Annotated in this window: 49 protein-coding genes, 1 tRNA gene and 1 pseudogene (2 of these 51 cut by a window edge); 30 read left to right on the forward strand and 21 right to left on the reverse strand. The window is 63.5% G+C overall.

The genetic code is table 11. The annotated features are described in order from the left end of the window. Positions 1-282: the end of a 4-phosphoerythronate dehydrogenase PdxB gene (pdxB, locus tag AC0ZZU_RS13340; RefSeq protein ID WP_476341275.1), read on the forward strand. It extends 861 nt beyond the left edge of the window; the window shows 282 of its 1,143 coding nt (coding positions 862-1,143); its start codon lies off the left edge, out of view; the stop codon is at positions 280-282. 59 nt (positions 283-341) lie between these two features. Here pdxB and AC0ZZU_RS13345 read toward each other — a convergent pair whose 3' ends face one another. Continuing rightward, positions 342-515, reverse strand: a complete 174-nt coding sequence (locus AC0ZZU_RS13345) for a PA1571 family protein (protein ID WP_476341277.1) — start codon at positions 513-515, stop codon at positions 342-344. Between the two features lie 280 nt (positions 516-795). On the opposite strand from AC0ZZU_RS13345, the gene AC0ZZU_RS13350 reads away from it, so the two are divergent. From AC0ZZU_RS13350 to AC0ZZU_RS13360, 3 genes and pseudogenes are all read left to right on the forward strand, one after another. Next, the gene (locus AC0ZZU_RS13350) at positions 796-2,562 is read left to right on the forward strand and encodes an ABC transporter transmembrane domain-containing protein (protein ID WP_476341278.1); all 1,767 of its coding nucleotides are present in this window, start codon (positions 796-798) and stop codon (positions 2,560-2,562) included. Positions 2,563-3,349: 787 nt separating this feature from the next. Continuing rightward, a pseudogene (locus tag AC0ZZU_RS13355) lies at positions 3,350-3,508 on the forward strand (HAMP domain-containing protein); the annotation flags it as partial. A 171-nt stretch (positions 3,509-3,679) separates the two neighbouring features. Further along, complete coding sequence (locus AC0ZZU_RS13360) at positions 3,680-4,393, forward strand: methyl-accepting chemotaxis protein (RefSeq protein WP_476341457.1); 714 nt, start codon at positions 3,680-3,682, stop codon at positions 4,391-4,393. 75 nt (positions 4,394-4,468) lie between these two features. Here the strand turns inward: AC0ZZU_RS13360 and AC0ZZU_RS13365 are convergent. After that, positions 4,469-4,545: transfer RNA gene (locus AC0ZZU_RS13365), tRNA-Pro, on the reverse strand. 68 nt (positions 4,546-4,613) lie between these two features. Then, positions 4,614-4,835, reverse strand: a complete 222-nt coding sequence (locus AC0ZZU_RS13370) for a YgdI/YgdR family lipoprotein (protein ID WP_476341280.1) — start codon at positions 4,833-4,835, stop codon at positions 4,614-4,616. A gap of 195 nt (positions 4,836-5,030) precedes the next feature. Here AC0ZZU_RS13370 and moaB point away from each other — a divergent pair, with 195 nt between their 5' ends. Continuing rightward, the gene (gene moaB, locus AC0ZZU_RS13375) at positions 5,031-5,570 is read left to right on the forward strand and encodes a molybdenum cofactor biosynthesis protein B (protein WP_158459080.1); all 540 of its coding nucleotides are present in this window, start codon (positions 5,031-5,033) and stop codon (positions 5,568-5,570) included. A gap of 22 nt (positions 5,571-5,592) precedes the next feature. Next, positions 5,593-6,780 carry a molybdopterin molybdotransferase MoeA gene (locus tag AC0ZZU_RS13380; protein WP_476341459.1) on the forward strand — a complete coding sequence of 396 codons (1,188 nt, stop codon included), beginning with the start codon at positions 5,593-5,595 and terminating at the stop codon, positions 6,778-6,780. Here AC0ZZU_RS13380 and AC0ZZU_RS13385 read toward each other — a convergent pair. Further along, positions 6,769-8,016 (reverse strand): glycosyltransferase family 4 protein, encoded by a 1,248-nt coding sequence (locus AC0ZZU_RS13385; RefSeq protein ID WP_476341282.1) that lies wholly within the window; start codon positions 8,014-8,016, stop codon positions 6,769-6,771. The genes AC0ZZU_RS13380 and AC0ZZU_RS13385 overlap by 12 nt on opposite strands. Positions 8,017-8,274: 258 nt before the next feature. Between AC0ZZU_RS13385 and yegS the strand changes: the two genes are divergently transcribed. From yegS to AC0ZZU_RS13400, 3 genes are all read left to right on the forward strand, one after another. Further along, positions 8,275-9,168: a lipid kinase YegS gene (gene yegS / locus AC0ZZU_RS13390; RefSeq protein ID WP_476341283.1), complete on the forward strand. Its 894-nt coding sequence runs from the start codon at positions 8,275-8,277 to the stop codon at positions 9,166-9,168. 102 nt (positions 9,169-9,270) lie between these two features. Further along, entirely contained in the window at positions 9,271-10,206 is a 936-nt protein-coding gene (locus AC0ZZU_RS13395; protein ID WP_476341285.1) for a chemotaxis protein CheV, read from the forward strand. A 56-nt stretch (positions 10,207-10,262) separates the two neighbouring features. Then, a complete protein-coding gene (locus AC0ZZU_RS13400) occupies positions 10,263-11,063 on the forward strand; it encodes an MOSC domain-containing protein (protein ID WP_476341286.1) in 801 nt (266 codons plus the stop codon). A 35-nt stretch (positions 11,064-11,098) separates the two neighbouring features. Here AC0ZZU_RS13400 and AC0ZZU_RS13405 read toward each other — a convergent pair whose 3' ends face one another. Further along, on the reverse strand, positions 11,099-13,027 hold the full coding sequence (locus AC0ZZU_RS13405) for a transglycosylase SLT domain-containing protein (RefSeq protein ID WP_476341288.1): 1,929 nt from the start codon (positions 13,025-13,027) through the stop codon (positions 11,099-11,101). Positions 13,028-13,247: 220 nt separating this feature from the next. Between AC0ZZU_RS13405 and AC0ZZU_RS13410 the strand changes: the two genes are divergently transcribed. Further along, entirely contained in the window at positions 13,248-15,170 is a 1,923-nt protein-coding gene (locus AC0ZZU_RS13410; protein ID WP_476341290.1) for an ATP-binding cassette domain-containing protein, read from the forward strand. Between the two features lie 42 nt (positions 15,171-15,212). On the opposite strand, the gene AC0ZZU_RS13415 is transcribed toward AC0ZZU_RS13410, so the two are convergent. Continuing rightward, positions 15,213-15,653 (reverse strand): universal stress protein, encoded by a 441-nt coding sequence (locus tag AC0ZZU_RS13415; protein ID WP_158459087.1) that lies wholly within the window; start codon positions 15,651-15,653, stop codon positions 15,213-15,215. A 109-nt stretch (positions 15,654-15,762) separates the two neighbouring features. Here AC0ZZU_RS13415 and AC0ZZU_RS13420 point away from each other — a divergent pair, with 109 nt between their 5' ends. From AC0ZZU_RS13420 to AC0ZZU_RS13450, 7 genes are all read left to right on the forward strand, one after another. Next, positions 15,763-16,200 (forward strand): hypothetical protein, encoded by a 438-nt coding sequence (locus AC0ZZU_RS13420; RefSeq protein WP_476341291.1) that lies wholly within the window; start codon positions 15,763-15,765, stop codon positions 16,198-16,200. Positions 16,201-16,675: 475 nt separating this feature from the next. Beyond that, positions 16,676-18,823 carry a fatty acid oxidation complex subunit alpha FadB gene (gene fadB / locus AC0ZZU_RS13425; RefSeq protein ID WP_476341293.1) on the forward strand — a complete coding sequence of 716 codons (2,148 nt, stop codon included), beginning with the start codon at positions 16,676-16,678 and terminating at the stop codon, positions 18,821-18,823. 31 nt (positions 18,824-18,854) lie between these two features. Beyond that, the gene (fadA, locus tag AC0ZZU_RS13430) at positions 18,855-20,030 is read left to right on the forward strand and encodes an acetyl-CoA C-acyltransferase FadA (protein ID WP_476341295.1); all 1,176 of its coding nucleotides are present in this window, start codon (positions 18,855-18,857) and stop codon (positions 20,028-20,030) included. Positions 20,031-20,110: 80 nt separating this feature from the next. Then, positions 20,111-20,362 carry a DUF1653 domain-containing protein gene (locus AC0ZZU_RS13435; protein WP_476341296.1) on the forward strand — a complete coding sequence of 84 codons (252 nt, stop codon included), beginning with the start codon at positions 20,111-20,113 and terminating at the stop codon, positions 20,360-20,362. 101 nt (positions 20,363-20,463) lie between these two features. Continuing rightward, positions 20,464-23,076: a type I DNA topoisomerase gene (gene topA / locus AC0ZZU_RS13440; protein WP_476341297.1), complete on the forward strand. Its 2,613-nt coding sequence runs from the start codon at positions 20,464-20,466 to the stop codon at positions 23,074-23,076. 129 nt (positions 23,077-23,205) lie between these two features. After that, complete coding sequence (locus AC0ZZU_RS13445; RefSeq protein WP_476341299.1) at positions 23,206-23,727, forward strand: DUF6586 family protein; 522 nt, start codon at positions 23,206-23,208, stop codon at positions 23,725-23,727. 50 nt (positions 23,728-23,777) lie between these two features. After that, complete coding sequence (locus AC0ZZU_RS13450; RefSeq protein WP_158459094.1) at positions 23,778-24,011, forward strand: hypothetical protein; 234 nt, start codon at positions 23,778-23,780, stop codon at positions 24,009-24,011. Positions 24,012-24,064: 53 nt separating this feature from the next. Here AC0ZZU_RS13450 and sulA read toward each other — a convergent pair whose 3' ends face one another. Together sulA and lexA are read right to left on the reverse strand one after the other, a co-directional pair. After that, positions 24,065-24,538 (reverse strand): SOS-induced cell division inhibitor SulA, encoded by a 474-nt coding sequence (sulA, locus tag AC0ZZU_RS13455; RefSeq protein ID WP_158459095.1) that lies wholly within the window; start codon positions 24,536-24,538, stop codon positions 24,065-24,067. Between the two features lie 11 nt (positions 24,539-24,549). Continuing rightward, the gene (gene lexA / locus AC0ZZU_RS13460) at positions 24,550-25,158 is read right to left on the reverse strand and encodes a transcriptional repressor LexA (protein WP_476341302.1); all 609 of its coding nucleotides are present in this window, start codon (positions 25,156-25,158) and stop codon (positions 24,550-24,552) included. Between the two features lie 240 nt (positions 25,159-25,398). On the opposite strand from lexA, the gene AC0ZZU_RS13465 reads away from it, so the two are divergent. Together AC0ZZU_RS13465 and nagZ are read left to right on the forward strand one after the other, a co-directional pair. After that, positions 25,399-26,112 carry a TetR/AcrR family transcriptional regulator gene (locus AC0ZZU_RS13465; protein ID WP_476341304.1) on the forward strand — a complete coding sequence of 238 codons (714 nt, stop codon included), beginning with the start codon at positions 25,399-25,401 and terminating at the stop codon, positions 26,110-26,112. A gap of 41 nt (positions 26,113-26,153) precedes the next feature. Next, entirely contained in the window at positions 26,154-27,152 is a 999-nt protein-coding gene (gene nagZ, locus AC0ZZU_RS13470; RefSeq protein WP_476341460.1) for a beta-N-acetylhexosaminidase, read from the forward strand. 34 nt (positions 27,153-27,186) lie between these two features. On the opposite strand, the gene AC0ZZU_RS13475 is transcribed toward nagZ, so the two are convergent. From AC0ZZU_RS13475 to mfd, 3 genes are read right to left on the reverse strand one after another with little or no spacing between them, the layout of a single operon-like run. Then, entirely contained in the window at positions 27,187-30,528 is a 3,342-nt protein-coding gene (locus AC0ZZU_RS13475; protein WP_476341305.1) for a DEAD/DEAH box helicase, read from the reverse strand. Position 30,529: 1 nt separating this feature from the next. Next, positions 30,530-31,102: a CsiV family protein gene (locus AC0ZZU_RS13480; RefSeq protein ID WP_476341307.1), complete on the reverse strand. Its 573-nt coding sequence runs from the start codon at positions 31,100-31,102 to the stop codon at positions 30,530-30,532. Between the two features lie 10 nt (positions 31,103-31,112). Continuing rightward, positions 31,113-34,562: a transcription-repair coupling factor gene (mfd, locus tag AC0ZZU_RS13485; RefSeq protein WP_476341308.1), complete on the reverse strand. Its 3,450-nt coding sequence runs from the start codon at positions 34,560-34,562 to the stop codon at positions 31,113-31,115. 167 nt (positions 34,563-34,729) lie between these two features. Between mfd and AC0ZZU_RS13490 the strand changes: the two genes are divergently transcribed. Together AC0ZZU_RS13490 and sthA are read left to right on the forward strand one after the other, a co-directional pair. Continuing rightward, a complete protein-coding gene (locus tag AC0ZZU_RS13490) occupies positions 34,730-36,193 on the forward strand; it encodes a glyceraldehyde-3-phosphate dehydrogenase (RefSeq protein WP_476341309.1) in 1,464 nt (487 codons plus the stop codon). 282 nt (positions 36,194-36,475) lie between these two features. After that, entirely contained in the window at positions 36,476-37,870 is a 1,395-nt protein-coding gene (gene sthA / locus AC0ZZU_RS13495; RefSeq protein WP_476341311.1) for a Si-specific NAD(P)(+) transhydrogenase, read from the forward strand. Positions 37,871-37,912: 42 nt separating this feature from the next. On the opposite strand, the gene AC0ZZU_RS13500 is transcribed toward sthA, so the two are convergent. Next, on the reverse strand, positions 37,913-38,635 hold the full coding sequence (locus tag AC0ZZU_RS13500) for a glycerophosphodiester phosphodiesterase (RefSeq protein ID WP_476341312.1): 723 nt from the start codon (positions 38,633-38,635) through the stop codon (positions 37,913-37,915). Positions 38,636-38,662: 27 nt separating this feature from the next. Next, the gene (locus AC0ZZU_RS13505; protein WP_476341314.1) at positions 38,663-39,241 is read right to left on the reverse strand and encodes a PilZ domain-containing protein; all 579 of its coding nucleotides are present in this window, start codon (positions 39,239-39,241) and stop codon (positions 38,663-38,665) included. 94 nt (positions 39,242-39,335) lie between these two features. Here AC0ZZU_RS13505 and AC0ZZU_RS13510 point away from each other — a divergent pair, with 94 nt between their 5' ends. From AC0ZZU_RS13510 to queF, 5 genes are all read left to right on the forward strand, one after another. Then, positions 39,336-40,586 (forward strand): lipoprotein-releasing ABC transporter permease subunit, encoded by a 1,251-nt coding sequence (locus AC0ZZU_RS13510; RefSeq protein ID WP_476341316.1) that lies wholly within the window; start codon positions 39,336-39,338, stop codon positions 40,584-40,586. Positions 40,587-40,593: 7 nt separating this feature from the next. Further along, on the forward strand, positions 40,594-41,277 hold the full coding sequence (gene lolD, locus AC0ZZU_RS13515; protein WP_476341317.1) for a lipoprotein-releasing ABC transporter ATP-binding protein LolD: 684 nt from the start codon (positions 40,594-40,596) through the stop codon (positions 41,275-41,277). A gap of 60 nt (positions 41,278-41,337) precedes the next feature. Next, the gene (locus AC0ZZU_RS13520; RefSeq protein ID WP_476341318.1) at positions 41,338-42,582 is read left to right on the forward strand and encodes a lipoprotein-releasing ABC transporter permease subunit; all 1,245 of its coding nucleotides are present in this window, start codon (positions 41,338-41,340) and stop codon (positions 42,580-42,582) included. A 57-nt stretch (positions 42,583-42,639) separates the two neighbouring features. Then, positions 42,640-43,104 (forward strand): cupredoxin domain-containing protein, encoded by a 465-nt coding sequence (locus AC0ZZU_RS13525; RefSeq protein WP_476341319.1) that lies wholly within the window; start codon positions 42,640-42,642, stop codon positions 43,102-43,104. Between the two features lie 66 nt (positions 43,105-43,170). Beyond that, the gene (gene queF, locus AC0ZZU_RS13530) at positions 43,171-44,001 is read left to right on the forward strand and encodes an NADPH-dependent 7-cyano-7-deazaguanine reductase QueF (RefSeq protein WP_476341320.1); all 831 of its coding nucleotides are present in this window, start codon (positions 43,171-43,173) and stop codon (positions 43,999-44,001) included. 52 nt (positions 44,002-44,053) lie between these two features. On the opposite strand, the gene AC0ZZU_RS13535 is transcribed toward queF, so the two are convergent. Next, positions 44,054-44,317: a DUF4404 family protein gene (locus tag AC0ZZU_RS13535; RefSeq protein WP_476341322.1), complete on the reverse strand. Its 264-nt coding sequence runs from the start codon at positions 44,315-44,317 to the stop codon at positions 44,054-44,056. 123 nt (positions 44,318-44,440) lie between these two features. Further along, positions 44,441-44,998 (reverse strand): phosphonoacetaldehyde phosphonohydrolase-related protein, encoded by a 558-nt coding sequence (locus AC0ZZU_RS13540; protein WP_476341323.1) that lies wholly within the window; start codon positions 44,996-44,998, stop codon positions 44,441-44,443. Between the two features lie 191 nt (positions 44,999-45,189). Between AC0ZZU_RS13540 and AC0ZZU_RS13545 the strand changes: the two genes are divergently transcribed. The 3 genes from AC0ZZU_RS13545 to rssC all read left to right on the forward strand — a co-directional run bounded on the left by AC0ZZU_RS13545 (position 45,190) and on the right by rssC (position 47,941). Beyond that, positions 45,190-45,897 carry an MlaA family lipoprotein gene (locus AC0ZZU_RS13545; RefSeq protein WP_476341325.1) on the forward strand — a complete coding sequence of 236 codons (708 nt, stop codon included), beginning with the start codon at positions 45,190-45,192 and terminating at the stop codon, positions 45,895-45,897. 380 nt (positions 45,898-46,277) lie between these two features. Continuing rightward, on the forward strand, positions 46,278-47,462 hold the full coding sequence (gene rssB / locus AC0ZZU_RS13550; RefSeq protein WP_476341326.1) for a two-component system response regulator RssB: 1,185 nt from the start codon (positions 46,278-46,280) through the stop codon (positions 47,460-47,462). Further along, on the forward strand, positions 47,459-47,941 hold the full coding sequence (gene rssC / locus AC0ZZU_RS13555; protein ID WP_158459115.1) for an anti-sigma factor antagonist RssC: 483 nt from the start codon (positions 47,459-47,461) through the stop codon (positions 47,939-47,941). The genes rssB and rssC overlap by 4 nt, the downstream gene beginning before the upstream one ends. A 19-nt stretch (positions 47,942-47,960) precedes the next feature. Here the strand turns inward: rssC and AC0ZZU_RS13560 are convergent, their stop codons facing one another. The 3 genes from AC0ZZU_RS13560 to dusA form a co-directional block, all read right to left on the reverse strand. After that, entirely contained in the window at positions 47,961-49,862 is a 1,902-nt protein-coding gene (locus AC0ZZU_RS13560) for an alkaline phosphatase D family protein (RefSeq protein ID WP_476341327.1), read from the reverse strand. Between the two features lie 130 nt (positions 49,863-49,992). After that, positions 49,993-50,919, reverse strand: a complete 927-nt coding sequence (gene tal, locus AC0ZZU_RS13565) for a transaldolase (RefSeq protein ID WP_476341329.1) — start codon at positions 50,917-50,919, stop codon at positions 49,993-49,995. 122 nt (positions 50,920-51,041) lie between these two features. Beyond that, positions 51,042-52,052 carry a tRNA dihydrouridine(20/20a) synthase DusA gene (gene dusA, locus AC0ZZU_RS13570; protein WP_476341331.1) on the reverse strand — a complete coding sequence of 337 codons (1,011 nt, stop codon included), beginning with the start codon at positions 52,050-52,052 and terminating at the stop codon, positions 51,042-51,044. Positions 52,053-52,153: 101 nt separating this feature from the next. Between dusA and AC0ZZU_RS13575 the strand changes: the two genes are divergently transcribed. Continuing rightward, entirely contained in the window at positions 52,154-53,281 is a 1,128-nt protein-coding gene (locus AC0ZZU_RS13575) for a tyrosine-type recombinase/integrase (RefSeq protein ID WP_476341333.1), read from the forward strand. Here AC0ZZU_RS13575 and AC0ZZU_RS13580 read toward each other — a convergent pair. The 3 genes from AC0ZZU_RS13580 to AC0ZZU_RS13590 form a co-directional block, all read right to left on the reverse strand. Further along, positions 53,265-53,546, reverse strand: a complete 282-nt coding sequence (locus AC0ZZU_RS13580) for a pyocin activator PrtN family protein (protein WP_476341335.1) — start codon at positions 53,544-53,546, stop codon at positions 53,265-53,267. The genes AC0ZZU_RS13575 and AC0ZZU_RS13580 overlap by 17 nt on opposite strands. A 250-nt stretch (positions 53,547-53,796) precedes the next feature. Continuing rightward, complete coding sequence (locus tag AC0ZZU_RS13585; RefSeq protein WP_476341337.1) at positions 53,797-54,279, reverse strand: class I SAM-dependent methyltransferase; 483 nt, start codon at positions 54,277-54,279, stop codon at positions 53,797-53,799. Further along, positions 54,276-54,512, reverse strand: the 3' portion of a protein-coding gene (locus AC0ZZU_RS13590; protein WP_476341339.1) for a phage protein NinX family protein. It continues 147 nt past the right edge of the window; the window shows 237 of its 384 coding nt (coding positions 148-384); its start codon lies off the right edge, out of view; it ends in the stop codon at positions 54,276-54,278. The genes AC0ZZU_RS13585 and AC0ZZU_RS13590 overlap by 4 nt, the downstream gene beginning before the upstream one ends.

The following is a 54,512-nucleotide window of genomic DNA, read 5'->3' on the forward strand; positions in this document are numbered from 1 at the left end:
CTGTTGCCGCCGCCGAGCCTGGCCCAGGTCGATCTGGATGCGCGCACTGCGCCTGCGTGGGCGCTGGCTGCGCTGTGCCGGGCGGTCTATGACCCACGCCGGGACGATGCCGATTTCCGCCGCAGCCTGAGCGAAGATCCGGCCGAGCAGCGAGCGGCGTTCGACCTGTTGCGCAAGGGCTATCCGGAGCGTCGTGAAATCGAGGGCCTGACAGTGCGGGTACGTGGCGAGGCGCCGCAACTGGCGCAGGTAGTGAGTGCGCTGGGGGCGGTGCTGGTCTGAGGCTCTTTTTGCAGCCAACAAAAACCCGGCGCATGCGCCGGGTCGAAATAATTCGAGGCTCAGCCTTTCTTGGAAAGATCGACCCGGTTCTGCTCCAGGTTTTGGCAGGCTTCCTGGATCATCTGCTCGGTGATCGGTATCTCATGGCCCTGAGAATCGATGATCGAGCCACAGACTTGGGCCTGGGACTGGGGCGCGGTGTTTTGCGGTTCGCTGCTATGTTGCAAGCTCATTTCCTGTCTCCTCATCAGGTTGCAAATTCAGGGTATCCCCGAGCCGTGACGGGTCTGTGACAGCACCCGCGGTCATCACGGTGGGACGAGCACAGTCCAACAGAAAGTGTGACAAAGCTCCAGTGGCACTTTAGACCGAAACGATCTAGGCAATATCCAATGTAGCAGTGCTTTCGTGCAGTGCCTGGGTTCCGACGTGGCCCTGTGCCACGAGTTCATCGGCAAGCGACGAACGGTCAGTGCTACCCTGCAACAAACCTGCGGATGAACGGCGTACGTCATGCTCGAAACTGTTCCTTCACGTCAGCGCCAGGCCTTGAGGCTCGGCTGGCGCTTTCTTCGACCCTATCGCAAACAGGCCCTGCTGGCATTGCTGGCGCTGATCGTTACCGCCGCCATCACGCTTTCCATGGGCCAGGGCATCCGGCTGCTGGTCGACCAGGGTTTCATGACCCGTTCGCCGCACCTGCTCAACCAGTCCATTGGTCTGTTCATGTTGCTGGTGCTGGCGCTTGCGGTAGGCACCTTCAGCCGCTTCTATCTGGTGAGCTGGATCGGCGAGCGCTGCGTGGCCGATATCCGGCGCGAGGTGTTCGATCATCTGATCGACCTTCATCCAGGCTTTTTCGAGGACAACCGCAGCTCGGAAATCCAGTCGCGGCTGACGGCAGACACGACTCTGCTGCAGTCGGTGATCGGTTCTTCACTGTCGATGTTCCTGCGCAATGCGCTGATGGTGATTGGCGGGATCATCCTGCTGTTCATCACCAACCCCAAGCTCACCAGTATCGTGGTGCTGGCCTTGCCGCTGGTACTGGCGCCCATCCTGCTGTTCGGGCGCCGGGTACGCAGTCTGTCGCGTCAGAGCCAGGACCGGGTCGCCGATGTCGGCAGCTACGTTGCCGAGACTCTCGGCCAGATCAAGACCGTGCAGGCCTACAACCATCAAGCCCTGGACCGGCAGCTGTTCGCCGGCACCGTCGAGGCGGCGTTCGGAGTAGCGCGCCAGCGCATTGCCCAACGGGCATGGCTGATCACCCTGGTGATCGTGCTGGTGCTCGGGGCCGTGGGGGTGATGCTCTGGGTCGGTGGCATGGACGTGATTGCCGGGCGCATCTCCGGCGGCGACCTGGCGGCATTCGTCTTCTACAGCCTGATTGTCGGCAGCGCATTCGGGACCCTGAGCGAGGTCATCGGCGAATTGCAGCGGGCTGCCGGCGCCGCAGAGCGCATCGCCGAGCTGCTGGCGGCACGCAGCAACATCCTCGCCCCTGTACAGCCCGGGAGTTTGCCCGCAGGGCGTGCCAGTGGCCGTATCGAACTGCAGGACGTGCGCTTCGCCTATCCATCACGGACGGGCGTCGCCGCCATCGATGGGCTCTCCCTGAGTATCGAGCCTGGGCAGACGCTGGCATTGGTTGGGCCATCGGGCGCGGGCAAGTCGACGCTGTTCGACCTGCTGCTGAGATTTCATGACCCGCAGCAGGGGCGTATCCTGCTCGATGGCCTGGCGTTGACCGATCTCGATCCGGCCGAGCTGCGCCGCCAGTACGCACTGGTGGCGCAAAACCCCGCGCTGTTTCGCGGCAGCGTGGAAGCCAATATCCGCTATGGACGCCCGCATGCGAGTTGGGCGGACGTCGAGGCAGCGGCACGCGGTGCCCACGCCCATGAGTTCATTCAGCAACTGCCCCAGGGTTATCAGACCGTGCTCGGGGAGGGCGGCATCGGCCTGTCCGGCGGCCAGCGCCAACGCTTGGCCATTGCCCGCGCGCTGCTGACCGACGCGCCCATTCTCCTGCTCGACGAGGCCACCAGCGCCCTGGATGCTCAGAGTGAGCACTTGATCCAGCAAGCCCTGCCCAAGCTCATGGCCGGCCGCACGACCCTGGTAATCGCCCATCGCCTGGCCACGGTGCAGCATGCCGAGCGCATCGCGGTGATTGATCATGGGCAGGTAGTGGCTGTCGGAACCCACCGGCAGTTGATCAGCCAGAGCCCGCTGTATGCGCGTCTGGCAGCCCTGCAATTCGGCGCCATGGCTTAGTGGAAAGTGGCACTTGAGAGTGGGTGTCACATTTCTGTAGCAATGCCCTGAGACTATCTTCCCAGCTGTTGCGAGACGCTGGAAACTCGGCTGCCACCTCCACGATGGCAGCTTTTTTTTGGCCTGAGATGACCGTCAGCTAACGAGGACAAGGACGTCTTTGCCGGTCGGTGCCTTGGGCGCCGCTCCCCCTATCCTTGTTCCGAGAGCTGTAATGTTGCGTAAATCCCTGAAACTCCAGATTCTTGCACTTCTCGCGGGCAGCCTGGCAGCGATGCTGCTGATCGCCTTGGTGTGCTTCCAGTTCCTGTCCTCGAGTGTGCGTGGCTACGCTGACCTGGTGGATGGGCCGCTGCGGGCGTCGCAAATCATCGACGAGGCCAACCTGCAGTTCAAGGTGCAGGTCCAGGAATGGAAAAACGTGCTGTTGCGCGGTCGCCAGCCGGCCGAGCTGGACAAGTACTGGCGGCAATTCCAGGCACGCGAGCAGCAGGTCCAGACGCTGCTTGGGCAACTGGTCGACAGCAGTGAGCCCGCGCTCAAGGCCCGCCTGCTCGAACTGCGTGACAGCCATCGGCAGCTGGGGCAGGCGTACCAGGCGGGTCGCCAGGCATTTATCGCCGCCGGCGCCGATCCCGCTGCGGGGGATCTGGCGGTGAAAGGTGTGGATCGCGCTGCCAGCGAGCAGATGAGCGCTCTGGTGGAACAACTTCGTGCCGATGCCCGTGAGCGAGCGGGCCGGATCAGTGCCGGGGCCGAGCGCACCGTCTGGCTGGGACTGCTGGTGATGCTGGGTTCGGCGTTGCTGGTGGGCCTGTTCAGCCTCTGGCTGGTCAACCGCACCTTGATCGAGCCGATCCGCGAACTGATCGAGTACGTTGCGCAGCTGAGCCAGGGGCGGTTTGCAGCACGAGTGGAAAGTCGCCGCCAGGACGAACTGGGCCGCCTGGCCATGGCGGCCAACACTCTGCGGGATTTCCTCGCCGAGAGCATCGGGCATCTCAAGGCAAACGCCGTCGAGCTGGAGAGCGCCAGCGGGAAGTTGCGCAGTATTGCCGGCGACATGGCCCGAGGCACGGATGATCAGTTCCAGCGCACCGACCAGGTTGCCACTGCCATGCATGAGATGTCCGCCACCGCTCAGGAAGTTGCCCGTCACGCCGCCGAAGCCGCGCGCGCGGCTGACGATGCGGATCACAGCGCCCAGGCGGGCGAACAGGTGATGCAGGCCACCATCGACACCATCGCCCAGGTCAATCGGGAAATCGCCGGCACGGCTGCGGTGATCCGCCACCTGGAAAGTGACAGTACGCGAATCGGCAAGGTACTCGAAGTCATTCGCGGCATTGCCGAGCAGACCAATCTGCTCGCCCTCAACGCCGCCATCGAAGCCGCCCGGGCCGGTGAGGCCGGTCGAGGCTTCGCAGTGGTCGCAGATGAAGTACGCAGCCTCGCCCAGCGTACTGCGGCCTCGATCGCCGAGATCAACCAGATCATCGATGCCGTGCAGTCAGGCGCGCTGGAGGCGGTAAAGGCGATCGAGAGCGGGCAGCAGCGCAGCGAGGAAGGGGCGGAGCAGGTCCAGCATGCGGGACAGATGCTGCAGCGCATCACCACGGCGGTGGAAGCGATCCGTGACATGAACCGGCAGATAGCCACGGCGGCCGAAGAACAGACCAGCGTGGCCGAGGATATTTCGCGCAATCTGGTCGAGATTACCCGTATTGCGACGTCCAACCAGCAGGCCGTGCAGGAGACGGAGCAGGCCGGACAGCGGTTGCATGGGCTTTCGGGGCAACTGGGGCAGGTGACTTCGCGGCTGAGTGCTTGATCAGGCGCACTTCGCGATGCTCACGCAGACAGGAAAAAACCCGCACAGGGCGGGTTTTTCGGATCGGCAGGAGGCTGGTCGGAGAGACAGGATTCGAACCTGCGGCCTTCTCGTCCCGAACGAGACGCGCTACCTGGCTGCGCTACACTCCGATAACCAAAATCCTACTCGATCCTGTAATTTGCCGACAAGCCCCCCAGACGGGACGCTCGTCGCCTGATTACAGCTCCTTGACGGTGCGGATCTGGTCCTTGTTGATACGGGTACGCTTGCCATCGAGCTGCTCGATTTCATAGAAACCGGAGTCGTCATCGAAACTCGGCTTGTCCACCGCCTGGATCTCACGACCGTCATTGAGGGTAATCACGGTTGGCGATGCACAGCCGGCGAGGGTGGCGAGGCCCAATGCGAGCATGAAGGCAGGAAGGATCCGTTGGTTCATCATGTTTCTCCAGTTCGATGGTGCTAGTTGACTGTATGACGCAGGGCATCATTGCAAGTTCCGTGTGCCAGTGCAGCATAGCGGCACTGGCCAGGCACTGACCCATGACAATGCCTGGCCCGTCCAAGCCAGCCGCCAGGCGCCCTGTGTTATAAAAGAGGGCATTCATTCCCTGCAACGGACCCAAGGCCTCCCATGAAAGCCAAGGCAGATGTACCTTTCGTCCCGCTGAACATTGCCGTGCTGACGGTCAGCGATACCCGCTCCCTGGAAACCGATACGTCCGGCCAGATGTTTGTCGACCGCCTGACCGCGGCCGGCCATGCACTGGCTGCGCGGGTGTTGCTCAAGGACGACCTCTACAAGATTCGCGCACAGGTCGCCACCTGGATCGCCGACGAGCAGGTGCAGGTGGTGCTGATCACTGGCGGCACTGGCTTCACCGGTCGCGACAGTACGCCCGAGGCCGTTGCCTGCCTGCTGGATAAGCAGGTCGATGGTTTCGGCGAACTGTTCCGGCAGATTTCGGTGGCCGATATCGGTACTTCGACCGTTCAGTCACGTGCCTTGGCAGGACTGGCCAACGGTACCTTGGTGTGCTGCCTGCCGGGCTCGACCAACGCCGTGCGCACCGGCTGGGATGGCATTCTGGGCGAGCAGCTCGATGCCCGTCACCGGCCGTGCAACTTTGTCCCTCACCTGAAACAGGCAGCGCCGTGTGAAAGCCGTGGCTGAGCCAGGTGCGGGACGGCCATTGATGCCGGTCGAGGAGGCGCTGGAGCGCTTGCTGGGGCTGGCCGATGCCGCGCCGATCGAGGAAGTCGAGCGGGTGTCGCTGGCTGACGCCGAAGGCAGGGTGCTGGCTTCGGCGCTGGTCGCCAGCCTCGACCTGCCGCCATGGCCGAACAGTGCCATGGACGGCTACGCGCTGCGCCTGGCTGACTGGCAGGGCCAGCCGTTGCCGGTCAGTCAGCGGATTTTCGCAGGCCACGCGCCCGCAGCCTTGCAGCCGGGCACCTGTGCGCGGATCTTCACCGGCGCGCCCCTGCCGGCAGGCGCCGATTGCGTTGAAATGCAGGAAAACGCCGAAGTACTGGATGATCAGCGCGTGCGTTTCCTGCAGCCGCTGAGACTCGACCAGAACGTCAGGCCGCAAGGCCAGGAAACCCGCGTGGGCGAAACCGTGCTGGACAAGGGCACGCGGCTGGGGCCGATCGAGCTCGGCCTGGCGGCATCCCTGGGCCACGCGGAGCTCGACGTGGTACGCCGGGTGCGGGTTGCCGTGCTCTCGACCGGCGACGAGCTGGTCGAGCCGGGCCTGCCGCTGGGGCCTGGGCAGATCTACAACAGCAATCGCCGCCTGCTGGCCAGCTGGTTGCAGCGCCTGGGTTGCGACGTGGTCGACGTCGGGATCCTCGCCGATGACCTGGAGCTGACCCGCCAGTGCCTGGCCGGGCTGGGCGATGTCGACCTGATCCTCTCCACCGGCGGCGTCTCGGTAGGCGAGGCGGATTACCTCGGCATCGCCCTGCGCGAGGCCGGTGAGCTGGCCTTGTGGAAACTGGCGATCAAGCCCGGCAAGCCGCTGACCTTCGGTCACTATCGAGGTGTGCCAGTGATTGGCCTGCCGGGCAACCCGGCATCGACGCTGGTCACCTTCGGCCTGCTGACCAGGCCCTACCTGTTGCGCCGCCAAGGCGTGCAGTCCGTTGCGCCATTGCAGTTCAACGTTCCCGCCGGTTTCGACTGGCCGAAGGCGGGCACCCGGCGCGAGTACCTGCGTGGCCGTATCGAGGACGGCCAGGCACGCATCTACAAGAACCAGAGTTCGGGGGTGCTGCGCAGCGCTGCCTGGGCCGAGGGCCTGGTGGAAGTCAGGGAAGGCAGGACGCCGCGGTGTGGCGACACTGTGCGGTTCATTCCCCTGAGCGAGCTACTCGGCTGACCGGCCGAGCAACACACCCAGCGGCAGTGCGTCATCCGGCGTCAATTGCTGCTTGAGTCGCAGGTAGACCCCCTCGAGCTCCTGCGCCGCGACGCTCCAGTCGTGCCGTTGCCGGACGAACTCCCGCCCGGCGTGGGAAAGCTGGGACAAGCGCCACGGCTGGTTGAGCAACTGGGTGATCAGCAGGGCGAGTTGATCGCCGTCGTCGCTGCCCAGATAGTGCTCACCGTTGTTGACCTGCAACCCCGAGACGCCCTTGCCGGTGGTGATCACCGGCAGGCCGGCGGCCATGGCCTCGAGGATCTTTACCTTGGAACCGCCGCCGTATTTCAACGGCGCGAAAAACACTGCCGAGCGCCGCTGCAGTTCGCGCAGGTCAGGCCGGTAGCCCATCCATTCGATGCGCGGGTCGTTCCAGCGCAGTTTCCAGCTTGAAGGCAAGGCATGCCCCGCAATGGCCAGGCGCACGGCCGGGTTGCTCATCCACACCTGCGGAAGAATCTCGTCCAGGGCCCACTCGATGGCTTCAAGGTTGGCGCCATATTCAAAGTTGCCGACAAACAGCAGGCGCTGGCTGTGCACCGCCGGCTGCACGTTTTCGTAGTACGCACAGTCGACGCCATCGACCACCACGTTGACCTCGCGGCCACTGGCCCGGTGTATCCGTTCGGCATCGATGGCGCTGACTGTCACCACCTCGCTGGGCTGACGCAGCACCCGCTGTTCCCAGCGCCGGTGACGCCAACGGTCGAACGCGTTGATCGGGCGCAACCAGAGCGGCAGCCGGTTATGACAGGCTGCATCGCCGATCGATTCTAGGGTGTGCTCGCTGAGCATGTAGGGCACGACCCGCGCCTGCAGGGCCTTTTCGTAAGGTTGGAAGCTGTAGCTGTGCTCGATCTGGATCACATCCCAGGGCTCGTTCAGCAACTGCTCGAAAACCTGACGCAGGCGCGGTGCGAGTCCGTTGATGGTCACGCGCATGGGATAGTCGATGATCAGCGAGGCAACCAGGTTCAGGGGACTGTGCAGTGCTCGCCTGGGCAGCACGATCAGACGTTCGAGCCAGGGCTCGAGGGCCTCGCGGGCAGGATCGCTGAGCGGGACCTTGGACTGCACCAGCAGGGTGATGCGGTGACCGCGTTGTGCCAGGGCACGTATCAGGTGGTATTGGCGGGTCTTGCTGCCACTGGTGGTGGGCCAGGGCAGGTAGGGCAGTGTCCAGAGTATGCGCATGAACCCATCCCTCCCTGTCAGGCGGGCAATGACGACGTATGGCAGGGACGCGCGACCTGCAGTCGACGGGACTTGTCGGGGCGCGTCCTTAGCTATCAGTAAAGCGCAGGCCGCCTGCTTCGCCCAGGTATTCGGCGGCCGTTAGTCCCGTCGTCTGCGGCGCGTGTCTGCGTGCCATGTAATATTTTTCCCGGCTATGCAGTAAACCCTGCGCCGTGGTTGTCGAGATTGCGGGTGAACTCATTTCTGGAGACCGTTATGCAAGAGCGCAAGGCAATGCTGATCCTGCATGGCAAGCAGGCACTGAACGAGGATGTGCGTGCCGCGGTCGGCACTGTGCGCGAGCTCGGATGGACCCTGGACGTGCGCGTGACGTGGGAGGGCGGCGACGCCCAGCGGCTGGTCGGCGAGGCATTGGCAGCCGGTTATACGCACATCGTCGCAGGCGGCGGGGACGGCACGTTGCGTGATGTCGCGGAGACCATGGGGCTGGCCGGTACCTCGGCGAGCCTGGTCCTGCTGCCGCTAGGCACGGCCAACGATTTTGCCAAGGCCGCCGGGGTACCGCTGGAGCCGTTGGCAGCCCTGCTGCTGCTCGACGCGCCAGCACGGCCGGTGGACCTGGGGCGGGTCGGCGACCAGTTGTTCCTGAACATGGCCACCGGCGGCTTCGGCACCCAGGTGACGGCCAATACCTCGGAAGATCTGAAGAAGGTCCTGGGCGGCGCGGCGTATCTGTTCACCGGCCTGTCGCGCTTCAGCGAGCTGCAGGCCGCGTCGGTGGAGCTGCATGGCCCGGATTTCCAATGGCAGGGCGACCTGCTCGCCCTGGGTATCGGCAATGGCCGGCAGGCGGGCGGCGGGCATGTGCTGTGTCCCGAGGCGAGGGTCGATGACGGCTTGCTCGACGTCAGCATCCTGCCGGCGCCCCAAGAGGTGGTCGGGGCGCTGCGCGACCTGCTGGCAGGCGATGGCCTGTTCGTGCGGGCACGCGTGCCGTGGGTCGAGATCCGCAGCGCGAAGGGGCTGGATATCAACCTCGATGGCGAACCGCTACAGGGCGACAGCCTGCGCTTCGAGGCCGTCCCAGGTGGGCTGCACCTGCATCTGCCGGTTGACTCGCCTTTGCTCAGTGGTCAGGCCAGCGCTTGATGGGCTGCGAAAGATCTCAGGACCAATGAGTCAAGCTGGGTGGCATGCGGCCGATACAGGGCGTGTGATTTCACTTTTTCTGACAAGTCCTGGGGTTTTTCAATGGCTGGCATTCTTGACGCGGTAAACCAACGAACGCAGCTGGTTGGTGAAAACCGCCTGGAAATCCTCATGTTTCGCCTGGCCGGCCGCCAGTTGTTCGCGATCAACGTGTTCAAGGTGCAAGAGGTTCTGCAGCTGCCCAAGCTGACACTGATGCCCCAGCGCCACCCCTTCGTCTGCGGTGTGGTCAACTTGCGCGGCCAGACCCTGCCAGTGATCGACCTGTCCCAGGCCATCGGCATGCGTCCCCTGCAGCCGGGGCCCAACAGCACCATCATCGTCACCGAGTACAACCGCTCGGTGCAGGCGTTCCTGGTGGGCGGGGTCGACCGCATCGTCAACATGAACTGGGAAGCGATCATGCCGCCGCCGACCAGCGCGGGCCGGCAGCATTATCTGACCGCGATCAGCAAGGTCGACGAGCAACTGGTCGAGATCATCGACGTGGAGAAGGTGCTGGCCGAGATCGTTCCCTACAGCGCCAAGGTCTCGCGCGACAAGCTGGAGGATCCGTTGCTGGCCCGTGCCCGTGGCCGTGAGGTGCTGCTGGTGGATGATTCGAGCGTCGCCCTGGCGCAGTTGCGCGACACGCTCTCGCAGATCGGCGTGAAGATGCACGTGGCCAGCGATGGGCTCAAGGCGCTGCGCCTGCTCAAGAGCTGGGCGGATGCAGGTGAGGACATCTGCGAGAAGCTGCTGATGGTCTTCACCGACGCCGAGATGCCTGAAATGGACGGCTATCGCCTCACCACGGAAATCCGCAGCGACCCGCGCCTGCGGGGTCTCTACGTGGTGCTGCATACCTCGCTGTCGGGCAGCTTCAACGAGTCGATGGTGAAGAAGGTCGGTTGCGACAACTTCCTGTCCAAGTTCCAGCCAGACAAGCTGGTCGATGTGGTGCGCCAGCGTCTGGCGCTTGACCAGGCCACAGGCTAGGCCGCCTTCCGCGCCAGGTATAAGCTTGTATTTTGACCTGGCAGGGGATGGCAGGGATGTTCTTGAGTGCGATGTACCACTACCCGGTGAAGTCATGCCGGGCTCAGGCACTGCAGCGGTCGCCGGTCGACCTGCTGGGGCTCGAGGGTGATCGGCGGTGGATGGTGGTCGAGGAACAGAACGGTCGCTTTCTGACCCAGCGCGCCTACCCGAAACTGAGCCAGCTCTCGGCCCGCCAGGGGGACGTCGGGCAGCTGGTTCTGGAGGCGCCTGGCCAGCCTGCGCTGGAAGTACCCGTGCCGATGGCCGACGAGAGCCTGCGCGGGGTGACCCTATGGCGTGACACCCTGCGCGTGCCGGATGCGGGCGATGCGGCGGCGGCCTGGCTGAGCCAGTTGCTCGGCAAGCCGGTGCGGCTGGTGCATTGCCCAGAGCCGCGCGCTCGTTACCTGCCCAGCGGGTATGGATTGAACAGCGACCGCGCAGCGTTTCCGGATGGGTTTCCGCTGCTGCTGGTAGGCCAGGCGTCGGTCGATGACCTGAGCATGCGCGTGGGCCGGCCCATGGAAGCTCTGCGGTTGCGGCCCAACCTGGTGATCGAGGGCAGCGCGGCATTTGCCGAGGATGGCTGGAAGCGTATCCGCATCGGGTCGCTGGAGTTCCGCGTACTGGCGCCGAGTGTGCGCTGCATCTTCACTACCCTCGACCCGCTGACCGGCGAGCGCAGCCCTGATCGGGAGCCGTTGACCACGCTCAAGGAGTATCGGCAGAAGGACGGAGACGTGCTGTTCGGCCAGAACCTCGCGGCCGATGGCCGCGGGGTGCTGGAGGTGGGCATGGAGGTCGAGGTGCTCTGACACAGCAGGTCCAGCCCCAGCAGCTTCAGGATTCTCTACAGGTCATCGAAGAACCGCTCGTGCCAGTCCACCAGCGGCTGTGGTGAGTTGAGCTTCTGCCCGTAGATCACCGAGTACGACAGCACGTTCTGCACATACTGACGCGTCTCGTCGAACGGGATCGATTCGACCCACACGTCGAAACTCAGGTGATTGGCGCCACGCAGCCATTGCCTCACCCGGCCGGGCCCGGCGTTGTAGGCCGCCGAGGCCAGCACGCGGTTGCCGTTGAACTGGCTGTGCACCTGGCTGAGGTAAGCGGCGCCCAACTGGATGTTCTTGTCCGGGTTGAGCACCTGAGCCTGCGAGGCCAAGGGGATATTGAACTTGCGCGCGGTCTCGCGGGCGGTGGCGGGCATCAGTTGCATCAGGCCACTGGCGCCGACGCTTGAACGGGCGTCTTCCATGAAGGCGCTTTCCTGGCGGGTTATGGCGAACACCCAGCTCGAATGCAGGCCCCGTACCTTGGCTTCGCGCACGAGTGTCTCGCGGTGAGCCATCGGGAAGCGAATATCCAGGTCATCCCAGTACTGGGCCTGGCTGATGGTGCGGATGGCTGGGAAATACCAGCGCATCTGGTAGGCCAGGCGCGCCTGGGCGACCATTTCATCGCGGCTGAAGTGACGGCTGACGTAGTACCACTCGCGGCGGCCGTCGACGATCTGGCCGCGGGCGTGGAACTCGAGCGCGCGGCGGATCCCAGGGGTATTGCGAACCTTGTTGACCAGTTGCTGGCTCAGCACCAGTGGCTTGTGGTTGAGCTGGTATGGGGTCTGCACGCGGTCGGCGGCCAGGAAGCCGTAGAAGTCGCGCTCGCGCGCCACGTTCTTGTACAACAGTGGAATCTGCGGGTTCTTCGGTTGAGCGAGTTCAAGGCTGCGGGCTTGCCAGTACTTCCAGCGGTTGCTGCTGGCCAGGTCCTCTGGCAGACGCTTGCTCAATTCGTAGGCATCTTCCCAGCGGCCCAGGCGCAGCAGCAGGCGCATGCGCCACTCACTGACGGTGTTGTCACGCAGCTCGGGGTCGTAGCGGGTCATCAGGTCGAGGGCCCGAGGGTCGTAGCGCCGCGCCAGGGTCAGGCCGATCTCGCGGGCGATGGCGACTTTTTCGTCACGGGAGAAGTGCATGCGCTGGGCGTAGTCATCGAGCAGCTGCATGGCACGTTCCGGGTCTTGCCGGGCCAGCCGGCGCAGGCCCAGGCTTACCACATCCGACATGGCCTCGTTGACCGGGCTGAAGCGTGACGGCTGGTTTAGCAGCTCCGGTTTCTGCGCGACGTCCAGCAGCAGGCGGCCTTGCGGGCCCAGGGTGGTCAAGGTCTGCACCATGTTGCTGGCCAGGCCGTAGTTGCGCGCCTGCGCCGCAAGCTTGGCGCGCTGCCAGCGTTTGGCCTCGGTCAACTGGCCTTCGGCCGCCCACATTCCGAACAGGGTGTCACAGGCAGCGGGTTGCGACTTGCCGACATTCCACAGTTTTTCGGCGCTGGCGAAGCCTTCGGCGCGCTGGCCGTGGCTGAGCTGGTACTGGCCGTTGAGGCAGTCCAGTTCGGTGAAGTTCAGCTTGGGGTCGTAGTACTTGACGAAGGGCTTCCAGTCGCCGCGCTCGGCCAGCCAGCGCAACCAGCGCAGCTTCATCCAGTTGGCCTGGGGCAGGTCGCCGTGCTTGGCGAGGAACCCTTCGATCTCTTCATTGCTGGCGCTCTTGAGGCGCGCCGTGAGCTCGTCATAAGCCAGGTACGGTGTCAGCGGATAGTCGCGAAGCTCCTGCGCATAGCGAAGGTACGGTCCCTTGTCGCCCTTGGCCAGGGCACGCTTGGCTTCATCGTAGTATCGGCGTTGCTGAGTGAGGTCGGCAGCCTGGACCGCGCTGGTGGTGCTGGCGGCGAGCAGCAGGCAGGAAACAATGTGAAACAGGCGGCTGCGCATGATACGTCCGGGCAGTTGAACCATGAAAAGTGACGGCGAGGCCAGCACTGTGGGGTTGTGTTGCTTAGCTTAGCCGGTTGGCGCGGGCGGAAGAAAGCATTGTGCTTGTATCGAGTTGTAATCACTCGACCGTTTGTAGGAAAGCACTTCCGCAGAGGTGTGCTTAATGTGTTGGAGGGTCAAGTCAGGTAGAATGCGCGCCCAGTTTTTGGAGAAGATCATGACCCTGCTCAAATTAAGCGATGTGTCCCTTGCGTTCGGCGCCATGCCGTTGCTGGACAAGGTGTCCTGGCAGATCGCCCGTGGTGAGCGGGTGTGCATCATCGGCCGCAACGGCACCGGAAAGTCGAGCATGCTGCGCCTGATCAAGGGCGAGCAGAAGCCTGACGACGGCGAGATCTGGCGCGCTCCTGGCCTCAAGATCGGCGAACTGCCGCAAGAGCTGCCGGTGGCCGACCAGCGCACGGTGTTCGACGTGGTCGCCGAAGGCCTGGATGGCGTAGGCGCGCTGCTGGCCGAATACCACCACCTGAGCCAGAACATCCACACCGACGAAGACCTGAACAAGCTGATGCATGTTCAGCAGGATCTCGAAGCCCGTGATGGCTGGCGCCTGCAGCAACTGGTCGACAGCACTCTCAGCCGCTTGCAGCTGCCGGCCGACAAGACCCTGGCCGAGCTGTCCGGTGGCTGGCGCCGCCGTGTGCTGCTGGCCCAGGCGCTGGTGTCCGAGCCGGACCTGCTGCTGCTCGACGAGCCGACCAACCACCTGGACATCGGTGCGATCGCCTGGCTCGAAGAGGCCCTCAATGGCTTCGGCGGCGCTGTGCTGTTCATCACCCACGACCGCTCCTTCCTGCAGAACCTGGCCACGCGCATCCTGGAACTGGACCGCGGCGGGCTGATCGACTGGAACGGCGACTACGCAAGCTTCCTGGTGCACAAGGAGGCCACGCTGGCCGCCGAGGAAACCGCCAACGCGCTGTTCGACAAGAAGCTGGCCCAGGAAGAAGTCTGGATCCGCCAGGGCATCAAGGCTCGCCGCACCCGTAACGAAGGCCGGGTGCGTGCGCTCAAGGCCCTGCGGGTCGAGCGTGGCGAGCGCCGCGAGCGCCAGGGCAAGGCCAACATCCAGCTGGATGTCGCCGAGAAATCCGGCAAGCAGGTGATGGTGCTGGAAAACGTCAGTTTCAGTCATGCCGGTGGTCCGGAGCTGGTCAAGGACTTCTCCATGGTCCTGCAGCGCCAGGACCGTATCGGCCTGCTGGGCGCCAACGGTACCGGCAAGACCACCTTGCTCAAGCTGATGCTCGGCGATCTGCAGCCGACTGGCGGCAAGGTCGAGTCGGGTACCCGTCTTGAAGTGGCCTACTTCGACCAGTTGCGCCACCAGCTCGACCTGGAAAAAACGGTGATCGACAACCTTGCCGAGGGTCGCGACTTCATCGAGATCGACGGTCAGAACCGGCATGTGCTGAGCTACCTGGGCGATTTCCTGTTCAGCCCGCAACGCGCGCGTACGCCGGTCAAGGCACTGTCGGGTGGTGAGCGTGCGCGCCTGCTGCTGGCCAAGCTGTTCAGCAAGCCGGCCAACCTGCTGGTGCTCGACGAACCGACCAACGACCTGGATGTTGAAACCCTCGAGTTGCTCGAGGAAGTGCTGTCGGCGTTCAAGGGCACCGTGCTGATGGTAAGCCACGACCGGGCATTCCTCGATAACGTGGTTACCAGCACCCTGGTGTTCGAAGGCGAGGGCAGGGTGCGCGAGTATGTCGGCGGCTACCAGGACTGGATCCGCCAGGGCGGTTCGCCAAAGCTGCTGGGTGTGAGCGAAAGCAAGTCCGGCAAGTCGTCGCTCAATAGCGCCGTGGTCGAGGCTGCACCGGTGGTCGAGCCTGCGCCTGTTGCAAGCGCGGACCCTGCGAAAAAGAAACTCAGCTACAAGCTGCAGCGCGAGCTGGAGTCCTTGCCTGCCCAGATCGATGAGGTGGAGCAGAAGATGGCGCAGGTTCAGGAGGAGATCAATGCATCGAACTTCTACCAGCGCCCGATCGGCGAGACCACTGCGGTGCTGGCGAGCCTCGAAAAGCTCCAGGCCGAGCTGGATATCCTGGTCGAGCGCTGGGCTGAGCTGGACAGCTGACGGAACACGCCACCCGGCGCTCAGGCGCCGGGTGGCGTGGTGTCATTCCTTCTTCTGCAGGCGCACTGCCAGCACGTCGCACGGCGCGCCGTGAAGCACGTCATTGGCGGTCGAGCCCAGCAGCAGGGCCAGGCCGTGGCGGCCATGGCTGCCGACCACGATCAGGTCGCACTGGTACTCCTTGGCCAGTTGGTGGATCTCCTGGCGTGGCTGGCCGTAGGTAAGATGCGAGTCGCCACGCGGGATGTCCGGATACTTGACGAAAAGGCGATCCATGCGCTCCTTGGCCTGGTCGAACTGCTGCTGTTGCAGCTGCGACAGGTCCATCGGCACATCGCCCCCAAAGGCCATGGCCATGGGTTCGACGATATGTACCAGCGACACCTTGGTAGTGCCGAGCGAGGCGAGCTTCATGGCACGCTTGATCACCGGGTCGCATTCTTCGGTCAGGTCTACGGCAACCAATATATGTTCGTAGGACATGAGCAGTTCTCCTGACAATCGCGATAGTTGAAGTATGGTCGGTTTCAGGCTGATCGCTGTGAATCTCGGCTAACCAGCTCATTTGCAACGCTTTATGGGAACAACAGATATGACGATATGGCTGGTTGTGTCAATCATTGCCTTGATTCTCAGCCCACTTGCGTGGCTGCGTCCCTCGCGTAATCAGAGCGTGCGGATGAATCTGCGCCTGGAGGGCAGGCGCATGGGGCTGGCCATGCAGCTGGCGCCTCAGCAGTGGCCACACTGGCTGGGCAGGCATGCGCCTGACCCTTGCCCGCAGTACCATCGCGGACGGAGCAAAGGGCGAAGCGACACCTGGTGCTATTGGCAGCTGACGCCAGGCGTATGGCTCAACCAGTGGCGCGAGCCCTGCGACGACGCACGGGTGCAGGCCGAGCTCGCGCGCTTGCCCGAGAGCGTCTACAAGGTCGAGGCTGGCACTCAGATGCTCGCCCTCTATTGGAGCGAGCGGGGCGAGAAATCTGTATTGCAGGATATTGCCGAGGTGCTTGAAGCACTCGCTTGATCCTGTCCCGTCAGCGCGCCAAACGACACCGCGGGGCCAGCCCGCTCCCAGGCTATGGGAGCGGGCTGGCCCCGCGGTGTTTTCAACTATATGTCTTCAACTATAGCCATCAAGGCCAGGCAGGCCGGGAACGTTTCGTTCAAGCACCACTATAGCTGCTCCTTGCCAGCGCGCTGCAAATCCTTGCAGCTTTTTCCCCATGGCCGGTGTCTATCGCTAGCACCGAGCTTTGCCCCCGAACGCCACAAAATGACCGGAAAGTCGCGTTTTCGCCGTGCTTGAGAGCATTTGACAACGTGAGGCTTTTCAGTGAATGTGTGCATACCCAAATCAAACGGGCGTATGAATTGAGCGTTTGTATGTCAAGCCGCTCCTGCATATTTCCCGACTATCGCGCTGGCGGGTGTGCCTGGTGGGCTTGCTCCCAGAGTTCAGCGTGTACAGTTTTCAGCTTCCATATCGTGGAGATCAGTTGATGATTTACGAAGGTAAAGCCATCACGGTTAAGGCTCTTGAAAGCGGCATCGTCGAGCTGCGCTTCGACCTCAAGGGTGAGTCCGTCAACAAATTCAACCGTCTGACCCTTGGCGACCTGCGCCAGGCCGTGGACGCCATCAAAGCCGACGCCGCGATCAAGGGTGTGATTGTCAGCAGTGGCAAGGACGTGTTCATCGTCGGCGCGGACATCACCGAGTTTGTCGACAACTTCAAGCTGCCCGAGGCCGAGCTGGTAGCCGGCAACCTGGAAGCCAACCGGATCTTCAGCGATTTCGAAGACCTGCAGGTGCCGACGGTGGCCGCCATCAACGGCATCGCCCTGGGCGGTGGGCTGGAGATGTGCCTGGCCGCGGATTACCGCGTCATGGCCAGCACCGCGAAGATCGGCCTGCCGGAAGTCAAGCTCGGCATCTACCCGGGCTTCGGCGGCACCGTGCGCCTGCCGCGCCTGATCGGTGCGGACAACGCCATCGAGTGGATTGCGTCCGGCAAGGAAAACCGTGCCGAGGACGCCCTCAAGGTCGGCGCGGTCGATGCGGTGGTTGCGCCTGAGCATCTGCAAGCCGCAGCTCTCGACCTGATCAAACGCGTCATTGCGGGCGAATTCGACCATAAGGCCAAGCGCCAGCCCAAGCTCGACAAGCTCAAGCTCAACGCCATCGAGCAGATGATGTCGTTCGAGACTGCCAAGGGGTTCGTGGCCGGCCAGGCCGGGCCGAACTATCCGGCGCCCGTCGAGGCCATCAAGACCATCCAGAAGGCCGCCAACCATGGTCGTGACAAGGCCATCGAAATCGAGGCGGCAGGCTTCGCCAAGCTGGCGCGCACCTCGGTTGCCGAAAGCCTGATCGGCCTGTTCCTCAATGACCAGGAGCTCAAGCGCAAGGCCAAGGCCCATGACGAGATCGCCAATCCGGTGAAGCAGGCCGCCGTGCTCGGCGCCGGCATCATGGGCGGTGGCATCGCCTATCAGTCGGCAGTCAAGGGCACGCCGATCCTGATGAAGGACATTCGCGAAGACGCTATCCAGCTGGGGCTCAGCGAGGCTTCCAAGCTGCTCGGCAAGCGTGTCGAGAAGGGCCGGTTGACGCCTGAGAAGATGGCCGAGGCACTCAACGCCATCCGCCCGACCCTGTCGTACGGCGACTTCGGCAATGTCGACATCGTCGTCGAGGCCGTGGTCGAGAACCCGAAGGTCAAGCAGGCGGTGCTCGCGGAAGTGGAAGGGCAGGTCAGGGAGGGCACGATCCTGGCCTCCAACACCTCGACCATCTCCATCAACCTTCTGGCCAAGGCGCTCAAGCGGCCGGAAAACTTCGTCGGCATGCACTTCTTCAACCCGGTGCACATGATGCCCCTGGTGGAAGTGATCCGCGGCGAGAAGTCCAGTGACGTGGCGGTCGCCACCACCGTGGCCTACGCCAAGAAGATGGGCAAGAACCCGATCGTGGTCAATGACTGCCCGGGCTTCCTGGTCAACCGCGTGCTGTTCCCGTACTTCGGTGGTTTCGCCAAGCTGGTAAGCGCGGGTGTCGACTTCGCGCGTATCGACAAGGTGATGGAGAAGTTCGGCTGGCCGATGGGCCCGGCGTATCTCATGGACGTAGTGGGCATCGACACCGGCCATCATGGCCGTGATGTGATGGCCGAGGGCTTCCCTGACCGCATGAAGGACGATCGCCGCTCCGCCGTCGACGCCCTGTACGAGGCCGAGCGCCTGGGCCAGAAGAACGGCAAGGGCTTCTACGCCTACGAGACCGACAAGCGCGGCAAGCCGAAGAAGGTGGCCGACCCGGCGGCGCTCGAAGTGCTCAAGCCGATCATCTTCGAACAGCGTGAAGTGAGTGACGAAGACATCATCAACTGGATGATGATCCCGCTGTGCCTTGAAACCGTTCGTTGCCTGGAAGACGGCATTGTCGAAACCGCCGCCGAGGCCGACATGGGCCTGGTGTACGGCATCGGCTTCCCTCCCTTCCGTGGGGGCGCGCTGCGCTACATCGATTCGATCGGGGTTGCCGAGTTCGTCGCCCTGGCCGACCGGTACGCCGATCTGGGGCCGCTGTACCACCCCACCGCGAAGCTGCGTGAAATGGCCGAGAACGGCCAGCGCTTCTTCGGCTAAGCGCCCAACGATATAGAGCGAGAGAACAGATATGAGCCTGAATCCAAGAGACGTGGTGATTGTCGACTTCGGTCGCACGCCGATGGGCCGCTCCAAGGGCGGCATGCACCGCAATACCCGTGCCGAAGACATGTCGGCGCACCTGATCAGCAAGCTGCTCGAGCGCAACGGCAAGGTCAATCCGGCAGAGGTCGAGGACGTCATCTGGGGTTGCGTCAACCAGACCCTCGAGCAGGGCTGGAACATTGCCCGCATGGCGTCGTTGATGACCCCTATCCCGCATACCGCCGCGGGCCAGACTGTCAGCCGCCTGTGCGGCTCTTCGATGAGCGCGCTGCACACCGCGGCGCAGGCCATCATGACCGGCAACGGGGATGTCTTCGTGGTCGGGGGCGTCGAGCACATGGGCCACGTCAGCATGATGCACGGCGTCGACCCGAACCCGCACATGTCCCTGCATGCGGCCAAGGCCTCGGGCATGATGGGCCTGACCGCCGAGATGCTCGGCAAGATGCATGGCATCACCCGCGAGCAGCAAGACCAGTTTGCCCTGCGTTCGCACCAGCTCGCCCACAAGGCGACGGTCGAAGGCAAGTTCAAGGACGAGATCATCCCGATGCAGGGCTATGACGAGAACGGCTTCCTCAAGGTCTTTGGCTACGACGAAACAATCCGCCCGGAAACCACTCTCGAAGGCCTGGCGTCCCTCAAGCCTGCCTTCAACCCCAAGGGCGGCACCGTGACTGCCGGTACTTCGTCGCAGATCACCGACGGCGCCTCGTGCATGATTGTCATGTCGGCGCAGCGTGCCCAGGACCTCGGCATCCAGCCGCTGGCGGTAATCCGCTCGATGGCAGTGGCCGGCGTCGACCCCGCAATCATGGGCTACGGGCCGGTGCCGTCGACCCACAAGGCGCTCAAGCGCGCGGGTCTGACCATGGCCGATATCGACTTCATCGAGCTCAACGAAGCCTTCGCTGCACAGGCCCTGCCAGTGCTCAAGGATCTGAAAGTGCTCGACAAGATGAATGAGAAGGTTAACCTGCACGGCGGCGCTATCGCTTTGGGGCACCCTTTCGGTTGCTCCGGGGCGCGGATTTCCGGCACTCTGCTCAATGTCATGAAGCAGAACGGCGGTACCTTGGGGGTCGCGACCATGTGCGTCGGCCTGGGCCAGGGCATCACCACTGTCTTCGAACGCGTCTGACCGCGCGTGATGGACAGCAGCCGGGGCCTTGTGCCCCGGTTTTTGTTTTTTGCAGGATTTATTTCAAGAGGGTAAGCGACATGCAGATACAGCCAGGCGTATACCGGCATTACAAGGGGCCTGAGTATCGTGTGTTCGACGTCGCACGGCACTCCGAGACCGAAGAGTGGGTGGTCTACTACCAGTGTCTGTACGGTGATTACGGGCGTTGGGTGCGCCCCTTGTCGATGTTCGTCGAGTCCGTCGAGGTTGACGGCGAACAGGTCCCGCGCTTTGCTCTGGTCAAGGCCGAAAAGGGGATGTTCGAGCGCCCGGATGCCGAAGGCGGCTGAGCCATCGCGCTTGACCTCACCTTGTCGCCACTATATATAGCGGTGCCGCGTCAGGGCACCTGCCGTGTTTTTATTTTTCAGATTCAGGAATACTCCGATCCATGGGCAAATCGCTGGTCATTGTGGAATCCCCGGCTAAGGCCAAGACCATCAACAAGTACTTGGGCACCCAGTACGTGGTGAAGTCGAGTATCGGCCATATCCGAGACCTCCCCACCAGTGGCTCGGCGAGCGCCTCCAAGGAGCCTGCCGCCAAGCGTGGCAAGGCTGCGGCGGGCGAGGCGCCGGCACTGTCGCCCAAGGAAAAGGCGCGCAAGCAGCTTATCGCTCGCATGGGGGTCGACCCGGACCACGGCTGGAAAGCCAAGTACGAGATCCTTCCCGGCAAGGAAAAGGTGATCGAAGAACTGCGCCGCCTCGCCAAGGATGCCGACACCATCTATCTCGCAACCGACTTGGACCGCGAAGGGGAAGCCATTGCCTGGCACCTGCGCGAAGCCATCGGCGGCGATGACAGTCGCTACAAGCGCGTGGTGTTCAACGAAATCACCAAGAAGGCCATCCAGGAAGCGTTCTCGCAGCCTGGCGAACTCGATATCCATCGGGTCAACGCCCAGCAGGCGCGGCGCTTCCTCGACCGCGTGGTGGGCTACATGGTCTCGCCACTGCTGTGGTCGAAGATCGCCCGTGGCCTGTCGGCCGGCCGTGTGCAATCGGTGGCGGTGAAGCTGGTGGTCGAGCGTGAGCGCGAGATCCGCGCCTTCAACCCCGAAGAGTACTGGGAAATCCATGCTGACCTGGGCACCGCCAAGAACGCCAAGGTGCGTTTCGACGTAACCCGTGAAAAAGGCGAGGCCTTCAAGCCGCTCAACGAAGCCCAGGCCATGGCTGCCGTGGACAAGCTCAAGAGCTCCAGCTACAGCATCATCAAGCGTGAAGACCGCCCGACCAGCAGCAAGCCGTCGGCGCCGTTCATCACCTCGACGCTGCAGCAGGCCGCGAGCAACCGTCTGGGCTACGGTGTGAAGAAAACCATGATGATGGCCCAGCGTCTCTATGAGGCCGGCTACATCACCTACATGCGTACAGACTCGACCAACCTGTCGACTGACGCGGTGGAAATGGCCCGTACCTACATCGAGCAGGAGTTCGGCAAGCAGTACCTTCCCGAGGGGCCGGTCGTCTACGGCAGCAAGGAGGGTGCCCAGGAGGCGCACGAAGCGATCCGGCCTTCGGATGTCAACACCCATCCGAGCAAGGTCAGCGGCATGGAGCGTGATGCCGAGCGCTTGTACGAGCTGATCTGGCGCCAGTTCCTGGCCTGCCAGATGCCACCTGCGCAGTACCTGTCGACCAGCGTCACGGTCGCGGCGGGCGACTTCGAGCTGCGTGCCAAGGGCCGTATCCTCAAGTTCGACGGCTACACCCGAGTGCTGCCGCAGCAGAGCAAGCCGGGCGAAGACGACGTCCTGCCAGACATGGCCCAGGGCGAGGCGCTCAAGCTGATCCAGCTCGACCCGAGCCAGCACTTCACCAAGCCACCGGCGCGCTTCTCCGAAGCCAGCCTGGTCAAGGAAATGGAAAAACGTGGCATCGGCCGCCCGTCGACCTATGCGGCGATCATCTCCACCATCCAGGACCGTGGCTATGTCACCCTGCATAACCGCCGGTTCTATTCGGAAAAGATGGGTGACATCGTCACCGAGCGCTTGTCCGAGAGTTTCTCCGACCTGATGGACTACGGCTTCACCGCAGGCATGGAAGAAAACCTCGACGACGTGGCGCAGGGCGAGCGCGACTGGAAAAACGTGCTGGACGAGTTCTACGGCGACTTCAGCAAGAAGCTGCAGACTGCCGAGTCGGCCGAGAACGGCATGCGCGCCAACCAGCCGACGCTGACCAGCATCGCCTGCAAGGAATGCGGTCGGCCGATGATGATCCGTACTGCGTCCACCGGCGTGTTCCTGGGCTGCTCAGGCTACAGCCTGCCTCCGAAGGAGCGTTGCAAGGCTACCGTCAACCTGGTACCGGGCGACGAGATCGCTGCCGATGACGAAGGCGAGTCGGAGTCGCGTGTGCTGCTCAACAAGCACCGCTGCCCGATCTGCGCGACGGCGATGGATGCCTACCTGCTCGACGAGAAGCACAAGCTGCACATCTGCGGCAATAACCCGGACTGCGTCGGTTACGAGATCGAAGAGGGCAGCTACCGTATAAAGGGCTACGAAGGGCCGAGCCTGGAGTGCGACAAGTGCGGCAGCGAGATGCAGCTCAAGACGGGCCGTTTCGGCAAGTTCTTCGGCTGTACCAATCCTGAGTGCAAGAACACCCGCAAGCTGCTCAAGAGCGGTGAGGCGGCGCCGCCCAAGATGGATGCGGTGAAGATGCCTGAGCTCAAGTGCGAGAAGGTGGACGATACCTACGTGCTGCGCGATGGTGCTTCGGGGTTGTTCCTGGCGGCCAGCCAGTTCCCGAAGAATCGCGAGACCCGTGCGCCGCTGGTGATGGAGATCGTCCCGCACAAGGACGAGATCGATCCGAAGTACCACTTCCTGTGCGAAGCGCCGAAGAAAGACCCGGACGGCCGTCCGACCGTGATCCGCTACAGCCGCAAGACCAAGGAGCAATACGTACAGTCCGAAGTCGAAGGCAAGCCTACGGGCTGGAAAGCGTTCTATGACGGCAAGGCGTGGAAGATCGAAGACAAGCGGTGATGGACTTGTAAGCCCGATGTGTCAGCCAGCCCCAGCAGGGGCTGGCTTTGCATCCGGGCGGGCTTGCCCGCAAGCGGGCAATGCCGGAAACTGATCTGCCGCCTCGCAGCCTTTCCGGAGGGCGCCACCATGGCCCAGGAACTCTATACCCGTACCAACCAGAAACTCTTCTTCGCGGGCCTTGCGCTCGAATCCTTGGCCAAGGCGCAGGGCAGTCAGGCCATGAATGCCCAGGGCCTCGTGCAGGCCGAGCGCGAAGCGGCGCTGTTCCATCTCTATGGGGCGCTGTTGGGGCTGTGCCACGAGATCGCCGGTTTCTATCGACTGCCACAGGCCGGCGCGACACGTGCCGAGGTGCTGCTCAGCGACGAGATGCTCGAAACCGTTGCCATCCCCGAGATGGCGGAGATGGTCGAGCTGGCGCGAAACCCTCACACCTGGCTTGCGCAGTTGCTTAAAGCGCATGCCGACCTGTACCGACCGCCGGTCGCTAAAAAGGCGCCGAAGGGCGATGTCACCCAGCCGCTGATCCAGGCGGTGAGCCTGGACGAAACCGACGTTGCGCCGCTCTCGCGCGAGGAGCTGGAAGGCTGGCGGCAGAACCTCAAGGACCTGACGCGACGTTTTCGCGAAGCGTTGAGTGAGTGCTGACCAGGACGGTCGCTGGTACACTAGCCGCCTTTCGTGGAGAACAGCCCTTTATGTCAACGTCCTTTCTTGAAATTGTCGAGTTGCCTGATGGCCGGATCGAGCTGCGCCGCGCCGAGGACGAAGGTCCTCTGGTAACCCTGGATTTCTCCGAGGATGCCAAGGCGTTTCTGCAGGGGCAGCACGTGGAAGTGGCCAAGGCCATGCTCAGCGTCGGCGTTCAGATGGCTGGCCGTCTCGCCGAAGGTGAGCTAGAACGCGACGAAGGGCCGCGCGTCCTGCATTGAGTCTTGTGCCGGATTTCCCCGGGGCGGGAAATCCGTCTTGCGAAGCCTGAACATCAGCCGAGGCGGATGTTCAGGCTTTGTGCGTTTCCGGTCTCGGCGGCGCGAACCAGCTGTTGGCGTGAGCTGGCATTGAGAGCGCCCAGCCAGCTGACCACGGTGTGGCTACGGCCAAGGCGCAGGGCCTCGCAGGACAGTTGCAGCGCGCTCTGCTTGCCGCGCGGCTTGAGCAGCAGGATGCGCTCGCGGTTCAGCCCGGCGTCACGCAGCCAGGCATGGGTCAGGCTGGCGGGTGGGTCGATCAGCGTCAGCCAGCGGGCATCCTGTTCTTCGCTGAGTTCGCGCAGCACAGGCGCCAGCAGGCTGTGGCAGTGGCCCGGCGCACCGCGCAACGATAGTTCGCTGAAGGCCTCTGGCAGGTTGCTGTGGCGTGGAGGTTCGCTCACCTTCAAGCCAGGCAGCACAGGCTGGGACAGGAAGGCTTCGAACAGCGAAAGCTGGGCTTGGTGGGGTGCGTGGGTGTACTGCATGTCGCCTCCTGTTATCGGCGTATGACGCCAACGCTCAAGCCCTCGATCACCAGCTCCTGGTCTTTCAGGTTGACTTCGATTGGGGCAAATTCGGGGTTTTCGGCCAGCAGCCAGACTCTGTTGCCTTCTCGCTTGAAGCGCTTGACCGTGACTTCGTCACCCAGCCGGGCGACCACGATCTGGCCATTGCGGGCTTCGCGGGTAGTATGCACGGCCAGCAGGTCGCCATCGACAATCCCGACATCCCGCATGCTCATGCCGCGTACGCGCAACAGATAGTCGGCGCGGGGATGGAAGAATGCCGGGTTGATGTTGCAGGATTCCTCGATGTGCTGCTGCGCCAGGATCGGCGCACCGGCGGCAACCCGGCCAATGATCGGCAGGCCGCTGTCGTCGGTCTTGGTCTCATGGCCCGGGATGCGTATGCCGCGCGAGGCGCCTGGAGTCATCTCGATGGCACCCTTGCGGGCCAGGGCCTTGAGGTGTTCCTCGGCGGCATTGGGCGACTTGAAACCCAGCTCCTGCGCAATTTCCGCGCGGGTCGGCGGGAAGCCGTTATCGTCCAGGCAGCGTTTTATGAATGCAAGGATTTCGGCTTGGCGTGGCGTCAGTTTAAGCATGGCGGGCGCTCTGTCTTTTTGTACAGTGACTGGGATTATATACAGTAGTTGGCAAGCTGCAAGCGACAAGCTGCAAGTGACAGGCAAATGCCGGTTGCGACGCTTCTTCATGCAGCTTGACGCTTGAAGCTTGCCGCCGGGAAGGGCTGTGGTTTAATGGCGACCGGGCAGTCACGAAGCCTTGACAGGCACCCGTCTGAAACGTATGTTTCAAACAACTGTTTGTCAGGCGGATTATTCATGGCCCAGTCGGAAACCGTTGAACGCATTCTCGATGCTGCCGAGCAGCTGTTCGCGGAAAAAGGTTTCGCTGAAACCTCGTTGCGGCTCATCACCAGCAAGGCCGGCGTCAACCTGGCAGCGGTGAACTACCACTTCGGCTCCAAGAAGGCCCTGATCCAGGCGGTGTTCTCGCGCTTCCTCGGTCCGTTCTGCACCAGCCTAGAGCGCGAACTCGAGCGCCGCCAGGCACGTCCGGAGCTCAAGCCATCGCTTGAAGAGCTGCTGGAGATGCTGGTCGAGCAAGCCCTGGCGGTGCAGCCGCGCAGTGGCAACGACCTGTCCATCTTCATGCGTCTGCTGGGGCTGGCCTTCAGCCAGAGCCAAGGCCATCTCCGGCGGTACCTTGAAGACATGTACGGCAAGGTGTTCCGCCGCTACATGCTGCTGGTCAACGAGGCGGCCCCGCGCATTCCTCCCCTGGAGCTGTTCTGGCGCGTGCATTTCATGCTTGGCGCCGCGGCGTTCAGCATGTCCGGCATCAAGGCGCTGCGGGCCATCTCCGAAACCGACTTTGGCGTCGACACTTCCATCGAACAAGTCATGCGCCTGATGGTGCCGTTCCTGGCTGCCGGCATGCGTGCCGACAGCGGCGTCACCCATGAGGCGATGGCCGCGGCCCAGTTGCGCCCACGCGGCAAATCCGCCAGCTCGTCGGCCCCGGCCAAGGCCTGAAGGCCCTACCTGAACTTGAAGGATCACTTATGACCGTCAGCCTGCAAGGCTCCCTGATGGTGGATATCGCCGGTACCTGGCTGACCGCCGAGGACCGGCAGTTGCTGCGCCAGCCCGAGGTGGCCGGCCTGATCATCTTTGCCCGCAATATAGAGAGCCCGCGCCAGGTGCGTGAGCTGTGCGCCTCGATCCGGGCGATACGCCCCGAGCTGATCCTGGCGGTCGACCAGGAAGGCGGCCGGGTCCAGCGGCTGCGCCAGGGCTTTGTGCGTCTGCCTGCGATGCGCGCCATTGCCGACAACGACAACGCCGAGACCCTGGCCGAGCAGTGCGGCTGGCTCATGGCGACCGAAGTGCTGGCTGTGGGCCTGGACCTGAGCTTTGCGCCGGTACTGGATCTGGATCACCAGCGCAGCGCCGTGGTCGGCAGCCGCGCCTTCGAGGGCGACCCCGAGATCGCCACGCAGTTGGCCGGGGCTTTTATCCGCGGCATGAATGCCGCGGGCATGGCAGCGTGCGGCAAGCATTTCCCTGGACACGGTTGGGCCGAGGCGGACTCCCATGTGGCCATCCCTACCGACGAGCGCAGCCTTGAGCAGTTGCGCCAGGCCGACCTGCTGCCATTCTCGCGCTTGAGTGGCCAGTTGGCGGCGGTGATGCCCGCGCATGTGATCTACCCGCAGGTAGATAGCCAGCCCGCCGGCTTCTCGCGCCGCTGGCTGCAGGAGATCCTGCGTGGCGAGCTGGGCTTCAAGGGCGTGATCTTCAGCGACGATCTGTCGATGGCGGGTGCGCACGTGGTCGGAGATGCCGCCAGCCGTATCGAGGCGGCGCTCAGTGCAGGCTGCGACATGGGGTTGGTGTGCAATGACCGGGCCGCGGCGGAGCTGGCCCTGAGCGCTGCGCAGCGGCTGAAGGTACAGCCTTCGCCGCGGATCGTGCAGATGCGTGGGCAAGGTTTCGCGCGGACCGATTACCGCCAGCAGCCGCGCTGGCTTGAGGCCCTCGGTGCGCTGAAGGACGCGCAGCTGGTGGACTGAGCGAGCGCGGCTCCCGGCGTGACGGCATTGCCCATTACTTCGCGCCGGCCCGCTTGCCGGGCAGGGGGGCGAAGAGGGCTTCGATCTCGTCGTCTTCCATCCGCCATTGCCCTGACTGGCCGCCGTCGAGCAGTCCGGCCGCCAGTGCCGCCTTCTCCTGTTGCAGCTTCTGGATCTTCTCCTCGACTGTCCCGCGGGTGATCAGCTTGAACACGAATACCGGTTTGTCCTGGCCGATCCGGTAGGCGCGGTCGGTGGCCTGGTTCTCGCTGGCCGGGTTCCACCAGGGGTCGTAGTGGATGACGGTATCGGCGGCGGTGAGGTTCAGCCCGGTGCCGCCAGCCTTGAGGCTAATTAGGAACACGCGGGTGTCGCCCTTCTGGAATTCCTGCACCGGCGCGCGGCGGTCACGGGTGTCGCCGGTCAGCAGGCTATAACGCACCTCGCGTTTCTGCAGTTCCTGCTCGATCAGCGCCAGCATCGCGGTGAACTGGGAAAACAGTAGTACCCGGCGGCCTTCGCTGAGCAGCTCTTCGAGCATTTCAAGCAGGCTGCCGAGCTTGCCCTTGTCGGTCTGCGAACTCTTGACCTCGACTCCTTTGACCAACCGCAGGTCGCAGCACACCTGGCGCAGCTTCAGCAGTGCGTCGAGGATCACGATCTGGCTGCGCGCCGCCCCGTTGCGGGCAATTTCACTGCGGACTTTCTCGTCCATTGCCACCCGTACGGTCTCGTAGGTGTCGCGCTGCGCGTCGCTGAGCTCGACCCAGTGCACCATCTCGGTCTTGGGCGGCAGTTCGCTGGCTACCTGCTCCTTGGTGCGGCGCAGCAGGAATGGACGGATACGGCTGGCCAGATGAGCCATGCGCTCCCGGTCGCCATGGCGTTCGATCGGCGTGCGGTAGTCCTGGGTGAAGCGCTTGCTGTCGCCCAGCCAGCCGGGCATCAGGAAGTGGAACAGCGACCAAAGCTCGCCCAGGTTGTTTTCCATCGGCGTGCCCGTCAGGCACACGCGCTGGTTGGCGGTCAGCTCGCGGGTGGCCAGAGCGGCCTTGCTATTGGCATTCTTGATGTTCTGCGCTTCATCCAGCACCAGCACATGCCAGGGCTGCGCCTTGTGGTGGGCCACGTCGCGTGGGAGCAGGGCATAAGTCGTCAGGATCAGGTCGTAATCGTGCAGCGTGTTGAAATGCTTGTTGCGGCCAGCGCCCTGCAGTGCCAGTACGCGCAGTTCGGGGGCGAAGCGCTGGGCTTCGTCGAGCCAGTTGGGCACGAGGCTGGTCGGCATGACCGCCAGCGCAGGATGCTGCAGGCGCCCGGCCTGTTTCTCCAGCAGCAGGTGCGCCAGGGTCTGCAAGGTCTTGCCCAGGCCCATGTCGTCGCCCAGGATGCCGCCGATCCCCAGCTCGCGCAGGGCTTGCAGCCAGTTCAGGCCTTGCTGCTGGTAGGGGCGCAGGGTGGCGTTGAGCCCTGCCGGTGGCTCGACCTGCAACTCGCGCGCATCGCGCAAGCGACGGCCGAGGTCGCGCACCCGGGCGCCTCCTTCCCATTGCAGGGGCAGGGATTCGATGTTGTTCAGGCGCGGCGCATCGGCGGTCGGCAGGCGCAGGGAAGGGCCGCTGCTGTCATCACCCAGGTACAGCTCGCCGAGCGTCTTCATCACTGTCTTGATCCGCCCGTAGGGCAGTGCCACGCGCAAGGCCGGACTGTCGTGGCGGGCGCGGTTCAGGTCGATCAGCAGGTGCTCGTCGTCGCTGCGCCTGGCGAGCTCCGATGGCCGCAGCAGTTCAGGGCTGCTGCGCAACAGGTGGAGGATGATCGGCAGCAGGCTGTGACGCTGGCCATTGACCTCGATCCCCAGCTCCAGGTCGAACCACTCATGGCCCGGCGCTTCGTCGAGCGTGGCGTACCAGTCGTCCACCTCCTGCAGGTTGAAGGCAAAGTCCCGGTGCGCATCGATCTTCCAGCCGGCCTCGCGCAGGCGTGGCAAGTCGTTGCGCGCAAAGCGCAGCCAGGCTTCGTCATCGGGCAGCTGGAACATCTCGCCGGCGCTGTCGGGCAGGGCCTTGCTCTGGCGGGTCGCGGGCTTGAATCCGAGGTCGCGCAGGGTCTTGCGCAAGGCCTGCTCGGCGCCCGGCTGGCGCGGAATGCGCTGGCTGAGAGTATCGCGCACGCGGGTCACGGGTTTGTCGTCATTCCCTGTGGCACGCAGGCCGTCGTAGTCGAAGGCCAGCGCGGCACGGTGTTGCAACTGGCGTTGCATGCGGCCGGTCTTGGGCATGTAGGCGCTGAACTCGAGACTGCCCAGGGACAGGTGCGCGACGGGCGTGATGCCGTCGAGGTCCTCGCTGCGCACTGTCGCGGGCGTGGGTACCTGGCGGTCGAGAGAATTGAGGCGATGGCTGAGCGGCACCACGAGGTGTTCGGGTACATCCGGGGCAATCGACAGGGAGCTGGCAATGAATGGGTCCAGGGCGTGGACCAGCCTGCCTGCCGTGTTCCGTTCCTCGTCGATGTAGAACAACGGCTCCAGCGGTACGACAACGGTCGCACGGTTGTCGATGTGCCACACGCCTCGGTAGTTGCCGTTGTCCAGCCGCACCCAGCGAAATTCGGCCGCGCAGTCGGGGCCGGGAGACAGGCTCGCCGCGGAGTTCTCGAACAGTAGCCGTCCGGTGGCCAGCGCGGCGTCGAGCAGTTCGGCTCCCCACGCATCGCGCAGGTTCACCATGTCAGGCATGCCGCCGCTGGGCCGGCGGGCTTCAATCTGCCTGAGCAGGCGTGTGTCAGCCTCGGTCACGTAGCGGGGCGGGTAGTAGATCAGCTCATTGAACGAGCTGATCTTGCCGAAGTTGATCTCGCCGTCGGCCTGGCGAGTGCCCTTGAGCACCCTCAGGTAGCAGAAGTCACGGTTCGCCACCAGGCGGTAGTACAAAGCCCGGCCCTTGGTTTCCGGCTTGATGGAGGCCGTGGGCTCGACGGGAGTCTCCAGCAGGGTCATCCAGTCCTGCAGGTCAGGCGTCAATGGCGCGCCAGCGCCCGCCTGCGTCGAGACCTGATGGCCCTCGGGGTAGTCCGGGCCCCGTTGCAGCTCGAACAGCACGGCTGCGCAGTGCTTGCAGTTGCGCCTGACCGGGCAGGTGCAGGTGCCTTGCACGTCCATGCGGTCCGTTTCCGGACCAAGGGTGACCTGCTGGCGATAGCGCTCGCCGCCAGAACCAGTGCACAGCGCATGGATCACCCGGTCATCGATGGACTGGATCTGCACTCGGCCCAGCGCTTTGTACTCCCAGCCCCGGTCACGGGTCCGGCGCTCGAAGCAGGCGGCCCAGCCATCGCTGCCCCGCACATGGATCTGCGCTTCGCTCTGCTTCACATCACTGCTCCATCATCTCGGGGTCCAGCGTCGGGATCTTGCGCGCCCCGACAGGGGCCACCTTGAGCAGCAGCCCGAGGTGACCCCCGTCCAGGAAAGTCAGTTGGCCGGTCTTGAGGGTGCTGTTGCTCTGCCTGAATTGCTCGCTTTGCAGCACGCGCCCGTTGCCGTCGAGCTGGTTGACCCAGAAGGTCGCCTCGGCACCGATGAAGCGCCCCTGTACCAGACTCAGGACGCCTTCGATTGGAAAGTGCCCGAACTGCTCTTCGCCTTCTCCCAGGGCAATGCGCACCGGCTCGCTGCCCACGGGCTGCCGCCAGGCCTTGTGCAGCAGCACGGTGTAGCTGGGTGTGGCCTGCAGGCGCGTGACTTCGTCCGCGAGGGTGGTCGGTTGCACGGCCTCCTTGGCCAGGCGCGCCGCGCCAGCGCTCCAGTCTTCGGGAGCGAAGGGGCTGGTGATCGCGGGTACGGCGTTCTGCCGTACCAGGATCATTTCCACCTGATACAGGCCTTCGGCGAAGGCGGCTGGCGCGAACAGCGCCAGTGACAGGGTCAGGTAACGGATGGCACGCATGGATCTTCCTTCAGGCAGACGCGGGTGTCAGGCGCTCGAACAGCGCCTCAAGGGTATTGAAACGTTCGTCGGCGCGCTCCATCGGCACCATGAAGCGGAACTGGGTCGCGCCCTCGAACTTGTAGCGCTTGGGCTGGCCCTGGATCAGCTTGATCAGCGTCAGCGGCTCGACCGGAGTCTCGGCCTCGAAGTCGATCTTGCCGCCGTTGGGACCGGCATCGACCTTCTTGATGCCGAGCTTCTCGGCCTGCAGCTTGAGCAGCGTCAGGCGCACCAGGTTCTTGGTGGGATCGGGTAGCAGCCCGAAACGGTCGATCATCTCGACCTGCAGGTCCTTGAGACCTTCTTCGTCCACTGCCGAGGCGATGCGCTTGTACAGGATCAGGCGGGCATGCACGTCGGGCAGGTAGTCCTCGGGAATCAGCGCCGGCAGGCGCAGGTTGATCTCGGGGCCACCGCCAAGCGGCTGGTCGAGATTCGGCTGGGTGCCCTTGCGGATGGCCTTGACCGCCCGTTCGAGCATTTCCATGTACAGCGTGAAACCGACGGCCTGGATCTGCCCGCTCTGGCCTTCGCCCAGCAACTCGCCTGCGCCGCGGATTTCGAGGTCGTTGGTGGCGAGCACGAAGCCTGCGCCCAGGTCCTGGGTGTTGGCGATGGCTTCGAGGCGTTTTTCAGCGTCCGCGCTGACCTTCTGGCGCGCGGGGGTCAGCAGGTAGGCATAGGCCTGGTGGTGACTGCGCCCGACCCGGCCACGCAACTGGTGCAACTGGGCCAGGCCGAACTTGTCGGCGCGCTCGATGATGATGGTGTTGGCGCTTGGCACGTCGATGCCGGTCTCGATGATGGTCGAGGCGATCAGTACGTTGAAGCGCTTGTGGTAGAAGTCGCTCATCACCTGCTCGAGGTCGCGCTCGCGCATCTGTCCGTGGCCGATGCCGATGCGTGCTTCGGGCACCAGTTCGGCGAGCTCGGCGGCGCATTTCTCGATGGTCTTGACGTCGTTGTGCAGGTAGTACACCTGGCCGCCGCGCAGCAGTTCACGCAGCAAGGCCTCCTTGACCGTGCTCTTGTTCTGCTCCATGACGAAGGTGCGCACAGACAGGCGTCGGGCAGGCGGCGTGGCGATGATCGACAGGTCGCGCATGCCGGCCACGGCCATGTTCAGCGTCCGCGGAATCGGCGTGGCGGTGAGCGTGAGGATGTCCACCTCGCTGCGCAGGGTCTTGAGCTGCTCTTTCTGGCGCACGCCAAAGCGGTGTTCTTCGTCGATCACCACCAGGCCCAGGTCCTTGAAGCGCACGTCGTCCTGCAGCAGCTTGTGGGTGCCGATCAGGATGTCGATCTTGCCTTCGGCCAGTTCCGCGGCGGCGGCGTTGACTTCCTTTGCCGACTTGAAGCGGCTCATTACCTCGACAGTTACCGGCCAGTCGGCGAAGCGGTCGCGGAAACTGTTGTAGTGCTGCTGGGCGAGGAGGGTGGTAGGCACCAGTACCGCCACCTGGCGGCCGCTGTGCACGGCAATGAACGCCGCCCGCATGGCCACTTCGGTCTTGCCGAAGCCCACGTCGCCGCACACCAGGCGGTCCATCGGCTTGGCGGCGAGCATGTCGTCGCGCACGGCCTCGATGGCGTTCTGCTGGTCGGGGGTTTCCTCGAAAGGGAAGCCTGCGCTGAACGTGGCGTAGTCGCCGGCCGGATCGGCAAAGGCATAGCCCTTGCGGGCGGCGCGGCGGGCATAGATGTCGAGCAGCTCGGCGGCCACGTCGCGGACCTGTTCGGCTGCCTTGCGCTTGGCTTTCTGCCAGGCCTCGGAGCCGAGCCTGTGCAGTGGGGCAAGGGCGTCGTCGGTACCGGTATAGCGGGCGATCAGGTGCAGGTTGGCCACCGGGACGTAGAGCTTGGCGTTCTCGGCGTACTCCAGGGTCAGGAACTCGGCGGCCTGGTCGTCGATTTCCAGGGTTGCCAGGCCCAGGTAGCGGCCCACGCCATGGTCGATGTGCACGACCGGAGCGCCTTCGCGCAGTTCGGTGAGGTTCTTGATCACCGCGTCGCTGGCGACTTCCCCACGCTTTTCGCGGCGCCGGCGCTGCATGACGCGCTGGCCGAACAAGGGGCTCTCGGCAATCAGCGCAAGCGCCGGATCGTCCAGCACCAGGCCGTCATCGAGTGGTGCGATGGTGATCGCCAGGCGCTCGCTGCCGGTGATGAAATCGGTCCAGCCTTCGACAGTCTTCGGGCGCAGCTTGAGGCGTTCGAGCAGTTCGAGCAGCACTTCGCGGCGACCCGCCGATTCGGCGGTGAACAGTACGCGGCCGGGGAACTGGTCGAGAAAGCCCGCCAGCTCGGCAAGCGGCTGGTTGGCCTTGGCCTCGATGGCCAGGTTGGGCAATGGCCTGGCCGGGAAGCTTTGACGGCCACTGCCGGCATCCAGCGGCTCCGGGCTGACCACTACGCGCGGCCACTGCTTGAGCAGTGCGAAGCAGTCTTCGACCGGCATGAACAGCTCGGCAGGTGGCAGCAGCGGCCGAGTCAGGTCGCCGCGGCGTTCTTCATAGCGTCCGCGCACATCATTCCAGAAATGCTCCGCCGCCTGCTCGACCCCTGGCAGGGAGAACACCTGGGTGTCCTGGGGCAGGTAGTCGAACAGGGTCGCGGTCTCTTCGAAGAACAGCGGCAGGTAGTATTCGATGCCGGCCGGGATAATGCCGCTGGCCAGGTCCTGGAAGATCGCGCTGCGGCGGAAGTCCACATCGAAGCGCTCGCGGAACCGCGCCTTGAAGCGGGTGACCTCTTCCTTCTGCAACGGAAACTCGCGGGCCGGCAGCAGGCGTATCGAGTCGACCTTGTCGATCGAGCGCTGGGTCTCGGGATCGAAGGTGCGCAGGGTCTCGATCTCGTCGTCGAACAGATCGATACGGTAGGGCAGCTTGCTGCCCATGGGGAACAGGTCGATCAAGGCCCCGCGCACGGCGAATTCGCCGTGCTCGTACACCGTGTCGACGCAGCGGTAGCCGCTGGCCTCGAGGCGCGTGCGCATCTGCTCGACGTCGATCTTCTGGCCAATGTCCAGCACCAGGCTGGTGCCGAGCAGGAAGCGCGTCGGCGCCAGGCGGTGCAGGGCGGTGGTGATCGGCACCACCAGGATCCCGTGTTCGAGCTCCGGCAGCCGGTACAGGCTGGCGATACGCTGGGAAATGATGTCCTGGTGCGGCGAGAACAGGTCGTAGGGCAGGGTCTCCCAGTCCGGGAAAGGCAGTACCGGCAGGTCAGGAGCGAAGAAGCGCAGCTCCCGTTCAAGGCGGTCGGCGGCCTGGCTGTCGGCGGTCAGCAGCAAGGTGAAGCGCTTGGCGCTGCTGGCGGCTTCGGCGATGGCCAGGGTCAGGGCGGCGCCCGGAAGGCTGCCCCAGGTTTGTTTGCCAGCGGTTGCCGGCAGGTTCGGTAAGCGCAGTACAGACACGGGAGGTGGAACTCCAACGTTGCGGCAAAGAGGTCGATTGTACCGGGCCAGGGGGCGTGCTGTCAGGTTTGCGAGGAGGTTGCGGCAGGCTTTGCTGGTGGCGATAGGCGCGCATTGCCCGAACCGTTGAGGGAAGTCATAATGTAGCCCCTTTTTTCTGTCCCTACATGTGGAAGGTTCCCGTGACTCAGAAGCCCGACCAGTGTCTTGGTGAGTGGATTGATCGTGAAGCACTCGCGGAAGCGATGATCCCGCTTATCGGTCAGCTCTACCGCAATAACAATGTGGTGAGCTCGATCTATGGCCGCAGCCTGATCAACCGTTCGGTGATCTCGATCCTCAAGGCGCACCGCTTTGCCCGTCACCGCCAGGCTGACGAGACCGAGCTGTCCGTCCACGAGACGTTCCCCCTGCTCAAGGCGATGAGCGAGCTGAAACTGGGCGCCGCTTCGGTCGACCTGGGCAAGCTGGCCAGCAAGTTCAAGGAACAGGGCAACGGCCGCAGCGCCGAGCAGTTCGTCCGTGAAGAGCTGGCTGACGTGGTCGGCAAGCAGAACGGCGGCGCGCGCAAGGGCACCGACGTCGTGCTGTACGGTTTCGGCCGCATCGGCCGCCTGCTGGCGCGCATCCTGATCGAGAAGACCGGTGGTGGCGACGGCCTGCGGCTGCGCGCCATCGTCGTGCGCAAGGGCGCCGAGAACGACCTGGTCAAGCGCGCAAGCCTGCTGCGCCGCGACTCGGTGCATGGTCCTTTCGATGGCACCATCACCATCGATGAGGCCAACAACACCATCACCGCGAACGGCAACCTGATCCAGGTGATCTACGCCAAGAGCCCGAGCGAAGTCGACTACACCCAGTACGGCATCGACAACGCGCTGATCGTCGACAACACCGGCGTGTGGCGTGACGCCGACGGCCTGGGCCAGCACCTGGCCTGCCCGGGCGCCGCCCGTGTGATCCTCACCGCACCTGGCAAGGGCGCGCTGAAGAACATCGTTCATGGCATCAACCATGGCGAGATCACCGCTGACGACAAGATCGTCTCGGCCGCCTCTTGCACCACCAACGCCATCGTGCCGGTGCTCAAGGCAGTCAATGACCAGTACGGCATCATCAATGGTCACGTCGAAACCGTTCACTCGTTCACCAACGACCAGAACCTGATCGACAACTTCCACAAGGGCAGCCGTCGTGGCCGCGCCGCGCCGCTGAACATGGTCATCACCGAAACCGGTGCTGCCACTGCAGCCGCCAAGGCACTGCCAGTGCTCAAGGGCAAGTTGACCGGCAACGCCATCCGCGTGCCGACGCCGAACGTGTCCATGGCCATTCTCAACCTGAACCTCGAGAAGGCCACTTCGCGCGAAGAGATCAACGAGTACCTGCGCCAGACCGCCATGCATTCCGATCTGCACAAGCAGATCGACTACGTGAGCTCCCAGGAAGTGGTCTCCACCGACTTCGTCGGCTCGCGCCACGCCGGTGTCGTCGACGCCGAAGCGACCATCTGCAATGACAACCGCGTTGTACTGTACGTCTGGTACGACAACGAATTCGGTTACAGCTGCCAGGTGGTGCGTGTGATGGAAGACATGTCGGGCGTGAACCCGCCGGCATTTCCGCAGTAAGCGTTCAACGTGAAGAGAGACGGGAGCCTGAAGGCTCCCGTTTTTTTTGGTGTGTCATTCGCGCTTTTCCGGGACAATATGCCGCCTTGTTTTTCTGGACAACTTGATGTCTGCCCAAGGCATGTAGTGCACGCGAAAATAGCCTACGACGCGACCAAGGGTTAATGTGCGCGGCGTTCACGCTTGATTAGACTGCACCCGAATTTTTTCATGACGCCACAGGCGGCATGATCGCGCCCCGCCGGCCACTCAGGCCCGCGGGCCAGTTCTGAAGGAGTACGCATGGCTGTCTACAACTACGACGTAGTGGTGCTGGGTTCCGGCCCGGCCGGAGAAGGTGCGGCAATGAATGCCGCCAAAGCAGGGCGCAAGGTCGCGATGGTCGACAGCCGCCGTCAGGTCGGCGGCAACTGCACCCACCTGGGTACCATCCCGTCCAAGGCCCTGCGTCACTCGGTCCGCCAGATCATGCAGTTCAACACCAACCCGATGTTCCGGGCCATTGGTGACCCGCGCTGGTTCTCGTTCCCGGACGTGCTCAAGAGCGCCGAGAAGGTGATCTCCAAGCAGGTGGCCTCGCGCACTGGCTACTATGCCCGCAACCGAGTGGACGTGTTCATCGGTACCGGCAGCTTTGCCGACGAGCAGACCATCGAAGTGGTCTGCCCCAACGGTGTGGTCGAGAAGCTGGTGGCCAAGCACATCATCATCGCCACCGGCTCGCGCCCCTATCGTCCGGCCGACATCGACTTCAATCACCCCCGTATCTACGATAGCGACACCATCCTCAGCCTGGGCCACACCCCGCGCAAGCTGATCGTCTATGGCGCCGGGGTCATCGGCTGCGAGTATGCGTCGATCTTCAGCGGCCTGGGCGTGCTGATCGAGCTGGTCGACAACCGCGGCCAGCTGCTGAGCTTCCTGGATTCGGAAATCTCCCAGGCGCTGAGCTATCACTTCAGCAACAACAACATTACCGTACGCCACAACGAGGAGTACGAGCGGGTCGAAGGGCTGGACAACGGGGTGATCCTGCACCTCAAGTCGGGCAAGAAGATCAAGGCCGATGCCTTGCTGTGGTGCAACGGCCGTACCGGCAACACCGACAAGCTGGGCCTGGAAAACATCGGCATCAAGGTCAACAGCCGAGGCCAGATCGAGGTCGACGAGGCCTACCGCACTGCGGTGCCGAACATCTATGGCGCCGGTGACGTGATCGGCTGGCCGAGCCTGGCCAGTGCCGCCCACGACCAGGGCCGCTCCGCCGCTGGCAGCATCGTCGACAACGGCAGCTGGCGCTTCGTCAACGACGTGCCGACCGGCATCTACACCATTCCGGAAATCAGCTCGATCGGCAAGAACGAGCAGGAGCTGACCCAGGCGAAGGTGCCTTACGAAGTGGGCAAGGCGTTCTTCAAGAGCATGGCGCGCGCGCAGATCGCCGGTGAGCCCCAGGGCATGCTGAAGATCCTGTTCCATCGCGAGACGCTGCAGATCCTGGGCGTGCACTGCTTTGGCTACCAGGCTTCGGAGATCGTGCACATCGGCCAGGCGATCATGGATCAGCCGGGTGATCGAAATACCCTGAAGTATTTCGTCAACACCACCTTCAACTACCCGACCATGGCCGAGGCCTACAGGGTTGCCGCCTACGACGGCCTCAACCGGCTTTTTTGAGCGGCTCCGGCCGGTGGCCTGAGCCGGCCGGGGAGAACGATTTCAGCCCTTCCCAAGGGTGGTACTGGCCAAACCGGGAAAGTCTGTAATCAGGCTGTCTACGCCGAAGTCAGCGAGCCTGCGCATCAGCGCCGGTTCGTTGACTGTCCAGACCGACACGTGCAAGCCCTGGCGCTGCGCCTTGAGCAGGCGCTCTGGCGTGCACAGCGTCCAGTTCAGGGCGAGCATGTTGCAGCCGTAGTTCTGCGCGACCTTCAGCGGGTCGAGCCAGGCGTACTCGGCAACCAGGCCGCGGGCAATGTCCGGGGTCAGCTCAAGCGCCGCGGCCAGCACCTCGCGCGAGCTCGAGGTGATGGTGATGCGATCGAGCAGGCCAAAGCGCTGGGCCATTTCCCGAATGGCCAGGACCGTGGTGGCAGCACGGGTGCGCGAGGCGCTCTTGACCTCCAGCTGCCAGTGCTCGAAGTCGCATTTCTCGAACAGTTCCTCAAGACGCGGAATAGGGCAGGGCTGTACCCAGCCCGGCCCGCCCTTGCGTGCATCGATCAGGGCAAGGTCGGCGGCACTGTGCTCGACCACCTTGCCGCGCCGGCCGGTGGTACGCTTGAGCGTCGGGTCATGGATCACCATCAGCTCGTTGTCGGCCGACAGGTGCAGGTCCAGCTCGCATCGGCGCACGCCGTGCTCCAGGCACTGGCGAAAGCTGGTCAGGGTGTTTTCGGGGGCTTCGCCCTTGGCGCCACGGTGGCCGTAAATCAGGGTCACGTTCGTTCCTTCAAGATGTGATGAGGCTCAGGGGGCGCTCTGTTCCAATGCCTGGCGGCGCTGCTGTTGCTGGCGCTGCAGGATGTAGCGGGCCAGCAGTTGGCGCTGGGCATCGCTGGTTTCGATGAATTCGGTACCGACCTCGAACTGGCCATCCGGGCGGGCGTCGCAGTGCACGACCCTGGCACGCAGCAGCAAGCCGAGCGCCTGGGGCATCAGCACCATTTTCACCGCCACGCGCGTGCCGGGGGCAACGGCCTGGGCTTGCGCGAATTCGACGCCGCCTTCGGACAGCACCACCGCACGCGGCTCCCCGATCTGCCCGAGCAGTGTCTGCGCGACCACGGCGCTGAGCAGGTCGATACGTTTGTTCTGGGCCTTGAGAAACGCCGCCAGGGTACGGTCCTTGTCGCTGAGCTGGCGCAACAGATGCTGGGACTCGAACTCGCTCAGGTGCAATTCACTGAGCAGGTTGAACAGCGGTGACGCATCTTGCAACACGTCTGCCTCAAGGCCTTCGGCCGCGCTCAGCGGGCTAATTTCCAGTGCGATCCTGTCCTCGATACGGTAGTATTCGCGGCGATCTTCTTCATCCAATGTCGTCATGGCGAACCCATGGTAGCGGCGGTGGTCTGAGTGTAAAGCTGCTCATCAAGCCCCGCCACAAGGACGTTCCCCTTTCATCCGAACAAGCCCCGACATGTTCAGACCTCTTTTCGTATTCATCGGTACGCGCTACACCCGTGCCAAGCGCCGCAACCATTTCGTCTCGTTCATTTCCCTGACCTCGATGATCGGCCTCGCCCTGGGCGTGGTAGTGATGATCGTGGTGTTGTCGGTCATGAATGGCTTCGACCACGAAATGCGCACCCGGGTGCTTGGCATGATCCCTCACGCCACGCTGGAAACCGGCCAGCCCATCGACAACTGGCCTGCACTTGCCGAGCAAGTCAAGCAGAACGCCCAGGTCGAGGCGGTGGCGCCCTTTACCCAGATGCAGGGCCTGCTGACGCACGAAGGCAAGGTGTCCAAGGTGCTGCTCAACGGCATCGACCCCGAGCGCGAGCGCCAGGTGTCGATCATCGACCGGTTCATTCTCCAGGGCCAGCTCGAACAGCTGGCGCCGGGCGAGTGGGGCATCATGATCGGCGACAAGGCTGCGGCCAAGCTGGGCGTGGGCGTCGGCGACAAGCTGACCTTCGTCGCCCCGGAGGTGAGCGTGACCCCGGCCGGCATGTTCCCGCGCATGAAGCGCTTCACCGTGGTCGGCACTTTCCATGTCGGCGCGGGTGAAATCGACGGCTACCTGGGCCTGACCAATCTTTCCGACCTGTCGCGCCTGCATCGCTGGAAGCCCGACCAGGTACAGGGCCTGCGCCTGAAGTTCGACGACCTGTTCCAGGCGCCGCGTGCGGCCTGGGACATCGCACAGAAGCTGGGCGAGCAAGAGTTCTACGCCCGCGACTGGACCCGCAGCCATGGCAACCTGTACCAGGCGATCCGTATGGAAAAGGCCATGATCGGCCTGCTGCTGTTGCTGATCGTCGCGGTGGCGGCGTTCAACATCATTTCCACGCTGGTGATGGTGGTCAACGACAAGAAGGGCGACATCGCCATTCTGCGCACCCTCGGCTCGACGCCTGGGCAGATCATGGCGATCTTCATGGTCCAGGGCACGGTGATCGGCGTGGTCGGCACCTTCATCGGCGCCGTGGTAGGGATCATCGCGGCGCTGAACGTCAGTGCAGTGATCGCCGGTATCGAGAAGCTGATCGGGCACAAGTTCCTCAATGCCGATGTGTACTTCATCGATTACCTGCCCTCGCAGATCATCGCCCAGGACGTGTGGATGGTCTGCGGTGCGGCACTGGTCCTGAGTTTCCTCGCCACCCTGTATCCGGCCTGGCGCGCGGCGCGCACCCAGCCTGCAGAGGCGCTACGTTATGAGTGAGTCGCGCATGAGTGATAAAGCCGTACTGAGTTGCCGCAACCTGGGCAAGTCCTACGACGAGGGCCCGGAGTCGGTGCAGGTGCTGGCCGGCCTGCAGCTTGAGCTGCACCCTGGCGAGCGGGTCGCCATTGTCGGCAGTTCCGGCTCTGGCAAAAGTACCTTGCTCAACCTGCTGGGTGGCCTGGACACCCCGACCGAGGGCAGTGTCTGGCTGGCTGGCGAAGAGTTGTCGGCACTGAACGAGCGAGCCCGCGGCCTGTTGCGCAACCGCGCCTTGGGCTTTGTGTACCAGTTCCACCACCTGCTGCCCGAGTTCACGGCCCTCGAGAACGTGTGCATGCCACTCCTGATCGGCCGTACGGCGATCCCTGAGGCCCGTGAACGTGCCGAGGCGCTGCTCACGCGTGTGGGACTGGGTCACCGGCTCAGCCACAAACCATCCGAGCTGTCGGGCGGCGAGCGCCAGCGCGTGGCGATTGCCCGTGCCCTGGTCAACCGTCCCGGCCTGGTGATGCTCGACGAGCCTACTGGCAACCTGGACCACCACACCGCACAGGGTATCCAGGAGCTGATGCGCGAACTGTCGAGCTCTTCGCAGACCGCGTTCCTGGTGGTTACCCATGACCTCGCCCTGGCGCGTCAGATGGACCGGGTGCTGCGCCTGGAAGACGGCCAGCTGGTGCCGATCTGAATCAACGCCACGGGGCGCTGTCGGCGCCCCGTCCCCCTTCTTCATCGGGTGTTTTCGTACATGTTCAGACCCTTGCCCTTGTTCATCGGTGCCCGCTACACCCGCGCCAAGCGCCGCAACCATTTCATCTCGTTCATCTCCATGACCTCGATGATCGGCCTGTCCCTGGGCGTGCTGGCGATGATCGTGGTGCTCTCGGTGATGAACGGCTTCCAGCGTGAAATGAGCTCGCGCATCCTGGGCCTGGTGCCCCATGCCAGCATTCTTGGCGAGCAGCCGTTGCAGGACTGGCGCGGCGTTGCCGATGCCGCCCTGAAGAACCCGGCGGTAATGGCCGCTGCCCCGCTGACCGAAATGGAAGGCATGCTCTCGTACAAGGGGGCGATGCAGCCGATCCAGGTGAGCGGCATCGATCCAGCGGAAGAAGGCAACGTCTCGATCGTTGGCCAGCACATCGTCCAGGGCAAGCTGCAGGCCCTGCAGCCCGGCGAGTATGGCGTAGTACTGGGTGAGCTGACGGCCCGGCGCTTTCGTCTGAACACCGGTGACAAGCTGACCCTGATCGTTCCCGAGATCAGCAAGGCGCCCGGCGGCATTACCCCGCGCATGCAGCGCCTGACCGTGGTCGGCATCTTCAAGGTCGGCGCCGAGCTGGATGGCTCGCAAGCCTATATCCATATCGCCGATGCCGGTGAGATGCAGCGCTGGGCACCTGGCCAGGTGCAGGGCGTGCGGTTGAAGCTGCATGACCTGTATGCCGCGCCGCAGGTGTCCAAGGCCATTGCCTCGGGCCTGGGCCAGGGCTACCTGGCGGACGATTGGTCGCACACCCAGGGCAGCCTGTTCAGTGCCATGAAGATGGAAAAGACCATGATTGGCCTGCTGCTGATGATGATCATCGCCGTGGCTGCGTTCAACATCATCGCCACGCTGATCATGGTGGTCAACGACAAGGGCTCGGACATCGCCATCCTGCGCACCATCGGCGCCACGCCTGCGCAGATCATGGGCACGTTCATGGTCCAGGGCAGCCTGATCGGCATCGTCGGGACCCTGATCGGTGGCGTACTGGGTGTGATCGCGGCAATCAACGTCAGCCAGATCGTCGGCTGGCTGGAGCGGGTCAGTGGGCAGCATATCTTTACCTCCGACGTGTACTTCATCAGCAGCCTGCCATCGGAGCTGCAGTGGGGCGATGTCGGACTGATCTGCACCGCAGGGCTGGTGATGAGTTTCCTGGCAACCCTGTATCCCGCGTGGCGGGCGTCGCAGGTGGAGCCGGCATACGCATTGCGCTATGAATGACGCAAGGGGCTTGCCCAGCCCCGCAGACTGTTTTGTCCGACACGGAGTGAGCCACTCATGAAACACCTCTTGACCGCCAGCGCCCTGATGCTGGCCAGCCTGTCCAGTATTGCCAGCCCTTCGCACGGCTATGGCTTCGGCGCGCCTGCCCCGGCGTCCCAGGCCACCCGTACCGTCGAGGTAAAGCTCAAGGACATCGCTTTCGAGCCCGGCAGCCTGAAGGTCAAGGCCGGGGAAACCGTTCGCTTCGTGCTGGTCAACGAAGGCAACCTGCCTCATGAATTCAACCTGGGCAGCAAGGCCATGCACGTCGAGCACCAGAAGGAAATGGTCGCCATGCAAGGCAAGCTGTTCACCGGTCACGGCGGCCATGAGCACCACGCGGACAACACCGTGCTGCTGCAGCCGGGTCAGCGTGGCGAACTGACGTGGGCTTTCAGCGAGTCTGCGCCCATCGAGTTCGCCTGCAATGTGCCGGGGCACTACCAGGCCGGCATGGTCGGTCCTCTGACCATTGAGTAACAACAGGGTCCAAGGCAGGATGCAAAATTGCTAGACTAGGCGCATCCGCTTTTTCAGGTCCGACCCATGCATCCTGCTGCCGAACATTCCCCGCTGGGCAAGTCCAGCGAATACGTCTCCACCTACACCCCCTCCTTGCTGTTCCCCATCCCGCGCATCGCCAAGTGGGCGGAGCTGGGCGTCACCGCACAGACCCTGCCTTGGCAGGGTGTCGACTACTGGAACTGCTTCGAGCTGTCCTGGCTGCTGCCGTCGGGCAAGCCGGTGGTGGCGATCGGTGAGTTCGCCATCCCGGCCGATTCGCCCAACATCATCGAGTCCAAGTCGTTCAAGCTTTACCTCAACTCGTTGAACCAGACCCCCTTCGAGTCCACGGCCGCCCTGCAGGCGTGCCTCGAGAAAGACCTGTCGGCTGCCGCTGGCAAGCCGGTGGGGGTGCGCGTCCGTACCCTGGCCGAGGTCGAGGCGCAGGGCGTTGCAGGCCTGCCGGGGCAGTGCATCGATGAGCTGGATATCAGCGTGAGCGATTATGAGCAGCCGCGGCCGGAGCTCTTGCGTTGCGATGCCTCGCAGGTTGTCGAGCAAACGCTGCACAGCCACCTGCTCAAATCCAATTGCCCGGTCACCGGCCAGCCGGACTGGGGCAGCGTGGTTGTCGAGTACCGGGGACCGGCGCTGGATCCGGCCAGCCTGCTGGGCTACCTGGTGAGCTTCCGCCAGCACGCGGACTTCCATGAGCAGTGTGTGGAGCGCATCTACCTTGACCTCAAGGGCCTGCTCGAGCCCGAGCACCTGACGGTGTACGCGCGGTATGTGCGCCGCGGCGGACTGGATATCAACCCCTATCGCAGCACTGGGCCGGTCAACCCGGCGAACCAGCGGTTGGTACGCCAGTAACGAGAAAGCCCCGTCCAGCGACGGGGCTTTTGCCTTGCGTGGGCAGCGTTGGTCAGATGCCCATGCTGTGCAGGTAGGTGGCGATATTGCGCAGGGTGATGGTGAGGTCCGGATGCTTGGCCTCGAAACGCTCGACTGCCAGGTTGACTCCATCTGACAGGTTGTTGTCGTGGGTCGCTTCCTCCAGTTTCAGCTGTGCTTCGATCTGCTCCATCATCTTGTGCAGGTCATCCCGCTCTTCCAGCGTCAGCGGCGGATTCCGTTCCAGTTGCTCGCGCAAGCTATCGAGTTGCTCTTGCAGTTCGCGGGCAGGCATGGGTGTTCTCCCTCTATGAATAGTCACAAGCATGGACCTCGGCGCTTGCGCAAAGGTTCTTGCATGTCTTCCAGAGTAATCCAGCCCGCTGCGCTTTGCATGACGGGGATCAGTCCGGATGTATCAGGGCTTTTCGCCCTTGCGGCGACGCTGGGCAATGTCGTCAAGGCAGGTGTCGAGGGCTTCGAAGTGGTCGATCACCGAGTGCACGCCCAGTTCGAAGAGCGCCAGCGTCGACCTCCCGCGTACGCGTTCCTGTTCCTGCCAGGTCATGGCCTGCCACTCGCTCAATGGCAGGCCGCACTGGGGGGTGCACGCGGCAAGGCCTACGGTCCAGAGCCCGGCGTTCAGCCCTGACCGCAACAGGCGCGGCTCGCCGCTGACCAGCACGCATCCTTCCAGCCGCTCGATGCCCAGGGACATCAGGGCTTGCCAGCAGGCATCTGGGGCTGGCCACGGGGATGTACTGCTCGGGTGTCCCGTCAACCAGTCGGGCAGGGCCAGACGCTGGTCCTGGGAGGCGTCACGCTCATCGACCCAGATGCAAGGCACTTGCTGCCGGCGCAGCCCATCCAGTGCATCCAGGGCGCCTGGAATGGGCGAGGGCGTATCCTCGCCCGCCTGCACCAGGCAGCCACGCAAGCCGAACAGCACAGCGGTGAGGGCGGGCATTTCTGGCATGTCGGCATCCCTGACGTGAAATACACCGAGGCTAGTGCCTGTCTGTTACCGGCAGGTGACGGTCTGACACTTATTTGCTAAATCCTTGTCAATGCCATGTAACGCTGTTTATCAGCACGCGAGCCTTTATACTGGCTTCCTTGCAGCGCGCATTGGCGCCTGCCACCGTGAAATTCGATGGAGAGACATCTATGGGTAGGATCGGCGCCGGTGTGATCGAGCGAGTCACCCAGGCCTGCGTCTGCGCGGGTTTACTGCTAGCGCCCATGGCCGCCACCCAGGCGGCCACCGAGGAAGATCCCTGGGAGGCGGTCAACCGGCCGATCTTCAGGTTCAACGATGTCCTCGACACCTATGCCCTCAAGCCGCTGGCGCAAGGCTACCAGTTCGTGACCCCGCAGTTTCTCGAGGACGGTATCCACAACGTCTTCCAGAACCTGGGCGACGTCACCAACCTGGCCAACAACGTGCTGCAGCTCAAGCCCCATGCGGCGGGTGTCGACACGGCGCGCCTGATCGTCAACACCACCTTCGGCCTGGGTGGCTTCTTTGATGTGGGTACCCGGATGGGCCTGCAGCGCAACGATGAAGACTTCGGCCAGACCCTTGGCTACTGGGGCCTGAACAGCGGTCCTTACGTGGTCATCCCGTTGCTGGGCCCGAGTACCGTGCGCGATGCCTTCGCCAAGTATCCGGATACCTACACCCGTCCGTACCGCTACATCGATCATGTGCCGACCCGCAACACGGTGCTCGCCACCGACGTGGTCGATACGCGCGCCAGCCTGCTTTCGGCCGAGAAGCTGATCAGCGGCGACAAGTACGTCTTCATCCGCAACGCCTACCTGCAGAACCGCGAGTTCCGGGTCAAGGATGGGGAAGTCGAAGACGACTTCTGATTTCCAGCGGATCACCAGGCGGCCGGCAGGCCGCCTTTTTTTTGTAACATCCGGTGCTATTCGAGAATGCGAACAACCTGCACATGCCTGTAAAAGCCCGGTCTTGCTTCATGCTGACCTTTCATAAGGTATCGGAAATTCCCTTTCTTATAACTCCCGGCGATTTGTCCGCCAAAGACCAGCCCCAGACTGCTCTTGTGCGCTTGAAACGCTCTGCGGATGGGAGTACCGTCTGCGCCTTACAGGGCACCTCTGTGATTTGCCGGACACGCATTAGTGTCCTACAACTCAGATAGAGAGTGGCTAGACAGAATTCCAGTAGCCATGAGTCGGCCCGCCGAACCCGCTACGCCAACCTATTTCTGGCGCCGTTTGCCCACATGCAGAAACCCAGTGCAACGCTGCTGATCATCGATGACGACGACGTGGTCCGTGCGAGCCTCGCCGCGTATCTGGAAGACAGCGGCTTCAGCGTGCTCCAGGCCGGCAACGGCCAACAAGGCCTCCAGGTCTTCGAAGCGCAGCAGCCCGATCTCGTGATCTGCGACCTGCGCATGCCCCAGATGGGCGGTCTCGAGCTGATTCGCCAGGTCACCGAGCGTGCGCCGCAATTGCCGGTGATCGTGGTGTCGGGTGCAGGCGTCATGAGCGATGCGGTCGAGGCCTTGCGCCTGGGCGCTGCCGATTACCTGATCAAGCCTCTGGAAGACCTCGCGGTGCTCGAACACTCGGTGCGCCGCGCGCTCGACCGCTCGCGGCTGGTGCTCGAAAACCAGCGCTACCGCGAAAAACTCGAAGCGGCCAACCGTGAGCTCGAGGCCAGCCTGCACCTGTTGCAGGAAGACCAGACCGCCGGCCGCCAGGTGCAGATGAACATGCTGCCCGAGAGCCCATGGCACGCAGGTGACCTGGCGTTCGAACACCAGATCATTCCGTCGCTGTACCTTTCGGGCGATTTCACCGACTATTTCCGCGTCGATGACCGCCGGATTGCGTTTTACCTGGCCGATGTCTCGGGCCATGGCGCATCGTCGGCCTTCGTCACGGTGCTGCTGAAGTTCATGACCACCCGCTTGCTGTTCGAATTCAAGCGCGGCAGCAAGCTGCGCGAGTTCAAGCCCTCCGAGGTGCTTGGGCATATCAACCGCGGCCTGATCAACTGCAAGCTGGGCAAGCATGTGACCATGGTGGGCGGAGTCATCGATGAAGACACCGGCCTGCTGACCTACAGCGTAGGCGGCCACCTGCCGCTGCCGGTGCTCTACACCCCAGGCCAGACGCGCTACCTCGAGGGCCGCGGCCTGCCGGTAGGGCTGTTCGAGGAAGCCACCTACCAGGACCATGTGCTCGAACTGCCAGAGCAGTTCAGCCTGAGCCTGATGTCGGATGGCGTACTGGACCTTTTGCCTGGGGACACACTCAAAGATAAGGAAGCGTCATTGCCGGAGATCGTCAAGGACGCCGGGGGCTGCCTGGATGGGCTGCGCCAACGATTCGGATTGGCTACGCTTGGGGAGATGCCGGATGATATCGCCCTATTGGTGTTAAGCAGGAACCTTCAATGAGTACCGGTAGAATCCAGTTCGCCGAGCAGAGCGGTACCTTTGTTCTGAAATTCGTGGGTGAAGTGCGCCTGACCCTGTGTTCGGCGCTGGATGCGACGATCGAGAAGATATTCACCGCGCTGAATTTCTCGGCCATTGTCATCGACCTCACCGAGACCGAAAGCATCGACAGCACCACGCTGGGCTTGCTGGCCAAGCTGTCGATCCTGTCGCGCCAGAAAGTCGGCCTGCTGCCGACCGTGGTGACCACCAACCCCGACATCTCCCGGCTCCTGCAGTCCATGGGCTTCGAGCAGGTTTTCAATATTGTCGACCGCCCGATCCCTTGCCCCGAGTGCCTGACCGACCTGCCGTCGCAGGACCAGAACGAAGATGTCGTGCGCTCCAAGGTGCTCGAGGCGCATCGGATCCTCATGGGCCTGAACGACTCCAACCGCGAAGCCTTCCACGACCTGGTCCATGCGCTGGAGCGCAGCTGACCGATCCCGCTAGTATCTGCTATTGCTGCTCGGCCCGGGGAAACTCGGTGGCCGGCCTGCCATCGGCGTTATGCTGCAGCACCCGTTCCGGCTGACCCTCTTCGTTGAAGAAAACCTGACCCAGGCCTGCGCTGTTCCATAGCCGCTCGCCGGCCTGGCTGTGGCTCGGCGTGCGCGGCACCACCTCCATGCGACGGCGCTTGGTAAACCAGTTCAGGGGCGAGCGCGGCGCGTAGAGCCAGCGGTTCAGGCGATCGAACGTGTCCAGCAGGCGCTTGGGAAACTGGTTCTTGATGCCGCTGCTGGTGATCTGCCAAAGATGCGGGCTGCGCTGGCGATGGCGGATGCGCACTTCATAGACGAATGAGTAGTGCACGTCGCCCGACAGGATCACGTAGTGCCCCGGCGTGCGCGAATGGCGGAATATGTTGAGAATCACCTGCGCCGTGCCCCGGTGGGCCATCCAGTTTTCGGCGTCAACCAGCAATGCGAAGCCCAGCCAGCTGAATACCTGCTGCACCGATTCGATCAGCTTGACGCCGAAGATCGGCGCGGGTGACACGATGATCGCCGAAGGATGGTCGAGCAGCGCCTGTTGCAGCTCGCTCAGCGCTTCCCAGTCGAGCAGGCCCGAAGGCCGCTTGAGGCTGGTTTCGCTTCTCCAGCGCCGCGTGCGGGTATCGAGCACCAGCAGGGGCGGATTGCTCGGCAGCTCGAACTGCCAGCCTTGGAATCGCAGCAACTCCTCGATCAAGGCATCCTGAGCCGGGCTGTCCAGCCAATGCTTTTTCGCCTGCTGGCCTAGCTGCCGGCATTGTTCGGCCAGTCCCCTGCAGCGGTCCGGATCATTGCCCCAGCCCTGGCACAGCAGATAGCCCAGCAGGGCATTGCCGATGATCCGGCGCGAGAAGGGGTGGCCGTAGGCGGTTTCTTCCCACTGCGCCGAGAGGTTCCAGTCATCGGTGATGTCGTGATCGTCGAAGATCATCAGGCTGGGAAGATGCGCCAGCACCCGTGCCACCGGTCCCAGCCCCTCGACGAAGGCCTCGATCAGCGGCTGCTCCTGGCGGTAGCGTTCCTGGCGCTTGGCAGTGAGGCCCTTGGGCATGCTCGGCTGCACCAGGGTCCACGGCACCGGTGACCAGACCAGCAGGTACATGGCCATGACCTCGGCGAAGGTCACCAGATGGTTGTCGGCGTTGCTGCTGGTGAAAATCGGCTTGCGCGTGCCACCAAAGAAGCGCTCGCGCAGGCTCTTGTTGCTCTCCAGCGCTGGCAGCAGGTCGGCGCGGTGGTAATAGCACGCCGGATGTTGGTACAGCTCGTCACTGTTGCCGACCAGGGCTCCCTCCAGCTGCTCGCCGAACAGCCCCAGGCGCTCGATCAACCCATGGATGGCGCGCAGCATGGGCCCGGCGACGTCGTCGGCGTAGACCTGGTCGCCGGTCATCAGCAACAGGGCAGGGCGCTCCTCGGGGCGTTGGCAATCTTGCAGCAGGCGGTCAGCGCACAGCAGCCCGTCGGCGGCCGAATGATGCGGCTTGCGGCACGAGCCGTGGAGCAACTGTTCGAGGCGGCCGCGCAGCACCAGGCTCGGGCGCTGGGTGCCCGGATAGAGCAGGTGGGGCGCCCATTGTGCGATGCCCTCGCTGCCCTCGGCGGTTGGCAGCATCAGGTCGTAATCGAGCTGGACGTCCACCGGGAGTGGTTGTGCGAACTGGATGTCGAGCAGGTGAACAAACGCCCGCTCGCCCACCGGGATCACCTGGCAGTCGACGGAGGCCTGGACGTCCGGGTGCTCCAGGATGAATGCGGGTTGCAGCGGTTGCGAACCTACCAGCCAGATGGCCAGGCGCGTGGGTTCCAGCCGACGCAGCACGGGGCCGGCCAGGACCTGGGGGAGCGGGGTGGTATCCGACATCGTTGACTCGGGTGAGGGTAAATGCAATCGCGGGGCACGTCGGCTTGCGACGGGCCCCGCGATGTCTTCCTGCGCGTGGCGGGTGGAAAATCCTGGGGATTCAGCCCGCTGCTGGCAAACTCAATATGTATCAGGCTTTTTCAGCCATTACCTTTTCCAGCTTTTCCTGGTCCCGCGCGAACTGGCGGATGCCTTCGGCGAGCTTGTCGGTCGCCATGGCGTCCTCGTTCATCGCCCAGCGGAACTGGCTCTCGTTCAGTTGCTGGCGCGGTTCGCCCGCATTGCCGGGCTTGAGGATGCGCGGCAGGTCGCCCTGGTCTTCGCTGAGCTGTTGCAGCAGTTCAGGGCTGATGGTCAGGCGGTCGCAGCCGGCCAGGTGCTCGATCTGACCCAGGTTGCGGAAGCTCGCACCCATCACCACGGTGTCGTAGCCATTGGCCTTGTAGTAGTCGTAGATGCGTGTGACCGACTGCACGCCCGGGTCCTCGGCGCCCACGTACTCCTGGCCGGTGCTTTTCTTGTACCAGTCGTAGATACGGCCCACGAACGGTGAAATCAGGAACACACCTGCGTCGGCGCAGGCCTGGGCCTGGGCAAAGGAGAACAGCAAGGTCAGGTTGGTCTGGATGCCTTCGCGCTCGAGCTTCTCGGCGGCGCGGATGCCTTCCCAGGTCGAGGCCAGCTTGATCAGCACGCGGTCACGGCCCACGCCTGCAGCTTCGTACAGATCGATCAGTTGGTGCGCCTTGGCCAGCAGCGCCGGCTCATCGAACGACAGGCGTGCATCCACCTCGGTGGAAATCCGCCCCGGGATGACCTTGAGAATCCCTGACCCCACGGATACCGCGAACTTGTCGCAGGCCAGGTCCACATTGCCCTTGGCGTCCGCCTTCACCTGCTTGAGCAGGTCGGCGTAACCGTGGATGGCAGCGGCCTTGAGCAGCAGCGACGGGTTGGTCGTGGCATCGACCGGCTTGAGACGGGTAATCGCATCCAGGTCGCCAGTGTCGGCAACTACGGTGGTGAACTGCTTGAGTTGTTCCAGCTTGGAGGTCATGGGCGTGCTCTGTCCTGTGCAATGACTCGACATTACCCCAGCCCTGTCGGCCGCTCAAGGGGCCGACGAGGCAGTAGGGAGAAGGATCAGTATACGAGTGGAAAGCGCGCCCTGGGTTCCCCTTAACGACCTTGCAACAATTCGCCGGCCTGGTCGAGCAGCCCCAGCGGGTCATGGGTCTTGTGGATGTCCGCCGACAGCATCTGGCGGAAGCGCCGCGCGCCGGGGAAGCCCTGGCCCAGGCCGAGGATATGCCGCGTGATATGGTGCATCGCGCCGCCAGCCTGCAGGTGCGCCACGATATACGGGCGCAGCCTGGCCAGCGCTTCGCTGCGGCTGATGACCGGCGCGTCGCTGCCAAACAGCCGCTGGTCCACCTCGGCCAGCACATACGGATTGTGATACGCCTCGCGGCCCAGCATCACGCCATCGAAGGTCTGCAGGTGCGCCTCGCACTCGTCCAGCGTCTTGATGCCGCCATTGAGCACGAACTCCAGGTCCGGGAAATCCGTCTTCAGCTTTGCTGCAACGTCGTAGCGAAGCGGCGGGATCTCACGGTTTTCCTTCGGCGACAGGCCCTCGAGGATCGCGATGCGCGCGTGCACCGTGAAACTGCGGCAGCCCGCGTCGCGCACCTGGCCGACAAAGTCGCACAGCTCGTCATAGCTGTCGCGGCCATTGATACCGATGCGGTGCTTGACCGTCACCGGGATCTCGACCGCATCGAGCATCGCCTTCACGCAGTCCGCGACCAGGGCAGGGTGGCCCATGAGGCAAGCGCCGATCATGTTGTTCTGTACCCGATCGCTCGGGCAGCCGACGTTGAGGTTGACCTCGTCGTAGCCCGATGCCTGCGCCAGGCGTGCGCAGGCTGCCAGGTCGGCCGGCACGCTACCGCCCAGCTGCAGGGCCAGCGGGTACTCCGCGGCGTCGTGCTGCAGGAAGCGCTGGGCGTCGCCGTTGAGCAGGGCGCCGGTGGTGACCATTTCGGTGTAGAGCAGGGTGTGGCGGGAGAGCAGGCGCAGGAAGAAGCGGCAGTGGCGGTCGGTCCAGTCCATCATCGGCGCAACAGAAAACCTCCTAACTACCGTGTTGCTTGGGGTTGCGGGGTTTTCTGCTTGTTTCGTCGACATTTTCAATTCTCTCGTTTACTACCATTTCCCACTGTTTTTGCTTATTCGCCGGACCTCGTTGCTACAATGTAGCAATCAAAAATCATCGTGTAGCAAAATCCATGGGATCCATCACGCTCCGGAAGCGCAAGGACGGCTCTGCCGCATACACAGCGCAGATCCGAATAATGAAGAAGGGTGAGACAGTCTATCAGGAAAGCCAGACTTTCGACCGGAAGGCTACTGCCCAGGCGTGGATCAGAAAGCGCGAGGCCGAACTCCATGAGCCGGGCGCGATCGAGAAGGCGACTCGCGGCGGCGTGACCGTCCGGGAAATGGTCGACCGCTACCTCGACCAGTACGAGAAGCTGCGGCCGCTGGGCCGGACCAAGCGGGCAACGCTCAACGCCATCAAGCAAACCTGGCTCGGCGACCTGGTCGACAGCGCGGTCACCAGCCAGAAGCTGGTCGAGTACGCCATGGACCGGATGGAGACTGACGGCATCCAGGCGCAGACGGTTGGTAACGACCTCGCGCACCTGGGTGCGGTGCTGTCCGTCGCCCGGCCGGCCTGGGGATACGACATAGACCCGCTGGCAATGGCCGACGCGCGGCGCGTGCTGCGCAAGATGGGCGCCGTCGGCAAGAGCCGCGAGCGCAACCGCCGGCCGAGTCTGGGCGAACTGGACCGCATCCTGACCTACTTCAGCGAGATGCGCGACCGGCGCAGGCAAGAGATCGACATGGTGCGCATCACCGTGTTCGCGCTGTTCTCGACGCGCCGCCAGGAGGAGATCACGCGGATCCGCTGGGACGCCCTGAACGAGAAGGAGCAGACGGCGCTGATCACCGATATGAAGAACCCAGGCCAGAAGTACGGGAACGACATCTGGTGCCACATGCCCGACGAGGCCTGGCGCATCCTACAGTCTATGCCGCGAGTCGCGGCCGAGGTGTTCCCGTACAACTCGAAGTCGGTGTCTGCCGCCTTCACGCGTGCCTGCAACTTTCTCGAAATTGACGACCTGCATTTTCACGACCTACGCCACGATGGCGTCAGTCGATTGTTCGAAATGGGGTGGGATATCCCGAAGGTGGCCTCTGTTTCCGGTCACCGGGATTGGAACTCTATGCGGCGCTATACGCACCTGCGGGGGAATGGAGACCCTTATAAAGGATGGCCATGGCTGGAGAGGGTGATATCGGGCCCCGTGATCGAGGCCCAGAAGAGGATCAAGAAACCCGTCTGAGGCCTCGACCCATGAGCTTGTCGTGCTCGGACTTGGCCTTTGCGTGCTGGGTGTCGAGGTAGGCGGCCAGGTCGTTCAGATGCACGCCCCGGGCAGACTTCTGGCTCGACTCCATGCAGACCAGCGGCAGGTTGATTTCGCCCCGGGCGACCTTGCCCTTCATCTTCTCCGGGGTCAGGTGGCAGAAATAGTCGAGGCACACGCGCTCGAGCGGGATGATTGCCTGGCCACCGTACTGGGCTATGAGCAGGAAATACGTGTTCATGTGGTTCTCCGGGCCGCCGGCGGCGGCAGGTTGGTGGTCAAGCTGCTGGGGTATGTTCAACGCGGTAGTAGCTGGTGCACCGGCAGCGCGGGCACACCATCGTGCTGGCTCCCTTGAGCCACTTGCAGGGCGCGAGCACGCGCTCGCTCTCCTTGTGCTGATTGCGGCACCTGGAGCACTTCACGGTGATATCGGGCACGGTTCATCCTCGCCCGCGCATGTCGGCGGGCTTGAGTTGCAGGGGAAGGGGTTAGGCTGCGGGGCGCTTCATAAAGGTGATCCAGTGCGTCTTCTCGCGCTTGCCGGACTTGTGGCCGAACAGGGGCTTTTGATCCGTCAGGGCCAGCAGCTCGCTGACGAGCACCTGCGTTTCGTTCCACTTGAAGATTAAGATCCCTTCGGGTTCAAGCACCCGGAAACACTCGGCGAATCCTTGGCGAATGTCCTCTCGCCAGTCGTTGGTGAGCACCCCGTACTTAGCGCGCATCCAGCTATCCACGCCTGCTCTGGTGAGGTGTGGCGGGTCGAATACGACCAGGCGGAAGGTTGAGGCCTCGAAGGGCAGTTGCCGGAAATCCATGAGCACATCGGGTTCAACCTTGAGCACCCGGCCGTCGCAGAGCAGGTGTTCCTCGTCGCGGATGTCGCCGAACAGTGCGCGCTGGTCTTGCTTGTCGAACCACATCATGCGGCTGGCGCTGCACGGGTCAAGAACCTTGGCAGCTGCGCTCATGGGCTCAGCTCCTTCGGCACCTGGACGGCATCCCCGAACCTGGCGGCAACGATGGTGCGGCAGGCTGCGATTAGGTGGGTCAGGCCATCCGCTTCGCCCGCGATATCATCCAGCCCGGTGACGGCAAAAAACGAGTCCGAGTAGAGGCCAAAGCCGATCCTATACTTGGTGATCAGCGGCCCGCCCCAAGCCCAGTCGCACTGTGGCTCGTACCGTTCGACTCGCACCGTCAC

The organism is Pseudomonas sp. JE3303, assembly GCF_056312565.1.

Excerpts from the sequence above, each read along its gene's own strand:
- AC0ZZU_RS13345 (WP_476341277.1), bottom strand. The coding sequence starts at position 515 with ATGAGCTTGCAACATAGCAGCGAACCGCAAAACACCGCGCCCCAGTCC.
- AC0ZZU_RS13350 (WP_476341278.1), top strand. The coding sequence starts at position 796 with ATGCTCGAAACTGTTCCTTCACGTCAGCGCCAGGCCTTGAGGCTCGGC.
- AC0ZZU_RS13360 (WP_476341457.1), top strand. The coding sequence starts at position 3,680 with ATGCATGAGATGTCCGCCACCGCTCAGGAAGTTGCCCGTCACGCCGCC.
- AC0ZZU_RS13370 (WP_476341280.1), bottom strand. The coding sequence starts at position 4,835 with ATGAACCAACGGATCCTTCCTGCCTTCATGCTCGCATTGGGCCTCGCC.
- moaB (WP_158459080.1), top strand. The coding sequence starts at position 5,031 with ATGAAAGCCAAGGCAGATGTACCTTTCGTCCCGCTGAACATTGCCGTG.
- AC0ZZU_RS13380 (WP_476341459.1), top strand. The coding sequence starts at position 5,593 with ATGCCGGTCGAGGAGGCGCTGGAGCGCTTGCTGGGGCTGGCCGATGCC.
- AC0ZZU_RS13385 (WP_476341282.1), bottom strand. The coding sequence starts at position 8,016 with ATGCGCATACTCTGGACACTGCCCTACCTGCCCTGGCCCACCACCAGT.
- yegS (WP_476341283.1), top strand. The coding sequence starts at position 8,275 with ATGCAAGAGCGCAAGGCAATGCTGATCCTGCATGGCAAGCAGGCACTG.
- AC0ZZU_RS13395 (WP_476341285.1), top strand. The coding sequence starts at position 9,271 with ATGGCTGGCATTCTTGACGCGGTAAACCAACGAACGCAGCTGGTTGGT.
- AC0ZZU_RS13400 (WP_476341286.1), top strand. The coding sequence starts at position 10,263 with ATGTTCTTGAGTGCGATGTACCACTACCCGGTGAAGTCATGCCGGGCT.
- AC0ZZU_RS13405 (WP_476341288.1), bottom strand. The coding sequence starts at position 13,027 with ATGCGCAGCCGCCTGTTTCACATTGTTTCCTGCCTGCTGCTCGCCGCC.
- AC0ZZU_RS13410 (WP_476341290.1), top strand. The coding sequence starts at position 13,248 with ATGACCCTGCTCAAATTAAGCGATGTGTCCCTTGCGTTCGGCGCCATG.
- AC0ZZU_RS13415 (WP_158459087.1), bottom strand. The coding sequence starts at position 15,653 with ATGTCCTACGAACATATATTGGTTGCCGTAGACCTGACCGAAGAATGC.
- AC0ZZU_RS13420 (WP_476341291.1), top strand. The coding sequence starts at position 15,763 with ATGACGATATGGCTGGTTGTGTCAATCATTGCCTTGATTCTCAGCCCA.
- fadB (WP_476341293.1), top strand. The coding sequence starts at position 16,676 with ATGATTTACGAAGGTAAAGCCATCACGGTTAAGGCTCTTGAAAGCGGC.
- fadA (WP_476341295.1), top strand. The coding sequence starts at position 18,855 with ATGAGCCTGAATCCAAGAGACGTGGTGATTGTCGACTTCGGTCGCACG.
- AC0ZZU_RS13435 (WP_476341296.1), top strand. The coding sequence starts at position 20,111 with ATGCAGATACAGCCAGGCGTATACCGGCATTACAAGGGGCCTGAGTAT.
- topA (WP_476341297.1), top strand. The coding sequence starts at position 20,464 with ATGGGCAAATCGCTGGTCATTGTGGAATCCCCGGCTAAGGCCAAGACC.
- AC0ZZU_RS13445 (WP_476341299.1), top strand. The coding sequence starts at position 23,206 with ATGGCCCAGGAACTCTATACCCGTACCAACCAGAAACTCTTCTTCGCG.
- AC0ZZU_RS13450 (WP_158459094.1), top strand. The coding sequence starts at position 23,778 with ATGTCAACGTCCTTTCTTGAAATTGTCGAGTTGCCTGATGGCCGGATC.
- sulA (WP_158459095.1), bottom strand. The coding sequence starts at position 24,538 with ATGCAGTACACCCACGCACCCCACCAAGCCCAGCTTTCGCTGTTCGAA.
- lexA (WP_476341302.1), bottom strand. The coding sequence starts at position 25,158 with ATGCTTAAACTGACGCCACGCCAAGCCGAAATCCTTGCATTCATAAAA.
- AC0ZZU_RS13465 (WP_476341304.1), top strand. The coding sequence starts at position 25,399 with ATGGCCCAGTCGGAAACCGTTGAACGCATTCTCGATGCTGCCGAGCAG.
- AC0ZZU_RS13480 (WP_476341307.1), bottom strand. The coding sequence starts at position 31,102 with ATGCGTGCCATCCGTTACCTGACCCTGTCACTGGCGCTGTTCGCGCCA.
- AC0ZZU_RS13490 (WP_476341309.1), top strand. The coding sequence starts at position 34,730 with ATGTGGAAGGTTCCCGTGACTCAGAAGCCCGACCAGTGTCTTGGTGAG.
- sthA (WP_476341311.1), top strand. The coding sequence starts at position 36,476 with ATGGCTGTCTACAACTACGACGTAGTGGTGCTGGGTTCCGGCCCGGCC.
- AC0ZZU_RS13505 (WP_476341314.1), bottom strand. The coding sequence starts at position 39,241 with ATGACGACATTGGATGAAGAAGATCGCCGCGAATACTACCGTATCGAG.
- AC0ZZU_RS13510 (WP_476341316.1), top strand. The coding sequence starts at position 39,336 with ATGTTCAGACCTCTTTTCGTATTCATCGGTACGCGCTACACCCGTGCC.
- lolD (WP_476341317.1), top strand. The coding sequence starts at position 40,594 with ATGAGTGATAAAGCCGTACTGAGTTGCCGCAACCTGGGCAAGTCCTAC.
- AC0ZZU_RS13520 (WP_476341318.1), top strand. The coding sequence starts at position 41,338 with ATGTTCAGACCCTTGCCCTTGTTCATCGGTGCCCGCTACACCCGCGCC.
- AC0ZZU_RS13525 (WP_476341319.1), top strand. The coding sequence starts at position 42,640 with ATGAAACACCTCTTGACCGCCAGCGCCCTGATGCTGGCCAGCCTGTCC.
- queF (WP_476341320.1), top strand. The coding sequence starts at position 43,171 with ATGCATCCTGCTGCCGAACATTCCCCGCTGGGCAAGTCCAGCGAATAC.
- AC0ZZU_RS13535 (WP_476341322.1), bottom strand. The coding sequence starts at position 44,317 with ATGCCTGCCCGCGAACTGCAAGAGCAACTCGATAGCTTGCGCGAGCAA.
- AC0ZZU_RS13540 (WP_476341323.1), bottom strand. The coding sequence starts at position 44,998 with ATGCCAGAAATGCCCGCCCTCACCGCTGTGCTGTTCGGCTTGCGTGGC.
- AC0ZZU_RS13545 (WP_476341325.1), top strand. The coding sequence starts at position 45,190 with ATGGGTAGGATCGGCGCCGGTGTGATCGAGCGAGTCACCCAGGCCTGC.
- rssB (WP_476341326.1), top strand. The coding sequence starts at position 46,278 with ATGCAGAAACCCAGTGCAACGCTGCTGATCATCGATGACGACGACGTG.
- rssC (WP_158459115.1), top strand. The coding sequence starts at position 47,459 with ATGAGTACCGGTAGAATCCAGTTCGCCGAGCAGAGCGGTACCTTTGTT.
- AC0ZZU_RS13560 (WP_476341327.1), bottom strand. The coding sequence starts at position 49,862 with ATGTCGGATACCACCCCGCTCCCCCAGGTCCTGGCCGGCCCCGTGCTG.
- tal (WP_476341329.1), bottom strand. The coding sequence starts at position 50,919 with ATGACCTCCAAGCTGGAACAACTCAAGCAGTTCACCACCGTAGTTGCC.
- dusA (WP_476341331.1), bottom strand. The coding sequence starts at position 52,052 with ATGTCGACGAAACAAGCAGAAAACCCCGCAACCCCAAGCAACACGGTA.
- AC0ZZU_RS13575 (WP_476341333.1), top strand. The coding sequence starts at position 52,154 with ATGGGATCCATCACGCTCCGGAAGCGCAAGGACGGCTCTGCCGCATAC.
- AC0ZZU_RS13580 (WP_476341335.1), bottom strand. The coding sequence starts at position 53,546 with ATGAACACGTATTTCCTGCTCATAGCCCAGTACGGTGGCCAGGCAATC.
- AC0ZZU_RS13585 (WP_476341337.1), bottom strand. The coding sequence starts at position 54,279 with ATGAGCGCAGCTGCCAAGGTTCTTGACCCGTGCAGCGCCAGCCGCATG.